The sequence below is a fragment of the Siminovitchia fortis genome (genome assembly GCF_003605365.2).
Taxonomy (GTDB): Bacteria; Bacillota; Bacilli; order Bacillales; family Bacillaceae_C; genus Siminovitchia; species Siminovitchia fortis.
Genome location: NZ_QYTU02000007.1, coordinates 1 through 57,671, shown reverse-complemented (window position 1 = coordinate 57,671; position 57,671 = coordinate 1). Strand labels below are relative to the sequence as shown.

The following is a 57,671-nucleotide window of genomic DNA, read 5'->3' as shown; positions in this document are numbered from 1 at the left end:
TGCCCAAATTTCTGGAATTGATGAAGGAATCCGGCAATAAAATGAACAAGGTTGCGCTTGTTATGGATTTAAGAGGCAGGGAGTTCTTTGATACGCTGCTTCGGGTCATCGATGATTTGTCCGATTCCAATTGGGTGACACCGCAAATTCTGTTCCTGGATGCCGATGATGAAGTGCTTGTCCGGAGATATAAAGAGACGCGGCGTTCCCATCCCCTTGCTCCGCTGGGCCTCCCGCTTGAGGGGATTAGACAGGAGAGGGAGCTGCTTGAGGAGCTGAAGGGCCGGGCACAGCATATTTATAAGACATCCCAGATGAAGCCAAAAGAATTGCGGGAAAAGATCCTGACAGAGTTTTCCGCGAATAAACAAGCCACCTTTATGGTGAATGTCATGTCATTCGGCTTTAAGCACGGCCTTCCCATCGATGCTGATCTTGTGTTCGATGTAAGGTTTTTGCCGAATCCCCACTATATTGACCATATGAGGCCAAAAACAGGACTGGAGGAAGAGGTTGCGAGCTACGTCCTCAAGTGGAGCGATACCCAAAAATTCCTTGCCAAAGTGACCGACTTGCTCGCTTTCATGCTGCCGCATTACAAAAGGGAAGGAAAAAGCCAGCTGGTGATTGCCATCGGGTGTACAGGCGGGCAGCATCGTTCGGTTGCACTTTCGGAATATATCGGGCATTATTTTGAAAACGACTATCATATCCGGGTTACACACCGTGATATCAAAAAGAGAAAGGAAATAGCCACATGACGGCACAATCCACACCGAAAATTGTGGTCATTGGCGGAGGTACCGGCCTGCCTGTCCTATTAAGGGGGCTGAAGAAGTACCCTGTCGATATCACGGCCATTGTAACCGTTGCTGACGACGGAGGAAGTTCCGGAAGATTAAGGACCGAGCTGGCAATACCGCCGCCCGGAGATATACGAAACGTAATTGCTGCATTATCTGATGCTGAGCCGCTCATCATAGACATGTTCCAGCATCGCTTTAATACTTCAAATGAGCTTTCCGGCCATTCATTGGGGAATTTGATCATTGCTGCCCTGACATCCGTTACCGGCGACTTTGTCCAGGCGGTGAAGGAAATGAGCAGGGTGTTAAATGTACACGGAAAGGTCCTTCCCGCCGCCAACCAGAGTGTTGTTCTTCACGCAGAAATGATGGATGGCACGATTGTTTCGGGAGAATCGAAAATTCCGGCCATCCGCAAAGAAATCAAGAAGGTATTTTTGACGCCAGAAGTCATTAAGCCCCTTCCGGAAACAATTCAGTCGATCCATGAGGCGGATTTGATTGTCGTTGGACCTGGAAGCTTATATACGAGCATACTTCCAAACCTTCTTGTTCCGGGCCTTGGAGAAGAAGTGTGCAACGCAAAGGCTCGGAAAGTATATATTTGCAATCTGATGACACAGCCGGGCGAAACAACGGGCTTTACGGCAAGCAGGCATGTGAAAGCCCTGTATGAGCATATGGATTGCTCGTTTATCGATACAATACTTGTGAATAATAAAGAGATTCCTCCCGATCTGCAGCATCGTTATGAGAAAGAAATGGCCATTCCCGTCTATTTCGATGTCGATCAGCTTGTTTCCCTTGGAATGGAGGTTGTCCAGGGAGACATCGCCACCATCGAAAAAGGTTTTATCCGCCATGACACAGAAGCGGTGGCAAAAATACTTTACTCATTATTGGGCAGGGATATGAGCCGGGTTGCCAGCATTTAGACGTTGGTAAAGGAGGAAGCGACAATGTCTTTTGCCTCGGAAACGAAAAAGGAACTTACAAATCTTCCTGTAAAGGATTGCTGCTCCAAGGCAGAGCTATCGGCGCTGATCAGGATGAATGGTTCCATATCTTTTTCCAACCGGGAATTGCTCGTGAATATTCAAACTGAAAACGCGGCAATTGCCAGAAGGATCTATACTTTGATAAAAAAGAATTATGATGCAGCGGTTGAACTGCTTGTGCGGAAGAAAATGCGCCTGAAGAAAAATAATGTGTATATTGTCCGTCTAAAAGAGAATGCTGAATCCATACTGAAAGATTTGATGATACTTGGCGACAATTTCATGCTCATCCGTAAAATTTCTTCCGAACTGATCAAAAAGAAATGCTGCAAAAGATCCTACATTCGGGGGGCTTTCCTTGCGGGAGGATCGGTGAATAATCCTGAGAGGTCATCCTATCATCTTGAGATTTCTTCGCTATACAAAGAGCACAACGATTCATTATGTGAACTCATGAACGAATATGGATTAAACAGCAAAACACTGGAAAGGAAAAACGGTTATATCACCTATTTGAAAGAGGCTGAAAAGATAACCGAGTTCTTGAATATCATCGGCGCACATAATGCGCTTCTCCGTTTTGAGGATGTGCGGATTGTCCGGGATATGCGAAATTCGGTCAACAGGCTGGTCAACTGTGAAACAGCCAATCTGAATAAGACGATCGGCGCAGCCCTCAGACAGGTGGAAAACATCCGTTACATCCAGGAGACTGTCGGTCTGGAATATTTGCCGGAGCGACTCCGTGAAATCGCGGAGCTCAGGATGACCCATCAAGATGTTACCCTCAAGGAGTTGGGTGAAATGGTGTCAAGTGGACAAATCAGCAAATCGGGCATCAATCATCGCCTGCGAAAAATAGATGAAATAGCAGACAAACTTCGCTCGGGCGATCCATCTCTTTTGATCAATAAAAAATAAGTTTGTGAAAAATAAGGAGGAAGCAAATTGGCAGAAAAAGAAGTGACAGTAGGATTGAAATCAGGATTGCAAGCACGGCCTGCGGCACAATTCGTACAGGAGGCCAACCGGTTTTCATCAGATGTCTTCATTGAAAAAGACGGTAAAAAGGTTAATGCAAAAAGCATCATGGGATTGATGAGCCTTGCAGCCGGGACAGGAGCATCCATTAAGCTGATTGCTGAAGGTCCGGACGAAGAAGATGCCATTAAATCGCTTGCGGAATTTGTAGAAAATGACAACTAATGAAGGAAAAAGGCTATCCTCATAAAAAGTCTTTTTAAAGACTTTCAGGATAGCCTTTTTTCGCGTTAATTTTTATTTGTCTTTTTTCGTGATGCTCTCATTGCGGTCGATGATATGGTCGATCATTCCGTATTCTTTTGCTTTTTCCGCTGTCATGAAGTTGTCGCGGTCAGTATCGCGCTCAATGACTTCAAGCGGCTGGCCTGTGCGTTCAGCCAAAATCTTGTTGAGTTTTTCGCGCATGAACAAAATTCGTTTTGCAGCAATCTCAATTTCAGTCGCCTGCCCTTGGGCACCGCCAAGCGGCTGGTGGATCATCACTTCACTGTTAGGCAGGGCATACCGTTTGCCTTTCGTTCCGGCTGCCAGCAAGAAAGCTCCCATTGAAGCTGCCATGCCGATGCAGATGGTCTGTACATCCGGCTTGACGAATTGCATTGTATCATAGATGGCCATCCCGGCAGTAATGCTCCCGCCCGGGCTGTTGATGTAGATGGATATATCCCTTTCCGGGTTTTCCGCGTCAAGGAATAAAAGCTGTGCGACGATCGAGTTCGCTACGTTATCGTCTATCGCGCTTCCAAGCATGATGATCCGGTCCTTGAGTAACCTTGAATAAATGTCGTATGCCCGTTCCCCGCGGTTTGTCTGTTCAATAACTGTTGGAATTAAATTCATCTTTCTCCTCCTCTTTAAAGTGGCCAAACAGTCAGCCAGTTTTCATTGTGGTAACCTTTGTATGTAATGATATCATACAATAATGGTCAATATAGGTCAAACGATTCGATTCTTTCTTGCAAAAGAAGCATATCATACAAATCATATTAACCATCTGGACATAATTTAAACTAATTAAGGGTTGCAAGCTTTAATTTTATCGATTATAATCATATATCGTACGATAAAAATTGCCCTCGTAGTGTAACGGATAACACGCAAGATTCCGGTTCTTGAAATATGGGTTCGATTCCTGTCGAGGGCGCTAACACATTGAAGCATCAACATTTGTTGGTGCTTCATTTTAAGAAATACGTAAGGTAAAAAGAGACCGCAAGTGCTGCTAACACTTCCGGTCTTGTACAATATTTGCCCTCTTAAGAGCGGCAGGCTCAAATGGTTCGGAATAGACCATCCCTAAAAGTTTTCCAGGCTCAAGGGAGGTCTATTTCTTTTTGTCTTGAGACAGTATGGCAATTAAAGCACCGAAAGCTATCATTAGTGATAATATTGTGAATCGTCTTGTTTGCCTGCACTGGGCAAGGCGCTTGCACTTTTCTCAATAAAAAAGCCCGGGATTTCCCGGGATGAAAAAGTAAGAAAACCCTTCGTCTGAAAGGCCTTCTTCTAATATTATAAAAGGGGGTATCAGGTCGAAATCTGACCTTGTTTCCATTTTAGTGTAAAAAAATGTTTTAAACAATGCGTCCTAAGGTCCATTTTATGAAACTTTTTCCATTAAAGAATAAACAAGCGCAAAAGCAGATAGTCCTGCTTTTACGCATTTGATTACCAGTAATGTTTCGGTTTGCATCCGCAAGGCTGTTTAGGTGGGCATACACAGTAATGTTCTTCGGAAACTGAGTTTACGACTGATTTTGTGTGCGGGTAGGAATGCATATATTTATAAGTTGTATGATTTACTTGCGTTGTATGGGAAGGATGCACTACTGGAATATAGACATCCTGGCCCACATATTCATTCAGTTGTTTTGTTGGGCTGATTTGCGCAGGCATTGTTTGGGCAGGCAGCTGCTGTGCAGGTTTGGCCTGCGGGTAACCGCATGTGCATTTCTTATAGCAGCCGCAAGGTTTATAATGTCTCATGACAAAATCCTCCTTTTTAGAAACGTATATTAAATAGTATGTAGGACAACCGTCCAGCGAATGGGCAACTACCCAGAAAGCGACAAAATAGGCAGTTCGTTTTTCCGCTCTTGCGGATTTTTTGCTTTTTTCGCCAAAAAGATCACAATGGGAGGATGGCAGACGCAAATTCTAAAACTTATATACGATTTTATGATAATATAGTAAAATAGCAGGAGGGGGGGATAGGATCAATGAAACTGGAACCGGCTTTGTTGCAAAAACAAACCTTGAATCTGACGATGACGCAGGAGCTGCAGCAGGCGATTACGATATTGCAGTACACCGCCCATGAATTAACAGCTTTTCTTGAAATGAAAGAAATGGAGAATCCGCTCATCCAGCTTGAATCACCAATCGTTCGATCTGTAGATCCCCGCTACGACAGAGTGAGGAAAAGAAAAGTCACCAATCCTGAAAATGATCAGAATAAATGGCTCGAGCAAATGGCTGAGCCGACTGAGGGGCTTGCCGATCATTTGTTCTCTCAGCTGGTGATGAAAGCGCTGTCCGATTTTCAAGAAAAACTGGTTGAACAATTCATATATAATTTAGATCCGAATGGATATTTGACAATAACTGTCGAAGAAGCTGCCGGTATTACCGGTACATCAATAGAAGAGGCAGAAGAGATCTTGCAGCTTGTCCAAAGCCTTGAGCCTGCAGGGGTAGCCGCAAGGTCGCTGCAGGAATGCCTTGTGCTGCAAGCATGGAGAAGAGACGATACCCCGGAATTGGCTGTCGAGCTATTGACTGAATATTTCAATGAGTTTGCGGAGAAAAAATGGAAGGTTTTATCGGAAAAACTGGATGTCAGCCTGAAAGAAATCCAGCAGGCGGCCGATTTCATTACGACGCTGGATCCGCGTCCCGGCACCCGCTTTGATTACGAAAGGCCCCAATACGTTATTCCGGATCTCATTTTGGAGATCAATGACGGGAAGATGGAACTGCAGTTGTTTGAAAGGCATCTGCCGGCCGTTCGCTATCAATCTGATTATTATAATGAAATGGCAAGCGTCGCGGATGATAAGGTGAAACAGTATTTAAATGATAAGCGCCAGGACTTCCGATGGATCATGCGCAGCATTGAACAGAGAAAGCAGACATTGATGAAAGTGGGAATGGCGATCATTGAAGAACAGCAGGACTTTTTCCTGAAAGGTCCCCGCTTTCTCAAGCCGTTGACATTAAAAGATGTTGCTGAAAAAATAGAAGTGCATGAATCGACTGTGAGCCGGGCTATCAGGGGAAAATATATTCAAACGCCAAGCGGCATGCATGAACTTAAAAAATTCTTCTCCCAGGCTCTCCAGTCAAATACGGCAAGCGATGGAGAACAGGCATCGGCAGGCCAGGCGAAAGCCTTAATCAAAGGGCTCATCGACAAAGAGGACAAGGGCAAGCCGCTGTCCGACCAGGCAATTGCGAACATGCTGAAAGAAAAAGGCCTCACTTTATCGAGGAGGACTGTTGCCAAATACCGGGAGCAGCTGCGCATCCCCTCATCAACAAAAAGGAAACGGTATGAGTAGAAAATGGAAGTTAACTATTATACAAGAAACAAATGCGAGCTTTGTGAAGAAGGCAAGCTGCTTTTGCAGCTGCTTCAGGAAGAATACCCTTTTGAAATTATAGAAAAGGATATCGACGCAAGCGACGAGCTGACGGAAAAATTCGGACTGATGATTCCTGTTGTTGAAATAAACGGGGAAATTGTCCAGTATGGCCGGATCGATTTGGCGGCTTTGGAAAAAGAACTGAAAGAAAATTTGAAATGACCCTATTGAACCTGCTATTATATCTGTAATGGCTGGTTCTTTTTTTGATAAAGTGGGACGAAAAACGACCCTATGGGACAAATATGAAGAGGGGATTGATATGAAGGAGTTGCTAAAGCTCCAGCAGCAGTTGGTGCCTGACCTCCTGGATGCTATGGAAAGGCGGTATTTCGTTCTAAGGTCAATCCGGTTGACGGAGCCGGTAGGAAGAAGGCCCTTGGCCCAAATGCTGGATATGACAGAACGGGTGCTGAGAGGCGAGGTGGAATTTCTAAAAGACCGGCACCTGATTGATTTTCAACCGGCCGGTATGCGCCTCACATCGGATGGAAGAAAGCTTTTAGCCAAGCTTGAAGACTTGATGAAGGAGATTATCGGAATTCATAAGGCGGAAAAACAGTTAAGCGAGCATCTCGGGATCGCAGAAACAATCATCGTTCCCGGAGACAGCGACAAAATGCCGTTAATCAAGGATGAGATCGGGAAAGCGTGCGCCCGAAGGCTGGCGGCGTTGCTTGATGAGAAAAATACGATAACGGTCACAGGCGGAACAACGATGGGCTCCGTGGCCAAAGCGCTTATGGACATAAATGTTGCAGGGAAGGAGATGTTATTTGTACCGGCACGAGGCGGAGTAGGCGGAAAAGTCAGCGACCAGGCCAACTCCATTTGTGCGGCAATGGCGGAAAATACAGGGGGCACGCACCGTGTCTTATATGTCCCGGATGAAGTAAGCGATGAGCTCCGCTCAATATTGTTAAAAGAACCGTCCATCAATAACACACTCAGTTTGATCCGGTCAGCCGATATCGTGCTGCATGGAATTGGAGAAGCAATGAAAATGGCTGAGCGGCGGAATACGGATGAAGAAAGCATGGATAAAATTATGAAGGGGCAAGCTGTCGGGGAAGCATTCGGCTATTATTTCGATCTTGACGGCAACATTGTGCATAAAGTCTCCACAATCGGCTTGCAGTTAAAGGATCTTCCCCGCTTCAAACATGTCATTGCAGCGGCCGGAGGAAAATCGAAGGCAAAAGCTATAAGGTCATACATGAAAAATGCGCCTAAATCAACCGTGTTGGTCACAGATGAAGGTGCGGCAGCAGAAATATTGAAGGAGGAATAAAAGTATGTCAGTAAAAGTAGGAATCAACGGTTTTGGAAGAATTGGGAGAAATGTTTTCCGGGCCGCGCTCAAGTCCCAAGAAGTTGAAATTGTAGCTGTGAATGACTTAACGGATGCCGGGATGCTTGCACATTTGCTTCAATATGATTCAGTGCATGGAACTCTTGGTGAAGAAATCTTCGCAGAAAATGATAAAATCATCGTGGGCGGCCGCAAGCTGCAGGTGTTTGCCGAAAGAGATCCGTCCCGGATACGCTGGGGAGACCTTGGTGCCGACATCGTGATTGAATCCACCGGGCGTTTTACAAAAAGGAATGACGCCGCCAAGCATTTGGAGGCAGGTGCAAAAAAAGTCATCATATCGGCTCCGGCAACAGATGAAGACATTACCATCGTCATGGGTGTGAATGAAGAGAAGTATAATCCGGAAACAGATCACATCATATCAAATGCATCCTGTACAACGAACTGCCTTGCTCCATTCGCCAAAGTATTGAATGACAATTTCGGCATTAGGCGCGGCATGATGACAACGGTCCATTCCTATACGAATGACCAGCAAATCCTTGATTTGCCGCACAAAGATTACCGCCGGGCACGGGCAGCCGCCGAATCGATCATTCCGACGACGACAGGAGCGGCAAAAGCTGTATCACTTGTGCTTCCGGAATTAAAAGGAAAATTGAACGGAATGGCGATGAGGGTTCCGACACCGAACGTCTCTGTTGTTGACCTCGTTGCTGAACTGGAAAAAGAAGTAACAGCCGAAGAGGTGAATGCGGCATTGAAAGCAGCATCCGAAGGAGAAATGAAAGGGGTATTGGGCTACAGCGATAAGCCTCTTGTTTCACGTGACTATAACGGGGATCCGCATTCTTCCGTGATTGATGCCCTGTCCACAATGGTGCTGGAAGGAAATATGGCCAAAGTCCTGTCTTGGTATGACAATGAAACAGGATATTCGAACCGGCTTGTAGATTTGGCCGCTTATATCAAAAAAAGAGGATTATAGTCAAAAATTCAGATTTGGTATTGGATAATTCATGTATTGGCATCTATAATATAGAGGGGTGCGAAAAGAGGGAGCGGGAAAATAAACCCACTCTCTTATTTTCTGCGTTTAGAGGGACGTTAGGAGGAGGCTTACCCAGTGAAGAAAAAATCAATCAAGGATCTGGATGTCAGAGGAAAAAAAGTTTTTTGCCGAGTGGATTTCAATGTTCCGATGAATGAAGGAACCATTGCTGATGATACAAGAATTCGGGCGGCACTGCCGACCATCCGCTATTTGTCCGATAATGGGGCAAGCATCATTTTAGCCAGCCATATGGGAAGACCCAAAGGAAAAGTGGTGGAAGAGCTCAGATTGGCTCCTGTTGCGAAAAAGCTCGAAGAGCTGCTGGGCAAGGAGATCCATTACTCCAAAGATGTAATTGGAGAAGATGTGAAAGAAAAGGCTGCCGGGCTCAAGGAGGGTGACATTCTGCTTCTTGAAAATGTACGGTTCCATCCCGGCGAGGAAAAGAACGATGAAGAGCTGGCTAAAGCGTTTGCGGGGCTTGCCGACCTTTATGTGAATGATGCATTCGGTACTGCGCACCGCGCGCATGTCTCTACAGAAGGTGTGGCGAAGCATCTGCCGTCTGCTGCGGGATTTTTGATCGAGAAGGAACTGGAGGTTCTTGGAAATGCCCTCTCAAACCCGGCAAGGCCTTTTACGGCGATCATCGGCGGTGCAAAAGTAAAAGATAAAATCGGTGTTATCGATAATTTGCTCGATAAGGTGGACAACCTGATCATCGGCGGCGGGCTTGCCTTCACCTTCGTCAAAGCCCAAGGCTATGAAATCGGTGACTCCTTGTTGGAAGAAGATAAGATTGAGCTTGCAAAAAGCTTTATGGAAAAAGCGGAAAGAAAAGGCGTAAAATTTTACCTGCCAATTGATGCCGTCGTAGCAGATGCTTTTTCTGAAAATGCGAATTCTAAAGTTGTGGACATCAACAGCATTCCGGACGGCTGGCTTGCGCTTGATATTGGACCGAAAACGGCAGAATTGTACAGCCGTGTCATCAAAGAATCCAAGCTTGTCATTTGGAATGGCCCGATGGGCGTTTTTGAAATGGAACCTTTTGCCCAAGGAACGAAAGCTGTAGCAGAGGCGTTGGCTGAAGCTGATCATACATATTCGATCATCGGCGGCGGAGATTCCGCCAGGGCGGTGGAGCATTTTTCGCTTTCCGGCCAGATGGACCATATTTCCACAGGCGGCGGAGCTTCCCTCGAATTCATGGAAGGCAAAAACCTGCCGGGAATTGCGGCGCTTGATGAATAAGAAAAGCGGAAGCGCCTTGCCCATCGACGTACAGACTGGAGTGCCTCCGACGAGATAAAGGAAACACGGCGAGGAACGAGCCGATGTTGACTTATCGTAGGAGGAGGTGCGAAGTCTGCTAGTCGATAGGCGCTGGAGCTAGACAACAAATGGCTTTGTTCAAAATTTTAAAGCTAAAATACCTTATACTTTCTGGTGTATGAAATAATGTATTAGGACACAAAAATGTCCCATTAACTATGCTACGATTGAAATACTTAACCAAGTTTACTCAATCACCCCTACCCAAAGGAGGTCATAGTTAATGAGACGACTTAATGGTAAACAAGGTTTAAGAAGAAGTCAATTCGCAAAAGAACTTAAAGGTGCTGATTTAGAAAAGGTATTACTAGTTCCCATTGATGTATCAAAGGTTTTACAGAAATCCATGATTTTAAATTATTTTGGCGATGTGATCGAAACGCCCTTTCCCTTCATGGTTAGCCAGACCGGAATGAGCCTTCTTATTCAAAAGATTGAAGAAGCCAGACAGTCCTGCCACGCCGAGAAAGTCTTTGTTGGTATAGAAGCTACTGGCCATTACTACGAGGACATCGTTCGCATCTTAACAGAGGAAGGCTACTCTGTTCACATTGTTAATCCAGCCACTACTCATGAAGAACGCAAGCAACATCTGACTTATACAAAAACGGATGACATTGACCTTTACCTTATTGCGGAAGCATTGGTGGGAAACAAAGCTACCAATTCCAAACTTGCTTCTGGTGTGTATAAACAACTCCAAAACCTAACTAGAGCCAGACGAAGTGAAATCAATAAGCGCTCACGCATCAAGATGGAACTTCGTGGTATTCATGACCAAATTTGGCGTGAGTACCAGGGTGTCAGTGTCCTTGTGGATCACAAAGTTAAAACAACCAAGATCTTTAGTGATTTTTGGGGGAAGGCAAGCCTTCACCTCTTAAAAAACTACCCCCACGCATCCCAAGTTCTTGAGTTAGGGGAGGATGGATTAAGGGCGTTATCCAAGCAACATAACCTGAAAATAAGGAAGAAAACCATTGATAAACTACTGTTTGCAGCTAAAGAAAGTGTTTCAAAGCCAATAGAACAACTTTCTAGTGAACTCTTTCTTTTAAAGCAAAAGATTAAGGCATATGAGTGGCATACAACAAACATTGAATTATATGACAAGGAAATTGAGCGAACCTTCGTTCAGACCGATGGACTGTTTCTACTCACAGTTCCAGGAATTGGTCTTATTACAGCTACTGAAATTTACTGTGAAATGGGTGATATCTCCCTTTATAACAATGCTAGCCAGCTCATTAAAAAGGCAGGCACTAACCCTGTCATCAAACAATCAGGGGCAGATGGCGGTTACTATGGATGTATATCCAAACAAGGCAATTCCAATTTAAGAAGAGCCGTCTATACCGCTGGACGTTGCCTATCCGCACATAATGAAGCTTTAAAGCCCTTTTATAACAGATTAAAGGAGAAAGGTAAAAAAGCTCGTAAAATCTATATTGCCATGGGGAATAAGTTTATAAAAATTGCGTTTGCAATGTTAAAAAATCAGCAACCATTTGAATGGAATCACTCCGATTTCAATTATGAAAAGGAAATCATGAAAAAATTATCACAACCTTTAGCAGCATAAAACACAGTATAAATATAGTAGGCACTCTTCTTTTGGTTCGAGTGGAGATCGTATCACACTTTCATGAGGCTCAGACCTCGAGTTAAAGCCATATCCCACTCGTTCTGTAAATGCGAATCAGTACGTTAATTACAATTTGTACTCTATGCCAGAATGCATCCATGCAGAGTAAGAAAACGAGTGTTGCCCATTTCTGAATCAAGAAAAGGGTGCCTGCTTCATAATAAACTTGGTTAATTGCTACCTGTAAAAATAAGGAAATTACGGTAGGTGTCTTTGAGTTACTCTAAAACTTGAAAAAAGTATTTGACATTGTACGCTTAAACAGTAAGAAAAGCGCAATGCGCGCAGCCTTAGGCTCGATCCTTGCGGGGCTAGGCGCTGGCCGACTTAAAGCGCCACGTCCTGTGGCGCCGTCGGCACTAGGACTTCCTGTCCGTCGGAGCTGGATATCAAACAGAATCGATGTAATATTTTCTGCTATCTCATCACCCGTACAGATTGAAAGGATGAAACTGCATGCGAAAACCGATCATTGCAGGTAATTGGAAAATGCACAAAACAATGGAAGAGGCGGTGGATTTTACCGAGAAGGTAAAAGGGCTTGTGCCATCGAATGCCCAGGTTGATACGGTCATTTGCGCCCCTTTCCTGTTTCTTGACCGTCTAGTGAAGGAAGTTAACGGCTATAATGTAAAAATCGGCGCGCAAACCATGCATTATGAAGAAAAAGGCGCCTTTACCGGTGAAGTCAGTCCGGCCGCGTTAAAAGGGATCGGCGTTTCCCACGTGATTCTGGGCCATTCCGAGCGGCGCGAATTATATAACGAGACGGACGATTCCGTGAATAAAAAAGTGCTTTCTGCTTTCCGATACGGCATGATTCCAATTGTCTGCGTGGGGGAATCACTTGAACAATGGGAAAACGGTGAAACGAATGAGCACGTCGGAAACCAGGTGAAAAGAGCGCTTCAAGGGCTTACAGAGGAGCAGGTGAAGTGTCTTGTCATTGCCTATGAACCTATTTGGGCAATCGGAACAGGCAAATCATCGACGGCTGAAGGAGCAGACGAAGTATGCGGTCATATCCGTCAAGTGATAGAGAACAACTTTTCAAAAGAGGCTGCTGATGCCGTTCGCATTCAATATGGCGGCAGTGTGAAACCGGAAAATATTCGTGATTTTATAAGCTGTCCAAATATTGACGGTGCGCTTGTCGGAGGGGCAAGCCTTGATCCGGATTCCTTCCTGGCATTACTGGAGGCGTCCATCAATGAGTAAATCACCAACTGCTTTGATCATCCTGGATGGTTTCGGCCTGCGAAAAGAAACAATAGGAAATGCCGTGGCTCAGGCAAACAAACCGAACTTTGACCGCTATTGGAATGCATACCCGCATACACAGCTAACGGCATGCGGAGAAGCGGTTGGTCTTCCGGAAGGCCAGATGGGGAACTCGGAAGTCGGACATTTGAACATCGGTGCCGGAAGGATTGTTTACCAAAGCCTGACAAGGGTGAATATAGCGATCCGAAATGGTGAGTTTGAAAAGAACGAAACGTTTTTGGCTGCTGTGAAAAATGCAAAAGAGAACGGGAAAAAGCTTCATTTGATGGGCCTGCTTTCGGACGGCGGGGTGCACAGCCATATCGACCATATGTATGCCCTTTTGAAACTTGCTGCCGATCAGGGCGTGAAGGAAGTGTATGTTCATGCCATTTTGGACGGAAGGGATGTCGGTCCGAAAACAGCTGAAAAATATGTTAAAGCAGCCCAGGAAAAAATGGATGAATTCGGAGTCGGAAAATTTGCCACGGTATCCGGAAGGTTCTATTCCATGGACCGCGACAAACGCTGGGATCGAGTGGAAAAAGCCTACCGGGCGATGGCATTCGGAGAAGGGCCGCTCTATTCCGATCCGTTGAAAATGATCGAAGACTCGTATACCCATGGTATTTTTGACGAATTCATGCTCCCTTCGATCATCACGGATGAAAAGGGAAAACCGAACGCAACAATCGAAAGCGGGGACTCCGTGATCTTTTTCAACTTCCGTCCGGACCGTGCCATTCAGATTTCCAACGTTTTTACAAATGAAGAATTTCACGGGTTCGACCGCGGGGAAAACAGGCCAAAGGACTTGCACTTTGTTTGTATGACCCATTTTTCCGAAACAGTGAACGGATATGTTGCTTTTAAAACCGTCAACCTTGATCAAACGGTTGGTGAAGTGATTTCAAGGGCTGGACTGAGCCAACTGCGGATTGCGGAAACGGAGAAATATCCTCACGTTACTTTTTTCATGAGCGGTGGAAAAGAAGATGAATTTCCGGGGGAAAAACGGATCCTGATCGGCTCGCCGAAAGTGGCGACGTACGATTTGAAGCCTGAAATGAGCGCCTATGAAGTAACGGACGCTCTATGTGCCGAAATAGAGGGTGACCGCTTCGATGCCATCATATTGAATTTCGCCAATCCCGACATGGTTGGTCATTCAGGTATGCTTCAGCCGACCATTGACGCCATTGAAGCAGTGGATGAGTGCCTTGGACGGGTAGTAGATCTCATTTTGGAAAAAGGCGGTACAGCCATCATTACGGCGGACCACGGAAATTCGGATGAAGTGGTGACGCCAGAAGGTGCGCCGATGACTGCCCATACAACGAACCCTGTACCGGTAATCGTCACAAAGCAAGGGATTCGTCTTCGTGACGGGGGCATCCTCGCTGATCTTGCACCGACGATGCTTGATCTGCTTAATATAGAAAAGCCGGATGAAATGACAGGCAGCAGCTTGATTAATTAGAAAATCGAAAGCGCCCGTTTAGCGACGTACAAACCGATGTTGACTTATCGAAGTGTAGGAGGGCGAAGTTTGCTAGTCGCTGGGCGCTGGAGCCAGACATAGCAAAATTATTATCTTAATTACAAGGAGAGATTTCTATGCCATTCATAGCCAATGTATATGCACGTGAAGTATTGGATTCCCGCGGCAATCCAACAGTCGAGGTGGAAGTCATCACTGAATCCGGCGGATTTGGGCGTGCACTCGTACCAAGCGGTGCATCCACCGGTGAATATGAAGCGGTGGAATTGCGGGACGGTGACAAAGGCCGCTACCTTGGCAAAGGTGTTGAAACAGCCGTTGAAAATGTAAATGACGTGATTGCAGAAGAAATCATCGGAATGGATGTCACCGACCAAGTCGGAATCGACCAGACGATGATTGAACTTGACGGCACCCACAATAAAGGAAAGCTTGGCGCGAATGCCATCTTGGGTGTTTCCATGGCAGTTGCCCATGCAGCGGCTGATTTGCTCGGACTTGAGCTATATCAATATTTAGGCGGATTCAATTCCAAGCAGCTTCCGGTTCCGATGATGAACATTTTAAACGGCGGAGAGCATGCTGATAACAACGTGGATATCCAGGAATTCATGGTCATGCCTGTCGGAGCGCCGAGCTTCAAAGAAGCGCTTCGCATTGGAGCGGAAATTTTCCACAGCCTGAAGGCAGTGTTGAAGGAAAAAGGTTTGAATACGGCTGTTGGTGATGAGGGCGGCTTTGCACCGAACTTGAATTCCAATGAAGAAGCATTGGAAACATTGATGGCAGCGATTGAAAAGGCAGGATATAAACCTGGAGAAGAAATCAAGCTTGCGATGGATGTCGCTTCTTCCGAGCTTTATAATAAGGAAGACGGCAAGTACCATTTAAGCGGCGAAGGCGTCGTCAGAACTTCCGAAGAGATGGTCGCCTGGTACGAGGAGCTTGTCAACAAATATCCAATCATTTCCATCGAAGACGGTTTGGATGAGAACGACTGGGAAGGCCACAAATTGCTGACTGAGCGGATCGGTTCCAAAGTACAGCTGGTTGGTGACGACCTTTTTGTAACAAACACTGAAAAACTTGCCAAAGGAATCGAGCAGGGCGTCGGCAACTCGATTTTGATCAAGGTAAACCAAATCGGTACTTTGACAGAAACATTTGATGCAATTGAAATGGCAAAACGTGCAGGCTATACAGCAGTCATTTCACACCGCTCCGGTGAAACGGAAGACAGCACAATCGCTGATATTGCCGTGGCGGCAAATGCCGGACAGATCAAAACGGGCGCTCCGTCCAGAACGGACCGTGTGGCGAAATACAACCAGCTTCTCCGCATTGAAGATACACTCGGAGATACAGCCGTCTACCCTGGATTGACAGCTTTTTATAATATCAAATAATAAGAAAAGCGCAAGGCGCCTGTTTATCGACGTACAGACTGGAGCGCTTCTGACGAGATAAAGGAAACACGCGCAGCGGAGCGGAGCGATGTTGACTTATCGTAGGAAGAAGCGTGAAGTCTGCTAGTCGATAGGCGCTGAAGCTGGACAATAAGAAAAGCGGAAGCGCCTTGGTTAGCCCCGACAAGCACAAGACGATTCCCGAGGAGGCAGTTCTTCAGCCACCACAGGGAATCGGCTTGTGACCTCGAGGGGCTAGGTGCTGGAGCTGGACAAGAACAAAGGCGCAAGCGCCTGTTTTGGTCAGCACGGGCAACAAGATTCCCGAGGACAAATTTTTACGGCCCCTCTTGCCTTTAATGGGCTGATTATGCTACATTTAAATTATTGTTAAGGGCACGGAGGTGTGTTTTTCATTGCATGCGATCGCTATTACTTTATTGATCATTGTTTCAATCGCTTTAATTATTGTCGTTTTATTGCAATCCGGTAAAAGTGCCGGCCTTTCAGGAGCGATTTCCGGCGGGGCGGAGCAGCTTTTCGGAAAGCAGAAAGCCCGCGGAATGGATCTGGTCCTGAACCGGATCACAATCGTTTTATCTGTGTTGTTTTTCGTTTTGACTATGGCCGTTGCCTTTTTTGAAGTTTAATATGGAATGTAAACCTGGTTCGTGATGGGCCGGGTTTTTTATTTTTTTACCATAAAACAAAAAGGAATCAAGTGTGTTTATCATTGGATTGTCCCGCCATAGTTTGCTTAAAATAGGGTAAACAGATCATGAAGAAATGGACATAAAGGGGATCGATAAGATGAGAATCAAGGCTCCGGAACCTTTCACTTTTGAATCAGGAAAAAGGGCCGTGCTTTTGCTTCACGGTTTTACAGGAAACACAGCTGATGTCAGGATGTTGGGAAGGTTCCTCGAGAAAAACGGATATACATGCCATGCACCACAATATAAAGGGCACGGGGTCCCTCCAGAGGAGCTTGTCCATACCGGGCCGGATGACTGGTGGAAAGATGTCATGGACGGATATGACTTTTTGAAAACTCGGGGATACGAGGAGATCGCGGTTGCAGGATTGTCCCTTGGCGGTGTATTTTCCCTTAAATTGGGCTACACTGTTCCTGTAAAAGGAATTGTTCCGATGTGCGCACCGATGTACATAAAAAGTGAAGAAGTCATGTACGAGGGGGTACTTAAATATGCAAGGGAATATAAACAGCTGGAAGGAAAGCCGAAAGACCAAATAGACAAGGAAATGCAAGAATTTGAAAAAACGCCGATGAATACGCTGAAGTCACTGCAGCAGCTGATAGCAGATGTCCGAGATCAAGTCGATATGATTTATGCACCGCTTTTTGTTGTACAGGCAAGGCATGACGATATGATCAATCCGGATAGTGCCAACATTATATATGAACAGGCCGAATCAATTGAAAAGGATCTGAAGTGGTACGAGCGTTCCGGCCATGTCATCACGTTGGGAGAGGAAAAGGAACAGCTTCATGAAGATATCCTGCACTTTCTTGAAGGGCTTGATTGGACAGTATAGACGAGAGGAGGAGTAAAATGGAAGAAAACAAACAGCATTATACAGATCGAATTTTATCCTATATGAAAGATGAGGCGTATAAGCCGCTGACCGTCAAAGAGCTGGAAGAAGAATTCCGGATTGAGGGGTCGGAAAGCTTTAAGGATTTTGTAAAAGCGCTTGTGGCCTTGGAAGAAAAAGGGCTGATTGTCCGGACAAGAAGCAATCGCTATGGTGTTCCGGAAAAAATGAACCTTGTTCGGGGATCTTTTTCGGGGAATGCCAAAGGATTTGGTTTCTTGATGCCGGATGAGCCGGGGATGGATGATATTTTTATCCCGCCGCATGAAGTCAACGGAGCCATGAATGGGGATAAGGTTCTCGTAAGGGTTTCTCCATCAACAGGCGGAGCAAGGAGAGAGGGTGCGGTTGTAAGGATTTTGGAGCGCGGCACCTTGCAGGTCGTCGGCACATACAGCGAAAGCAAATATTTCGGATTTGTCATCCCGGATGATAAAAAGATTGCGGATGATATTTTTATCCCGAAAAATGCCAGCATGGGAGCGGTCGAGGGACATAAAGTTATCGTCCGCATCACAACGTATCCGGAGAACCGCAAAAATGCAGAGGGTGAAATCATTCAAATTCTGGGGCATAAGAATGATCCGGGTGTAGATATTTTGTCCGTTATCCATAAACATGGTTTACCGCTTGCTTTTCCGGATGAAGTCATGGAACAGGCCAATAATGTGCCGGAAACAATTGACGAAAATGATATTGGAAACCGCCGGGATTTACGCGGCGAGACGATTGTGACGATCGACGGCGCGGATGCGAAGGATCTCGATGACGCAGTGACAGTGACGAAATTGGACAATGGCAATTACAAGCTTGGTGTTCATATCGCCGATGTGAGCCACTATGTAAAAGAAGGATCGCCGATTGACCGCGAAGCGTATGAGCGGGGTACGAGCGTCTATTTGGTGGATCGTGTCATTCCGATGATTCCACACAGGCTGTCGAACGGGATTTGCTCGCTTAATCCGAAGGTGGACCGCTTTACATTATCGTGTGAAATGGAAATAAACGCACGGGGAGAGGTTGTCAGCCACGAAATTTTTCCATCCGTCATCAAAACGACTGAGCGGATGACTTACTCCGATGTTAATAAAATTCTGATCGACAAAGATCCGGATTTACGGAATAAATATGAGACGCTCGTCCCGATGTTTGAGCTGATGAAAGAACTGCAGGGAATTCTTCAAAATAAGCGGATGAAGCGCGGAGCCATCGATTTTGATTTCAAAGAAGCGAAAGTGATTGTAGATGAAGACGGCAAGCCGACTGATGTTGTGATAAGAGAACGATCGATTGGCGAGCGGATCATTGAGGAATTCATGCTTGCAGCGAATGAAACCGTTGCTGAACATTTTCATTGGATGGAGGTGCCGTTTTTATACCGTATCCACGAAGATCCGAAAGAAGAAAAATTACAGCGGTTCTTTGAATTCATCACGAACTTCAATCTCATTGTGAGAGGGACGGCCAACTCGGTACACCCGCGGGCGCTTCAGGAAATATTGGAAGCCGTTCATGGCAAGCCGGAAGAAATGGTCGTTTCCACGGTCATGCTCCGTTCCATGCAGCAGGCTAAATATTACCCGGAAAGCATTGGGCATTTCGGTTTGTCGACAAAGTTTTATACTCATTTCACTTCCCCGATCAGGCGTTACCCGGATTTGATCGTCCACAGATTGATCAGAACGTATCTGTTTGAGGGGAAGGTGGATTCGGCGACCCGTGAAAAGTGGAATGCGCAGCTTGATGAAATCGCCCAGCATACTTCCCAGAGAGAACGCCGTGCTGTCGATGCCGAACGGGATACGGATGAACTGAAAAAGGCGGAGTATATGGAAGACAAGATTGGCGAGGAGTTCGATGGGATCATCAGCTCTGCGACCAACTTCGGCTTGTTCGTTGAGCTTCCGAATACGATTGAAGGCCTCGTCCATGTCAGCTATATGACGGATGATTACTATCATTACGATGAGCGTCAGTTTGCCCTGATCGGTGAGCGTACCGGGAATGTATACCGGATCGGTGATCAAGTGACAGTCCGCGTGATCAATGTCAACAAAGACGAGCACTCCATCGACTTTGAGATTGCCGGCATGAAAGGCGGAAAAAGGCGTGCCGAAAATGATTCAAAGAAAATCGTCAAATTGAAAGATGATGGCGGGAAAAAAAGCAAAGGACCTCAGGGAAACAGCGATGTTGAAGAATGGACGACAAGAAAGCCGCGAAGAAATAAGAAAAAATCCTATGATAATAAACCTGCCAATGTAAGAAACGGAAAACGCGGGAAAAGACGATAAGGTTAGAAGAGGGCACTTCTAACCTTTTTTCCTTTCCCATGTTATAATGATAAATCATGAAGATGGCAAGGGGGGAAACAAATGGCGAAGCAAGAGGGGAAACTGGTTGCACAAAACAGAAAAGCGAACCATGATTATTTTATTGAAGAAACGTATGAAGCCGGCATCGTTTTGCAGGGAACGGAAATCAAATCGATCCGAGCCGGAAGGGTTAACCTGAAGGATTCGTTTGCCCGCATCCAAAACGGGGAAGTTTTTATTCATAACATGCATATCAGCCCATATGAACACGGCAACCGATATAATCATGATCCCATCCGGACGAGGAAGTTGCTGCTGCACCGGAAGCAGATCAATAAGCTGATTGGTGAGACGAAAGAAGCGGGATACACGCTTGTACCGCTAAAGCTATATTTGAAAAACGGATATGCAAAAATGCTGATCGGTCTTGGTAAAGGTAAAAAGCAATACGATAAGCGTGAAGATCTTAAGAGAAAAGAAGCAAAACGCGACATCGAGAGAGCGTTTCGCGAGCGCCAAAAAATGTAACTTCCGCTTCGCGTCTTGAAATTTTATCGTTTTCTGCTATAATATAAGCTGTACCCGATAGAAAGGGTGTCCCGAAACGAACCTTTTTAAAAAGAAAAGGTGTTTCTCTTATCATGGGGACGTTTTGGATTCGACAGGGATAGGTCGAGCTCAAGTTGCGAGTCGAGGGGATCGTCCTCGTAAAAACGTCAAAGCCAATAATAACTGGCAAATCTAACGATAACCTCGCTTTAGCTGCCTAATTAAGGCCTAATGCGGATCCTCCCTCCATCGCCCATGTGGTAGGGTAAGGGTCTCACTTTCAGTGGGCTACGCCGGACGTCCTCCGCCTGGGGACCATGGAAGAGACCAATCAGGCTAGCGCTTCGGAAGCCCGTCGATAGGCTGAAGAAGACGCGAAACGCCAATATATCGACTACACTCGTAGATGCTTGAGTGCCGATATTCTTGGACGTGGGTTCGATTAATAACATAGTCGCCTTGCATGGTAACATGCAAGTGAAAATTCGGCTTTATCGGTGAAACCTAAGTCGCAAAAGCGATATGGCAATACCGAGCGGTATGAGGAGCAATCCAACAGCCGTGTATCGACTCATAGGCTGCCACGAAAATGGGGTAGTACTAGGATGCGGAAAACTGCCTGCACATTATGAAGGCAAATATATTTTTCGCATAATACGCCGAAGGACCTGAATGACTGCAGGTTCAAGATATAGTCAGTGCCACTGCGAAAGCATGGAATAGCACGTCCCACCGTCTCCACCAAATACATAATTTGGTGGTTTTTATTTTGTATTAGATCTTAAAAAACTTGTCTTCGAAATCTAATTTCAATTTAAGAGTAGCCGGATTATACTTTCCATTTCGCGAAGTTACCTTTTCGTAGTTGTTTAATATCCAAAAAGCACGACTTCTTTTTTTATCAACTCTTAGGAAAGGTGCCACAAGATTTAATATCTTTAAAACATTTTCTTTGTTTTTAATATTTAGGGTGTAAGAGTTTTTGTGTCGCGTTGGTTGGTAGTTTTTCTTACTAATTATAGACCCACCTGTTAATGTTTGAACATAAACTAATAATTCTTTGTCAGAAGATGATATAGTGATACAGGGGCGTCTATGTTCACTTTTATGCATCCTGGTTAAGGTAATAGTCCCTTCTCCATCAATAATTCCTGCCAAATATGCTGCTTGCCACTTTTCCATTTTATGCCCCCTTTATTTTTAGTAATTATCATGTATATAAATGGGAATAGGGCGTATTATGTAGATTATTATATCTATTCTAACCTTAAATGAATATTGATTGTGTACATTTTTTTATTTTAGAAGAGAAGGTGGCCACCTTTATTAAGAATCATGAATCCTAAGCGTTTTTGATCTACTGAATTTCGATCATTATTATGTTTAATCTTCTTAACCAATACAAAAAGCCATTCATCTTTGTGAATGGCTTTTCCAATATAAGTATGAACTATCGATCAAATTTGAATGTCAATTGTTGTTCCGGAGCCAACCTCACTATGAATGATGATTCTTCCATCGTGGGCCTTAATAATGTCATTGGCTATGGCCATGCCCAGCCCGGATCCTCTATGTGCTGCTCCAGTGTTGGTTCCGCGATAGTAACGGTCAAAAATCCGCTCAAGTTCTTCCTTCTCTATTCCCTTTCCGTTATCTTTTATCACAATATGCGTGTATTCATCCTGTTCAACGCTCACGATGATTTTTACATCATGATCATTATGGACGATGGCATTATAAATTAAATTGTTGATTGCTCTGCGAAAAAGAATTTCATCTATTTCTAACATGATGGTCTCTTGGTTTACATGGAACTGGATGTTGCGGTCAGCATATTTCGGATTGTTCAATAGATCAATCACAATCTTGCGTAATAAAGTGACAATATTTACCGCCTTTTTATTTAACGATAGCTCCTTATTCTTTAATCTGGTTGTTAAATTTAAATCTTCCATCACTTCTTTGATATAAAGGGACTTCGCTTCTATAATCCCTGCGTATTCCTTTATTTCGTCCAAGGTAAAGTCATAATCCGGATCCTTGATCATTTCTGCATAGCCCTGAATCGAGGACAGCGGGGTTTTAATATCATGAGAAATGTTGGCAATCCATTCTTCCCTCATCGAATCTAACTTTTTTCTTTCTCTTTCGCTCGCCTTTAATTGGTCAGATAAATGATTTAAATTATCAAAAACATTTTTATATAACCCTCTTGATTCAGTATGATAATTAAATTGATGATTCGCCAATTTCTTTATGCCGTCAATTAGCGTATGCAATGGCTGGGTGAGCCTTTTGCTGAAAAGGTAGCCAACCAATAACGCAATTAAAATGTCTATTAGTAATATAACCATTCCTACCTTAGCTACGATAAAAATATCCCGATTATCGTAGGAAATAATATATCTATTTAAACTGCGATTTTCAATTCCAATCAAATAGCTGAACTGGCGGCCATTTCCTTTCTTTTCCCCAACATAAACGACTGTATTTTCATCAACTTCTTTATACTTATACATTTGAACAATTTCTGCCGGGGTGTATTTTTTCTTAACATTCGCAGGAACCCCGAAGCTGTATACCTCTTTGCTATTCTCATCTAAAATTTGAATCCAAGCCTTCTTTTTTGCTAACTCTTTTTGTCCTTTTTCAGTAATTGTTACATCATGATTTTTTGTGATAATTTCTTGATGGAACTTTCTCGTGAATTGTTCCGGAGATGTTTCACGGTTTTGAAAAATGGGGACATCAAAAGCAGCTTGTGCCACAAGGATCGCGATCCCAAGGATGAGATTGATGAAAATAATTAGGACAACAACCAAAACAACAGATAGTAAATACCTTCCTGTCAGCTTCCATTTCATACCTATTCATCCTCTATGGCCAGCTTATACCCTAAACCTTTAACGGTCATCAAATATTGGGGATGGGAAGGCTGGTCTTCGATTTTTTCCCGCAGTCTGCGGATATGAACCATGACCGTGTTATCCATGCCGAAGAACTCCTCGCCCCAGACAGCATCATAAAGCTGTTCCTTACTGATAACCTTGTTTTTATTTTGGAGAAAAATCTTCATTAACCCCAGTTCTTTTGGCTTTAATTCAATCACTTGCCCATTCTTTGTCAGTTCTGCCTTGTCTTCATCCAATTCAAATGGACCTGCCTTGATTTTTGTCTCTTTCAGCGGTTCAGACTGTATATATTCTGCCCGGCGCAAATGGGCTTTTACCCGATAAGCGACCTCTTTGGGGCTAAATGGCTTGGTAATATAATCATCTCCGCCAATCGCGAAGCCCAATAACTTATCAATTTCCTCGGTTTTTGCCGATAAAAAAAGAATGGGCACATTGGAAATGTTTCTGATTTGTTTACAGACATCATAGCCTTCTCCATCCGGCAGCATGATATCCAATAAAACAATATCCGGATGTTTATTTTGAAATTGAACAAATCCCTCTTTGGCAGTAGTCGCTGTTATTACGTTTTCAATTCCTTCTTTTTTTAACACCGTTTTGATTAGCCGTAAAATATCTTCCTCATCATCGATGATTAGAACCTTTTTATTAGTTGACAAGATACGACCTCCAGATTTGTCTTTTGTCTATTTTATTATAGTAAAAAGGAATCCCTTTTCATAAGGATTCCTTCCTTTTTATTTCGATAACTTTTCACTTGCTTTTTTGGGAAGTTCCTTCTTTTTCACTTCCTGATAGGAGGTAACACCTTTATCATCCTTTACAAATAAAATTAAATAAGCATTTTCCCTAAGCTGTTTTTGAGCAGTAAATGTCAGTGCCTTTTGTCGGCCGTCCTTATCAAAAGCCGGCAGCTTATATTCATAGCTTATTATTTTTTCGCCGCTGTCGATTTTATCTTCGATTAACTTTCCTTCACCCTTAATCTGTGTATAATATTCTTCGGCTCCCACTCTATTAAAGTTTACCTTTTGAAAAATGACTAGTGCGCCAACAAGTATAATGGCGATCGTTACGAAAGTGATGAGCAGTTTTTTCATTTTTATTCCCCATTTCTATTCATTTCATGACAATTTTGCAGTAGGTTCTTACGGTTAAGAAATAATAAATGATGTAAATGCAAGCATAAATGCCAACACAGATGATGACAGGAATCACCAAGTTTGTCTGCAGTAACCTTGATAACGCAGTTAGCGCTACAACACTATGGGCGATGCCAGCCAGCAATGGCAAGGCGAAAATAAATAAGATTTGCTTGGCAATTGATTTCTTTACTCCCTTCTTATTCACACCAATTTTGTGTAGTATTTCATAACGTTCTTTATCCATATTTGCTTCCGTCAGCTGTTTAAAGTAAATAATGCTCCCTGTTGCGGCAAGGAATACTAATCCTAAAAAGCCGCCCATAAAAATTAGTAAACCTGATGACTCCATTCCTTGAGCATAATCGGAATAAAAGCTTGAGAACATTGCTTCCTCTGGTAACAGCGATTGAATCTGTTTCGATAATGTTTTGGCATCATCTTCATTCGTCAGTTCGTAAACTTCCATGTTTACAAGGTTTGCTTCGCTTGCCAGTTTAGAAAACAACTCATCACTCACAACAACGGTTATTCCCGCTGTTCGAAGATTAAGGACATTAAATTTCTTCAATTTCATAAAAGTAATATCCTCACTGAGATCATTCACCTTTAAGGAAATGGTCGATCCTGCATACTTTGGTGATAGCCCCTCAGAATAACTTGCATCCAAGGCAGCTGCTTCATTTCCTTTAAGTGATAAGGAGTCATCTCTCTTCTGCCATTTCGCTAATTGGTTATAGGTTTTATTAGCGATAATCGTATATTCCACTTCATCCGCCGAATTTTTACTATGAAGATTGGTGATATCGACATTTAGAAGAAGTGCAGGGACGGTCTCATGATAGACAATCTCATGATCTTTGTCCTGTGAAATTCGTTCATTAATCTGATTGGATACGTTTTTGTTTTTCGCAATAAACATCATGCTGTTAGGATTCGCTATTTCGGCATTACCTCTATTGTTGTAATAAAAACTGTAAGCTGTGCCAACCGCCGTTAAGGTAGTTGCACTTAGAACAGCAATGATCGTTAACGTACGTGCATTTCCCTTAATTCGATAGAGAAGCTGGGATATACTGATTAAATTGATTCCATGCCAAAAATGATGTTTATTTTTCCGCAACAGCTTTAATAGATAAACCGTTAGTGTACTGAATAATAAATACGTACCCAGGATTACAGTGATTAAGATAACAAGCGGTGTGACCATAAAGCCCATTTTTCTCCATACATCTGACTCCAGTAAGTTTTGCAGTGCCAGCCAGTAGCCAACTCCAACCAAGAGAACAGAGATCACCGCAATGATGATAGAAGCTTTTGGCTCCTGTTCCCCTTCCTGCTCGGCTTTGAATAACTCAATTAATTTAAATCGGTAAATTAAACGATACCCGTGAATCGAAGTAATCGCCGTAATCAGAGTGAATACGATAATGGTATTTATGATTGCTTGAGGTGAAATAACAAAATTCCCAATCGCATCATAGCCCATGACCTTCATCAACATGGTTACAAAAAACTTAGACAAGACCGACCCAAGGATAATCCCAATCAATAGGGCGATAATCCCCATAATAAAGTTTTCATAAAATAACATCCGGCCGATTTGTTTTTTGCGAACCCCCAACAAAGAATATAGTCCGACTTCTTTTTTGCGTTTCTTTGTAAAAAACGAATTGGAATACCAGATAAACACAGCTACAAATATCATCAATACTATTGATGCGCCATTAAAAACGGAACTGATTTTTGTAGATGAATCTGTTGTTTCCTGGATCGTTTGATCATATTTTAAAGAAACAAAGGTAAAGTATATGACAATACTGAAAATCATTGATCCTATATATAGAAAATAATTGGTGAAGTTTTTCACGATATTTTTTCTGGCAATACTAAATAGCGTCATTTAATGTCCACCCCCAAGTGAAGCGAGGACATCTAGTATTTTTTGAAAGAATTCTTGACGAGAATGCTGCAGTTTATGAATTTCTGCGTAGATTCTGCCATCTTTAATAAATAAAATCCGTTTACAGAAGCTTGCCGCAAAAGCATCATGAGTGACCATCATGATTGTTGATTGATTCTGCTCATTTAAGGCAGTTAAGCTTTCTAGCAAGTCAGTAGCAGACTTTGAATCCAATGCACCAGTCGGCTCGTCTGCCAAGATTAAGCTTGGATTTGCCACCATCGCACGGGAAGCAGCTGTTCTTTGCTTCTGCCCCCCTGAGATATGATAGGGGTATTTATCAAGTATTTCCCGAATTCCGAACGTATCAGCGATTTTCTCGACACGGTTTTCTATTTCTTTCGCCGGCATTTTTGACAAAGCCAGCGGCAGCAAAATGTTTTCCTTTACCGTTAACGTATCGAGCAGGTTATAATCTTGAAAAATAAAGCCAAGCTTGTTGCGGCGAAAATCTGATAATTGCTCTTCCTTCATTGTGACAATATCTTGATCAGCAATGGTAATTTCTCCTGAAGTCGGCGTATCAATGGTAGATAATATATTGAGTAATGTGGATTTACCGGCACCCGAAGGCCCCATGATGCCGATAAATTCGCCTTCTTTTATTTCTAAATCAATATCTTCCAATGCTTTATATTGATTTCCTTTTGTACCATAAATTTTTTGAACATTTTTCGCATGTAAGATTGTTTTCATTAAAAAGTCCTCCTTAAATGACTACAAATCAGATTATAATGGCTGGACCTTACATCGTTTTAATCTAAACCTTACATAAACCTTAAAAAAATGAAGCAAATCCTGTTTTAAGAATTTGCTTCATTTTTTCTTGGGACAATATCTGCAACATGGTCAAAGTAGAAGGTACGTTTTCCTTTTTTTAACATGACGAAAATGGCATGAATGCATAAAGTCAGCCACATGATGCTGACAAATGAGAAAATAGCCACCGTTACCCACACATGAATAGCGTAAAAGTGAGATTCCATTTCTAATTTAATGTGGTCGAGAATGTTAAATAACATAGAGACAAGCCAAGGTAAATATATGGCAACGGTTCTTTTAAGCAAGGCTTGCCATGATGGGGCATCACCCTCCAAATTCGAAAGTTTAAATCGCATCATATTTGTTCCGATTGTTTTTCCTCCCCATAGAAGAGGGAAAACAAAGTACAGCACCACAAAGCCTACTGTTGTAAACATCATTTCCGCGAATCCACTTGATGTCAGCAGTCCGGCTGTGAAAGTAAACGTTAATTTAATGAAAATATAATCTATGAGTACGGCAAGTAATTGCGACAGCGGCGATACTAGATGGCTCTTCTGTATTTTTTCCCCTTTCGCCAATAGTTTTTCCTTAGAAGGAAATAAAGCCAGTATGACTGGAGCCACAAGGAAACCGAAGAGTGCACCTGTACTATTTAACATCAGATCGTCAACATCAAATAAACGATAGGGGCATTTGTAAATTCCGTAAATTCCTGTAACCTGTGTTACTTCGAAAAAGAGAGACAGGGCAAACCCTAAAGCTAAAGCCCTTTTCCAATATCGTTTTTCTTGGAAAAAGTATCTCAAATATACTCCAAAAGGGAGTAATAACAGAAAATTAAATGCTGCCTGCCAAAAGGCACTTTGATTGAATATCTGAATATACGACCTCGGTTGTGACAAAATAATTGAACCGCTTTTAAAAATATCTCGAATAAAGGTGAATGGCTTTAATGAATAATAAATGGTGTCTGGTGATTGAAAAGCACAAGTATCCCTAGTTGACGGAAGCGGCAAGAGAACTAAAAATAGTGCTGATAACATATAGAAAAGAAACGAGTAAACAACGGTGGAAGCCCAAAGACTAAAATATCCATACTTTCTATAGCTATAGACCAGCCAAGGGATGACAAGCAGAAAACCCAATACACCAAACATAATAAAGGCAACCTTTATTGGGACGATATATACAGACATAAATACACCTCGTTTTGCTCTTTCATCATTTGAATCAACTGAATAAAGGCAGACAAAACATACCGGTTTACGCTTCTTGTCTGCCTTCTTATTGTTTATCTTTATACAAGAAAATCATAGCCGATTATTTCCTATTGGGCGCTGCATTCCTGCCATACGTCATGAATCGCCATACCTTTTCTAATGGCCCCATCTTAAAGAACTTAAACCAAATGACGCTGTAATATGATTTGAATCACAAAAATGATGATCGAAATGATGACAATGTTTATCGGCGAAACAACTTCTAAATCCATTATTGAAATGATGGCCAGCCCGATAAAGCTCTGGGCCCAATAATTTGTAAACGCCATTTGACCAACACGGGCAATCGGCTGCAGAAGTTTTGCAATACGTTTATTTTCTAAGATTACAAATAGACTCGATAAGTACAAATAGGTTGTCGGTATTGTGCCTAAAGCAATGATTTCTTGAATATGTGGATCATTGCCTTGTGATGCGAACCAGATCCAAATAGAAAAACCGATAAACAATGGAAATGTAATCATTTGGAGCCATCTTATTTGAGTGGACAAATCACTTATTTGTCTAATCCAATCCGCTTTAGCTGCAAGAAATCCTGATAAAAACATGATGAAAATCGTAATGGTATCACTACCAAGAAAGGCAATAACGTTTGAAAAGACTCCCATATCCGGGGCAAGGATTTTTAATAATTGTGCTATGATAAATACAGTTATTATTCCGCCAAGCCACTTGCTAATCGTTGACACCTTTGCCCGATAAAAAGGAATCAGAAGGAAGCCGATAACGGCATATGGTGCCAGTATGGAACCCCAAAAAAACAATATATGAATAATACCGATTAACAACAGAGCTAATAAACGTCTGGCAAAACGCCAGCGTGGCTTATCACCGCGACTTTCAGCACGTGAGGCAAAAATATAAAACCCCACACCAAATAGAAAAGAAAAAATGGAAAAGAACTTTTTTTCGATAAAAATTTGAATTAACGATTCTATCATTCCATTCAAACCGTTATAATCAGGCAGCTGAACGTCGTCGGTAATAACCTGAAATGCCTTAACATTAATAAACAAGATCCCAAACAAGGCAAGGCCACGGATAATGTCTAAGGAAATGATTCTTTCCTTTTGTATAATGGATGGATTCATACTAATAACTCCCTTTAATCAGTAGTTTCTATTATAAAATTAGTATAGCGACCCAACCTTACACTATTTTAATGTCAACCTTACATTAACCTTAAAAGATTAAGAAAGGCGCTGGAGCCGGAAAACAAAAGTCTTTGTTCAAAATGTTAAAAAGAAGCGGCCCTTTTCAGGAATAGCCGTCTTTTTTATGTTTTTTCTATAGGAGAAATTGATATAATCGGAATAACCTTTTAACTGCAGGGTACAGGATATTCTATTAGTGAAGTAATTTTGGATAACAGATTAGGCAAGCGGGGGATGGACATGCAAAAAATGACGATGAACAGGATGATTTCTTTTCTAAAAATAGTTTTCCCGCTGGCTTTGCTGGTTTTGGCAGGATTTGAAATTCAAAAGTTTGCCAGAGGCCTTGATTATGGGCTCCTTCAAAGGGAAATGTCCAAGATTGATTTTGTGGACATGGCTGTTACTCTGTTGGTAGTGGCTGCGGCGATCATACCCATGCTTTTTTATGATGTGATTATGGTCAAACTGCTGGGGATGGATACGCCGAAAAAAAAGCTCGTGAAACAGGCGTTGATTGCAAATACTTTTTCAAACTTAATCGGTTTTGGCGGACTGATCGGATTAATGATCCGAACTTATTTTTACCGGTCCCGTGAGTTGGACAAAAAGCGCCTGCTTACGACCATCGCTTCTGTATCGCTGTTCTATCTTACAGGGGTTTCGCTGCTTTCGTGGATCATCCTTGCGGGATACAGGGACATCCCGCTGCTGGTGAATACGAAGTGGCTTTATGTGGCGGTGATCGGAGTTGCGCTCTATCTTCCAATCCTTTTATTTATTATCCATAAAAACCATAAGGGCACGGAAATGGATGTTAAAGTCCGTGCCCAATTGGTTTTTGTTTCTCTTTGTGAATGGGGAGCCATATTCATTGTCATTTGGTTTCTTGCTAAAATGCTCCATATACAAATTAGCTTTCATGATCTGTTTCCCGTTTTTATTGTAGCCTGCTGTGCCGGCATCGTCAGTATGATACCGGGCGGCCTGGGTTCATTCGACGTTGTCTTTATATGGGGAACCGATTACTTGGGAATCCAGGATGAAAAAGTGCTGGTCCTTTTAATGCTCTACAGGATTGGATACTTTTTCATACCTTTTATCATTGCAGGCGGCTTATTCATCAAAGATTATTGGGACAGGTGGAACGAGAGCTTGGAAAACGTCCCGAACAGCGTCATTCAAACAATCAGCCATTTTATCCTGACAGTATTGGTATTTGCTTCCGGACTAATCCTGCTTTTGTCCGCATCAGTCCCCGGAATTCTTGAAAGATTAAGGGTGGTTGAGGAGTTTTTATCATTTCCAATCATGGATGTCTCCCATCAACTAACGGTGGCAGCCGGTTTTATTCTCCTTGGTCTTTCACGGGGGATCGAATATAAAGTAAAGCGGGCATACCATATCACTTTAGCGGTATTATCCGGTGCTGCTGTACTTTCACTTTTTAAGGGACTGGATTATGAGGAAGCGATCTTTCTTCTTATTGTGGCCCTCCTATTAAGAATTTCGAAGGACCGATTTTATCGGGAAAGTTATGTGTTGACATGGGGAAAAACGTTTTTTGATATAGCCGTGATTCTCATTATCACATCGATCTATATTTTAGTCGGTTATATCAGTTTACCCACGGCAAAAGTCAATATGCCGACAAGGCTGATGCCTTACGTCATAACGGATTACCGGGACCTGTTTTTCAGCGCTGCCATCGGATTGTTAATCGCCTTGGCTGTTTTTGCTGCAGGGTATTTGTTGGGCAGGTCCAGGAAGATGATTATGGAAAAATCCGACTTTCAGGAAAAAGAAATATTGGAGCATGTAAAAAAATTTAAAGGCAATGTCTTGACCCATTTGATTTTTTTACATGATAAATATATATTTTGGAACAGCAAAAAAACCGTTCTGTTCCCTTATCAACGTTATGCCGATAAACTTGTAATTCTCGGGGACCCGGTCGGGAAGCGAGAGGATTTTCCGAACGCGATCGAGGAATTTCAAAGGGTTTCAGACCTTTACGGTCATACCCCCGTGTTTTATGAAGTGAGCATGGGCATGCTTCCGTATCTGCACGAAAATGGATTTGACTTTTTTAAACTGGGAGAAGAAGGTTTTGTTGACTTGCAGGAATTCTCCCTTTCGGGTAAAAAAATGAAGGGAGCCCGGGCTGTCTTCAATAAAATGAAAAGAGAGGACAGCAATTTTCAAATTGCTCACCCGCCTTTCAGCCGGGAAATGCTTGATGATTTAAAACAAGTCTCGGATGATTGGCTTCAAGGAAGAAGAGAAAAAGGCTTTTCTTTAGGCTTTTTTGATGACAACTATCTGAATAAATCCGATATCGCTATTTTAAAAGACTCTGACGGCCAAATGATAGGATTTGCAAGCCTGATGCCGGTTTACGATGGTGAAACGATATCCATTGATTTGATGCGCTTTAAGAAAGATGCTCCCTCGGGAACTATGGATTTTATTTTCCTCTCGCTGTTTGAATGGGCAAAGGATTCAGGATATAAAAAATTTAATCTGGGGATGGCCCCCCTTTCAAACGTAGGCCTTTCCAAGTATTCATTTTTGAGTGAAAAAATTGCCGCCCAAATTTATCTTCATGGGAAATTTTTCTATCATTTTCAAGGGCTGAGAAAATTTAAGGAAAAATATGTGAATACATGGGAACCAAAATATTTGGCCTATAGAAAAAAATCCTCTTTGCCGATCACAATGCTGCAAGTGGCGCTGGTGATCGGGAAAAAGGTACAGCGTTCCGATTGATAGATGGCGATTATTAGGTCGCCATCTTTTTATGGTTTAACCAGGAAATTATAAAATGCTAAGGTTGTTTTCTTATTTTCGATTCATTCGGTTGTTGGAGATTGTTTCCTAATTTTTCCCAGGTCACCTCCCAAAAGTGTCGATGATAAATGAAACCGGATCCTCCAGCTCAACCTCCATCAAATATTGATGAATGCTGTTTATCGTCTCCTGCCTTTTGTGATGCAGTACGTTTAATATATCCTCTTCAATATTTTCTTGAATAGTCCACTTATCCAAATGATGCACCAAACCCTTTTCTTGCAAAAAGTTTAAGTTCTGCTCCTCTTGTCCAGGCAAAACATCATATACAAAAATGGGAAGTTTTTTGGTTAGGCTCTCGCTAATTGTCACTCCACCCGGTTTAGTAATGATCATATCCGTTTCATCATACAATCGATTCATCTTTTCCTTGGATGAAATATAGGGAATTGGTTGTATGAGCGGGTGGTTCAGGCTCCTGATATGCTGAAGAAGTTTGTCATTTTTTCCGCATAAAACTTTGTAAAGAATCTGCCCTCCCGGCTTTAACCGGTTAAGCAGTTGGAAAATCGATCCCGCTCCCATGTTTCCGCCGCTGATTAACGCTGTAAAGATCCTTTCTTTTTTTACCATATGATTTTCCATACTGAATATGGGATGAACCGGGATACCGGTTATGAAGATGCGTTTTTCGTTTACCCCCTGTTCTACAAGCTGGTCTTTGATTTTCTTGCTCGGCACAAAATGATAATCAATTTCATCAATTCCCCAAAGGTTATTGATGAAATAATCCGTATAAACATTAATCGCGATTCCGGTCCATAGCTGTAGTTTTTTTAGGCGGGCAATCATGTAAGAAGGAAGGGCGTGAGTGCAAACAACCAAATCCGGTTTCTTTTCTTGTAATAAATTCCTGAACACTTTGATAAACAAAACTTCATACATTCGAAAGCGTTTATTCAGCGTCGGGCGTTCCACTGCAGCAAGGCGATAAATGGTGCTGTATACTTTTGGAAGTTTGTGAATCCATTGCAAATAAATGGAGGAAATCAAACTTTCAATATTTCCGTATCCATAAGATAAAATATCAATTTTCTCGCAATGGAAATGGTCCGCCATTTGTTCCAGTTGGTTCTTGATACTATCGGCAACATGATGATGCCCTGAAGGAATTTGCAGAAATGGCAAAAATAAAATGTTGTGCATGGAATTCCCCACCCTTTTAGGATAGTTTGTGAAAAAAAAGTGATATCATCCTCACCTTGAATTTCCAATAATATTTGCATTTTTTTTTACCAAAATAAAATAGAATGCTCCATAAAAACATCAACTAAGGGGAATTGTAATGAAAGGGATCAGACAATTTTGCATTGCAGGATGGAATATAATAGATCCGATATATTTCCATTTCACGCGACTGCATCATATTAAAAAGAGATGCGGCAAAAAGACCATTATGCGTGTTCGATTAACGAGATATAAGGGCAGAGATATCATTTTATCGGATGGAACGTTGATTTGTAAAAATGAGGTTCTTGTGAAAGTGCATTTGCACAATGTCAAATTATTGAGTGAACTAATGCAGTATAAAAACGATTTAAGAAGAGGGAAAATCATTTATTCCAAAGTGAAGGACGCACTCCCGGCAGTTGTGGATTATATTCAATTATGCAATGAATTCAAGGAAATAAAAGGGATAATTGGAATTACGACACTTTATAGAGGTTGTAAAAAATTAGGATTTGAACCGCACCCTATTAAAAGCCTTTTATATAAAAAATTTAAACAAACAGCTCTTATGCCGATTTATTTACTTTCCTCAAATAGCCGAAGAGGCAAGAGTTTTCCTGAACCCATGTATTTGATTATGTCTAAAGCGATACTTTTACAAAAATATGGAAGTATTTATAGCCGGGCGCCGCATAAGAGCACCTGATTCATTTGACATTCTATCCATATATTACAGGTTAAAATCCCTCCTCCTTCCATTTATAATTGACAGGAGGAGGGGAAATAATTGACTGTAGCTATATTCATATTCATCGCATTATGCATTTTCATATATATAGGCAATAAGAATACCCGATCCGTTGTTATTAATCATATTGATATAGATTGTAAAAATAATTTAAAAGAGAACAGCGAGCCCCTGAGGATATTGCATATTTCTGATTTGCATCTTGAAAATATTTCTATATCTCCGAAACAACTGTACGAAAGTATCAAAAGGCAGCCGATCGATTTAATTGCATTAACCGGTGATTTTATGGACAGGAAGAAAAGCATTCCTAAACTCCTGCCATATTTGCAAGTCTTAAAAAAATTGGAACCAGTACATGGAACGTATGCTGTGCTTGGCAATCATGATTATGTTTTGCGAAAAGGTGATTTGGATCAATTAAAAAGTTTGTTGATCAGTAACGGCATAAAATTATTGCAAAATGAAAATAACATGGTTGACATAGGCGGAATTCCATTAAATATTATCGGTATCGATGATTTCAGTACGAAACGAAGTAATTTGAAGGAATCTTATGATGGTGTACAAGAAGGCTATAATCTTGTACTTACCCATGATCCCAATGTTGTTTTGTCCATGCATGACTATCATTTTGATTATTTGCTTTCAGGCCATTTTCATGGCGGCCAAATTCATTGGCCAAAGCCATATCACCTTAAGAAAATGGGCAAACTGGTTAAGATGAATATGATAAAAGGTTTGCACAGTTACAAAGAAAAGCGATTCTATATAAGTGAAGGGCTTGGCCAAACAGGAGTAAATATCAGAATAGGCAGCCGTCCTGAAATAACCATCCACAACGTCCAGTTGCCCCGCGCAATTAATAGTACAAAAGCCGGATAATGATTTCCGGCTTTATTTGCGTTTTCTCGGGACATTTTTTTTAAAAAGATAATGTTGCAGTTACGGGCAAATGATCAGAGGCAACGGGTATTTTGGTAACAACCTCGGCATCTGCTATCTTAAAATCATGACTGGCAAAAATATAATCCAGCCTTAACCTGGGCCGCAGTGAAGGATAAGTGGCGCCTTGGCCTTTTCCCCCGATGTGCCAGGCATCCTGAAATTGACCGGTTAATTTTCTCCACCCTTTAGATCCGGGTTTCATATTCCAATCGCCCAGTAAAATGATCGGATTGGCTGTCTGATGGTGATGGCTTAAGATAAAATCTGTTTGTTTCTTATGGAGAAAGGGATTAATGCTTAGGTGAGTGACATTGATTTGTATGGGCTGTTTGTTTATCCGAATGGTTGCATCCAGCAAAGATCTCCCTTCCATTCCGGCTATTTTATTAAATACATGAGACTTCATTTTAATGATTGGAAATCGGGATAAGAGAGCATTCCCATATTCCCGAATCTCTGCTGAACGTTTGGAGGATCTTGATATAGACGGGCTGAAAGAATAATCCATCTTTAATTGATTTGCAAGCCAAGCCGCTTGATCTTCATAAAGACTGCGCTTGGAAAAGCGGCTGTCAACCTCGTTAAGGCCAATGATATCAGCTTCACAAATATCAATCACTTCGGCAATTCTATGAAGGTTCGCTTGTTTATCCATTCCCTTGCCATGATGTATGTTAAAAGTCATTACTTTGATCACCAAAAGTTTACTCTCCTCAAAAAATCAGCATTATTATTTTTCATGCATTCATTATGCTTATTTTTCCACTGATATTTATACGTTCATTTATACAAAATAAAATAATATGTTGACAATATTGCCTTTTGGCATCACGTTTGTAAATTCCCCGCCAACATTAAGACAAGAAATTCATATCATATCAAAAGATATCGATATCCAATATCGACTAGGGACATATTACATCTTAAGAAAAGGAAAGAGTAAAGGATGAGGAAAATGTTATATGTTTTAATCATCGTGATCGTTGTGGTGGCGATCATCTTTTTGATAAGAGGTCTTAAACCTGCAAATCAGTCATTGGAACGTAAAGCCATCACAAAAACGGAAAATCCCGTCATTCTACTGATCATTGATTCTTTGATGGACGAGCCCCTACAGCAGGCAATCAAAAAGGAGCGCGCACCGGCGTTAAAATATTTAATCGAACAGGGCCGCTATTATCCAAACATGATCAGCAGCTATCCAACGATGTCAGTAACGATTGACAGCTCGCTTCTGACCGGTACATATTCGGACAAGCATCGGGTACCCGGCCTTGTTTGGTATGATGAAAAAGAAAAGCGGCTTGTGAACTATGGAAGTGCCAAAGAAGAAGTGTTTAAATTGGGAATTAAACAGGTGGTCGAAGACAATCTGTATCATTTAAATCACTCCCACCTAAGCCGTGACGTAAAGACTATACATGAAAAGTTGGGGATGGAAGGATTGGAAAGCGCGTCGATAAATGCGCTTGTCTATAGAGGTAATGAAAAAAAGAAATTACATCTGTCGAAACTGTTGTCGAAGCTGGACATGATGCCTGAAAGTCTGCAAATTGAAGCGCCGGCATTGTTTTCCTACGGAGCACTGGCACAGTTTAGCCCGCAAAACAATCAAAACACCCAATTATGGGAAAGGTATGGATTTAATGACAAATTTACAGCCCAGGAATTAAAATATTTAATTCAAAATGGAAAGCTTCCCGCTTTTACCATTGCTTATTTCCCGGATCTTGATAAAAATGTTCACGAAAAAGGCCCCATAAATCATATAGACAGTATTGAAAAAAACGATAAGCAAATTCAGGAGGTACTGAATGCATATGAATCTTGGGACGAAGCAGTGCAGTCTGCCATTTGGATCGTGATGGGAGACAGCGGGCAGGCCAAGGTCGGGAAAGACAAAACCAAATCCTTAATCCAATTAAACGAGATTTTGGATTCCGATTATAAAATACACAAAATCACAGAACCGGTAAAAGATGATGATCAAATTGTCATCGGATATAACGAAAGAATGGCTTTCATTTATAATTTGGATCCAAATATAACGCTTGAAGAAATCGCAGGCCATCTTCAGCAAGACGACCGAATGAATCTGATAGCCTGGAAAAATGGTGCAGATGTGCATGCAGCGGCAAATGGCCATAAAGAAAAATTAACATTCCGCCCACATGGGGATTATAAGGATCGATATGGCCAGTCATGGTGGCTGCATGGGGATTATTCCGTTTTGGATCTTTCCGTAAACAACCGGCAAATTGAATACGGAACTTACCCGGATGCACTGGCCCGGTTACACAGTTCATTACATTCCCATTCCGGAAACTATATTATCGTTGACGCAAAGCCCGGTTTCGAATTTGCCGGCGAAGGTACACCTGTTCATCCCGGAGGAGCGGCACACGGATCCATACACGAACAGGATTCATTGATACCAATGATCGTAACGGGAACGGAAACAAAGCCAGAGCATATGAGAGTCGTCGATCTGCATTCCTGGATTATGAACCTCTCCTCCTTAGCCGATTAAAAAGCGAATCGGCTTGAAGGGTTTCCGCTGGCTTGCATCAATCCAGTTTTCGCCGACGGTTCCCAGATACAGTCGTTGCCCGGAGGGCAGAAAAAAGGACACGCGATACCGGGCGCAGCCTTTGTTTCTTTGGCTGCCGCAGTGGTTGAGCGCCTGGCAAACAGGCTTCCATCTTCGGCAACGGAAGGTCAAACGATGCCAAAGGCGCTCCATTTGTTTTAAGCTTGGTTGTGATATAATTGTAATGAAATAACAAGCGGGAGATGATAAAATGGCGCGCCGTTACACTTACAATGATATAGAAGATATTTTAGATAAAATTAGAAAAAGTTTGATTAAAAAAAATGATAATGATGAACTAACTGATTTGGAATTTCAGGACAATGATGATGTAATTATATTGAACCTAAAATCAAAAAAAACAACTGCTGAGAAAAAAGCCATTTTAAAATAACGCAGATGGGAAATAGCAATGGTGTAACCATTCCAACTGAAGCATTAGAACATATGGGTGTAAAAAGAGGGGATGACGTTTCCTTGTATTTAGAAAAAGACGGCAGAATCTATTTGAAAAAAAATGAGCACCTGGATTTTGAAGGATTAGAAGGAATCGACAAAAAGTTTCTTGATGGTATGAAACAACTTTTTAATGATTATGATAATACTTTAAGAAATTTGGCGGATAAATGAATTGGACGAAGTCAGGTTTTTAACGGAAAAAGAAATCATATTCATCAATGCAATAGTCGCTAAACAATATACGCCAACAGAAGAAATCCGGGTTAAAGAGCCGAGCTTGTTAAATAGTGCGGTGAACCGGCCGAAACAAAGCGCGTTTGGTGAAGACGCTTATCCGACCATTTGGCTGAAAGCCGCTGCGTTGTTTGAAAGTACGCTTTCGCCGCCAGGAATAAGCGCACAGGATTTGCCGCGTTATATCAGTTTTTATGGGTGAATGGCTTCCGCTTGAGGATCGATGAGGCAGGGGTGGAAGAATTTCCCTTGCAATTGTGAAGAAAAAGCCGCCTATTCCATTGAAAGAAATAGCGGAAACTATAGAGAAGTATGCAGAAAGGCTTCCTTAAAAGAAGGGAGCTTTTTTTGGGCTTTTATTAATGTAACAAAATGCATGTTTTGTCCAAAAAAACCGCCATTTTTTTCAAAAAAAGTATTGACTGTACATATAATGGGTGTTAAAATATATAAATTTGCCAATTTTACTTATTTGTGATATAATTAACATGTGAGTAAATTTGGAGGTGGACAATTTGTTCCAAGTAGGTGATAAAGTTTTTTATCCGATGCACGGAGCAGGTATTGTGACAGCCATTGAGGAGAAAGATTTTCGCGGGGAAATGGAAAGCTATTGTTTAATCACCATTCCCAGCAGTCATATGGACGTAATGCTGCCTTTGAAAAAAGCATCAAAAGCCGGTTTGCGCTTAATTGTAGATCAACAGGCGGCAAAGAAACTACTCCAGGATTATTATCATGCCGAATTTGATTGCACACTGCCATGGAAACAAAGGTACAGTTCAAACATGGAGAAAATCAAGACGGGAGAGTTTGAGGCCGGCCTTGAAGTGGTGAGTGACCTCTTGTACCGGAATAAGGAAAAACCGCTTAACGGCAGCGAAAAACAGATGCTTAACAACGCAAAGCGGTTGGTTGGAAGCGAGCTGTGTTTAATTAAAGATATAAGTGAAAGCCAGGCAGAAGATTTATTGGAGCTGCGGGGTTAAGGGGTTTTTCTCCATTTGCAAAAAAGGGGGAGGCTCCTTTTTTTATTGTTTATAACCAACTGAAAAGGGTAAATCTGTATGTGACCCATTAACGTTTCTTTGAAAAATACACCTTTAAATGGTAGACTTTATTGTAATCAGAACTTTCAAATGATTAGGAAGGGAGAGTTGGATTTGGCATCGGAATATAAGGTGACGATTGATGGTGAACGGATAAAGGTTAAAGGAACGGGCACCGTTATGGAAACATTGAAAGCGCTTGATGTTTCTGTTCCGGATGTTTGTTTTCACCCGAGCCTGGGTGCGATTGAAACTTGCGACACTTGTATTGTGAAGGTGAACGGAGAGTTCGTCCGCTCCTGCTCAACGGAGATTAAAAGCGGTGATATCGTAGAGACGGGAACGAAGGAAGTCAAAGAAGCACAGGTCATTGCGATGGATCAAATTTTGCACAATCACGAGTTGTATTGCACCGTCTGCGATTACAATAATGGCACTTGCGAGGTACATAACACCGTAAAAGAGATGAAGATCAACCACCAAAGCATCCCCTTTGAGCCAAAGCCGTACGAAGTGGACAACTCCCACCCTTTTTACCGGTATGACCCCGACCAATGCATTCTATGCGGCCGCTGCGTGGAGGCATGCCAAAACGTGCAGGTGACCGAAACGCTTTCGATTGATTGGGAAAGAGAGCATCCGCGCGTCATCTGGGACAATGATGTCCCTATCAATGAATCATCCTGCGTTTCATGCGGACATTGCTCAACTGTCTGTCCGTGCAATGCCATGATGGAAAAAGGGATGCTCGGAGAAGCCGGATATTTGACCGGACTCAAGCGGGAAACTTTGCGTCCGATGATTGACTTGACAAAGGATATAGAAACGGGTTACGGCTCTATCCTTGCCATTTCGGATATGGAAGCCGCCATGAGGGAAGAACGGATCAAAAAGACGAAAACAGTCTGTACCTATTGCGGCGTAGGCTGCAGCTTTGACATTTGGACCAAAGGCAGAAAGATTTTAAAAGTGGAGCCGAATGCCGAGGCGCCGGCCAATGGCATCTCCACATGCGTCAAAGGAAAATTCGGCTGGGATTTTGTCAACAGCGAAGACCGTCTGACAAAACCCCTCATCCGTGAAGGAGAGGTGTTCCGCGAAGCGGAGTGGGACGAGGCCCTTGACCTGATTGCCAAAAAAATGACCGAAATCAAGGAGGAATCTGGCCCTCATGCGCTGGGCTTTATCAGTTCTTCCAAATGTACAAACGAAGAGTCCTATTTAATGCAGAAGCTGGCCAGAGGAGTCATCGGAACGAACAATATTGACAACTGCTCGAGGTACTGTCAGTCTCCTGCCACGATGGGATTATTCCGGACAGTTGGCTATGGCGGGGACTCCGGCTCCATCACGGATATCGAGCAGGCGGAGATGGTACTGATCATCGGATCAAACACCGCCGAGTCACATCCTGTATTGGCCACGAGAGTCAAACGCTCACATAAGCTAAAAGGGCAAAAGCTCGTCGTTTCCGATCTGAGAGAACATGAGATGGCCCAAAGGGCTGATCTGTTCATTAAACCGGAACCGTCCTCAGACCTTGTATGGCTGTCGGCCGTAACAAAATATATCATTGACCAAGGCTGGGCGGATAAGGATTTTATCGATGAAAAAGTGAATGGCTTTGATGAGTACTATAAAAGCCTGGAAGAATATACCTTGGAGCATGCCGAACAAGTAACAGGGATTTCCAAAGACGACATGATCCGAATTGCTGAAATGATCCACGGCTCGGAAAGCCTGGCAGTGCTTTGGGCGATGGGCGTTACACAGCAGATGGGCGGAAGCGATACGAGTACAGCGATTTCCAACCTTTTGCTTGTGACAGGAAATTACGGACGTCCGGGAACCGGCTCCTATCCGCTCCGCGGCCACAATAATGTGCAGGGAGCAAGTGATTTTGGCAGCATGCCGGACAGATTCCCGGGTTATGAAAAAGTGGCTGACAAGGAGGTACGGGCCAAATATTCCGAAGCCTGGGGCACAGAAGTTCCCGAGCATCCCGGATTAAACAACCATGATATGGTCGATGCGATGCACGACGGCACATTAAGGGCCCTGTATATAAAGGGAGAAGAAATGGCCTTGGTCGATTCCAACGTCAACTATGTCAGGGCAGGGTTTGAAAAACTTGATTTCTTCGTTGTCCAGGATATTTTCTTTTCAAAAACAGCCGAATACGCCGATGTCATTTTGCCTGCTTCTCCAAGCCTTGAAAAAGAAGGGACTTTTACAAACACGGAAAGGCGTTTCCAACGGCTTTATCAGGTATTTGAACCGCTTGGTGATTCAAAGCCCGACTGGCAAATCATCATGGCCATTGCCAACAAACTTGGTGCTGATTGGAAATATGAACATCCGAGCGAAATCATGGAAGAAGCGGCAAAGCTTGCACCTCTGTTTGCAGGGGTAAGGTATGAATTGCTTGAAGGGTATAACACGCTTCAATGGCCTGTAAAAGAAGACGGCACGGATTCACCGCTTCTTTTCACAGACGGTTTCCCGTTCCCGGATAAAAAAGCGAGGCTGTTCCCGGTCAAATGGACAACGCCGCTTGAGTATGAGGAGAAATACGACATCCATCTTAACAACGGGCGCTTGCTGGAACACTTTCATGAAGGGAATCTCACATACCGCTCCAAGGGGATATCTTCAAAAACGCCAAGTGTTTTCCTTGAAGTTTCCCCCGAGCTTGCGAAAGAAAGAAGATTGGTCAGCGGAACTCTTGTCAGGCTTATATCTCCGTATGGCCAGGCGGTCGTCAAATGCCATGTGACGGACCGCGTGAAAGGTAAGGAAGTATACCTTCCGATGAATGATGCAGGAAATGCGGCTATCAACCTGTTGACGAGCAGTTTCGCCGATAAAGATACGGATACCCCGGCATATAAAGATATCATGGTCAAAATGGAAATAGTCGAGGAGAAGGGGGAAGACCCGCTTCCAAGAATCAATCACCGTTTTGGAAATCCGAATCCACAAAAAGGTGTGGAGGTCGAGAGAAAATGGGCAAGGCACGACTATGTCTTTCCTGGTGACCTTGTAAAAAGGAAGGGGCTGAAGACGAATGGCTGAACCAATTAAAAACATTCAATTCAAGCCAATGGATGAGGAAGCTCAAAGAAGGCAGGATATGATGGAAATCGAAGATGCCCTTTTGGCCAATAAGGACTCGATATTGGACGTTTTGGAAGTCATCGGCCACCTGAAACATAGGGGGATTCTCGATATAGCCAAAGGGCTGCTGGGACAAGGTGATAAGGTCATGGACATTGCGGTTAACTTAGCGAACATGCCTGAAAATAAAAATTCCCTTAAAAACCTCCTTCTGCTTTTGGGGACAATCGGAATGATCAACGTGACCCAGCTGGAACCGATTTTATTAAAATTAAATGCAGGAATCGCGAGAGTTGCGGAGATAGAAGATAAAGAATCGGAAAAAACAAGCTATCTTGGCATGGCGCGTGCATTAAGAGATCCTGAAATCAACCGTTCGATCACTATGCTTCTGGAATTTTTAAGAGGCATGGGAACAGATGTAAGTGATCTGGAAAAAAACGAACCGGCCCAGACAGAGCCTTCCATAAATAAGGGCAAGACACAAGAACCGGAAAAGAAAAAAGCCGAGGGTAATTAATCCCGGCTTTTTTCTTTGGATGAATATAAATGGGCACGGTCTTAACGGCTATCTGCTTTCGCTTTCTAATGTCTAGCTCCGGGCGGCAGGGGCTCGAGGTCGCTTCGGTCAAGCAGATGAGGTCAAAGAACGACTTCACCCGCTCGCCCTCCGACGGACAGGACGTCCTAGTGCCACCGAAGCCACAGGACAAGGAAAGCTACGGCAGCATTACATCGTACGAAGGAAAAGCGTAAGCTTTTTCGAGGATGTGGCGCTTTGAGGCGGCCAGCGCTTGTCGCCCCTAATCAGCCGCCCCCCGCTTTTCTAGTGTCCAGCTTCGGTGCCTATCGACTAGCTGACTTCACTCCTCCTCCTACGATAAGTCAACATCGCTCCGCTTCGCTTTGCGTGTTTCCTTTATCTCGTCGGAGTCGCTCCAGTCTGTACGTCGATGGACAGGCACCTCCGCTTTTCTAATCCCCCTTCGGGTCCAAAGCATCCCTTAAACCGTCTCCCACAAAGTTAAAGCACAGGACCGTAATTAAGATCAACAGTCCCGGAAATGCGGGGTACCATGGCGCTTTCAGCAGAACGGTAAAGTTCTGGGCATCCTCCAGCATATTTCCCCAGCTCGGTGTAGGCGGCTGGACGCCGAGCCCCAGATAGCTTAAAGCGGCTTCTGTCAGGATGACAGTACCGACAAGCAAGGTGGCTGTAACAATAATAGGGCCCATGGCATTCGGCAATATATGGCTAAAGATGATTTTTACGGGCCTTGTCCCAATCGTCCTCGAGGCGAGCACAAACTCCCTCGTTCTTAATGTTAAAAATTCCCCCCGTACAATTCTGGCAGTGGTGGTCCATGAGGTGATGGCCATTACAAGGATGAGCTTGTTCACGCTTGGCTGAAAAATCGTCACGATCGTAATTAGCAGGAATATCGATGGAATGGAAATAATGATATCGACAAATCTCATTAATAATGCATCAACCAGTCCACCGTAATAGCCGGCAATGGCGCCGATAGTTGTTCCTATGATCAAGGCCCCCGCTACGGATCCAAAACCCACAAGAAGGGAAATTCTTCCCCCATACAAAAGTCGGGAAAAGATGTCGCGCCCGAATCGATCTGTGCCAAGCCAATTTTCTGAACTGGGAGGCGCCAGCTTATTGGCCAGGCTGGTCGCTCCGGGATCATACGGGGCAATCCAGGGAGCGAGCAGCGCGGAAAGTATGATGATAAAAAGGACGATCGCGCCGAATACGGCCAATTTGTTTTTTATAAATTTGCGGATGAATATTCTGGTGAGTGTTTCCGGTTTTTCTTTGATTTCGGGGTTCATATTCAAGTTGTTGTATGCCGGTTCATAGTTTATTTGTGCCATATCATTCCCCCCTTAATACTCAATCCGCGGATCAAAAATAGCATATAAAATATCCGCCAATAAGTTTCCGATGACGACAAATACAGCTGTCAAGACAGTCACTGCCATGATAACAGGGTAATCACGAGTAAACGCAGATTCAATAAATAATCTCCCGATGCCCGGCCAGCTGAAAACCGATTCGGTGATGGCCGCTCCTGCAATGAAATTCGGGAGCATCAGGCCAAACATGGTGATAATTGGAATCATTCCGTTGCGTAACCCATGCTTCAACACTACTGTTCGTTCTTTGAACCCTTTCGATTTGGCCGTCCGGATATAATCCTGCTGCAAGACCTCCATCATACTGGAACGCGTGTAGCGGGTCAAAGCGGCCATATCTGCAGCGGCCAATACAAAGGCAGGCATGATCAGATGGTGAAGCCTGTCCCATATGCTAAATGGGGCGTTCAGCGTTGCGACCCCGCCTGTAGGAAACCACCCAAGCTGTACACCAAAAATAATAATCAACATGATTCCAAGCCAAAAATTTGGAGTGGCTACGCCAAGAAAAGAGCCGACTGTGACTGTATAATCCAGTTTGGTATACGGTCTCATAGCGGAAAAAATACCGAGCGGCACGGCAATGAGGAATGCTAATATGGTGGAGGTTGCCATAAGCAACAGGGTATTTGGAAGCCTGTTTAAAACCATTTCGCTGACTGGGACACCCCTCCGGATCAAAGACGTACCAAAGTCCCCCTTGGCCATATTCCCAAGCCATTTCCCATACTGAACATAAAGAGGGTCATTCAAACCATATTTTTCTTCAAGCTTTGCCCTGTCCTCCGGCTTTGTGCTCGGATCCATCAACAAAGATGTCGGCCCTCCGGGAGCGGCTTTGATAATGGCAAATGATAGAATGGTGATCCCGAGCAATAAAGGGATTGCCATGAGAACCCGCCGAATAATATAAGAAATCATTCACTATGCTCCTTCCGCTGCTGATGCATTTTATAATAGAACGATATGGGAAATGGCGTCCATTCCCCATATCGTCGGGCATGCCTGTTATTTGTTCAGCCACCACTGGTGAGGCTTGTAAATCGTATTTTTTGCGTGGAATTCATACCCTTCCAATTCAGCAGGCATTGCCCGGAACTCGGTCGGATAATAAAGGTAAGTGTACGGCTGGTCTTCTGCGAGCTTTTTCTGGATTTCACCGAGCATTTCTTTCCGTTTTTCCTGGTCTAACTCTTGAAGCTGCTCATCCATCAATTTATCAAGCTCCGGATTCGAATAGCCTGTAAAGTTGAGCCCTTTCTCAATTTCTTTCGTGTGGTAAATCCCGCTTGGGTCCGGATCTGTAGCAAGCGACCAGCCAAGGACGATTGCGTCAAAATTCCAGACTCCCGGATCAATATCCGCAATCAGTGAGCTGAACTCCACAACCTTCGGCTTCGCTTCAATGCCCACTTCCTTCAACTGTTCCTGCAATAATACAACAATGTCTTCTCTGGCTTTATTTCCTTGGTTTGTTTTCACTTCAAATGAGAATTTCTTGCCGTCCTTTTCAAGAATGCCGTCACTTCCGGGCTTCCAGCCGGCATCTGCAAGCATTTTCTTCGCTTTTTCCGGATCATAGTCAAAATGCGGCACATCCTCATTATATGCCCAGCTTAATGGGCTTTCCGGAACATGGGCCACCTCCCCGTAGCCTTCCACTATTTCATTTACGATTGTCTCGCGGTCAATCGCATGTGTGATCGCCTGGCGCACCTCTTTATCCTTGAACAAGTCATTTCTTAAGTTGCCGGCAAAGAAATTATATTGAAGGGCCAATCCTTCTTCCACTTTGATTCCAATCTCATCTTGGAAAGATTTCACCGTTTCAATGTCTGAAGGCGGAACGGCGTCCCAGAAGTCGATGTCACGGTTTTGGAGCTGTGTCAGCATGGCATTTGCATCCGGCACAAATTTCAGTGTGATCGTATCCAAATGCGGACGGCCCTGGTAGTAATCATCGAAGGCTTCAACTTTTAAGTATTCGCCGTCCTTCCATTCCACAAATTTGAATGGGCCCGTACCGATTGGATTTTTTGTATTGAATTCATGGTCTCCAAGTTCGGCCACAGGGACGTCTTTCAAAATATGCTCCGGTAAAATTTTATAGCTCAAGCCGACAGTATGGAATTGTGCATCCTTTTTTTTCATATGGAATTTAACGGTTAAGTCATCAACTTTTTCAACACTTTCCAATGCTTCGAAATTAGATTTGCGCGGCCCGTCATAGTCTTTATGCAGTGGTATGTTGTAAGTGAAAACGACATCATCGGCAGTCAAATCTTCCCCGTCGTGGAATTTGATGCCTTCTTTCAATTTCACTGTATATGTCAATCCATCCTCGGATTCTTCGACACTCTCGGCCAGCTCATCTGTGTTGGGAGTGAAATCCTCCTTATTTGAGCCGACAAGGCCATCAAAAATCAAATCTTCGACGTCTCCGCTCACATTATCATCCGAATAAAGCGAGTTAAACAGAGTAGGTGAGCCGCCATAACCCATGACAAGGTCTCCGCCATCCACCGGTTCTTTATTTTCGGCCGCTTTATCCTCTTCCTTTGATTTGTCCCCGTCCGTAGCCGTTTTATCCCCGCCGCTGCATGCAGCGAGAAACAACGAAAGAACAAGCATCATGCACAATATTAACCAAGCCGGTTTTCTCATTGTCATGCCCCCCATTAAAGAATTTTTTGGTATTCAAATGAACGATTGACCACTCCGCCATGAATCACCCCTTTCAAGTGTCGTCGACTGCCCTCACTGGTATAAATGGCAGGCAACATAATGCTCCTTTTTCATCTCTTTGAATTCTGGAGTGACTACTTTGCACACATCCATCGCCGCCGGACAGCGGGTATGGAAGACACAGCCTGCAGGCGGGTTGGCCGGGCTTGGCAGATCCCCTTTTAAAATAATTCTTTCCCGCTTCTCCACTCCGCGTTTTCTTGGCACAGGAACGGCAGATAGGAGTGCCTTCGTATATGGATGAAGAGGGTCCTCATATAAATCTTTTTTTCTTGCAAATTCCATGATTTTTCCCAGGTACATGACGGCGACCCGGTCACTTATATGGCGGACAACGCTTAAATCATGTGATATAAAAATGTAAGTAAGGCCGAACTCTTCCTGCAGATCCTCCATTAAGTTGATGATCTGTGCCTGGATGGAGACATCCAGTGCCGAAACGGCCTCGTCCGCTATAATCAACTCCGGTTGAAGGGCCAGGGCGCGGGCTATCCCGATACGCTGGCGCTGTCCGCCGGAAAACTCATGCGGATACCGGTTGATGAATGATGGATTGAAACCGACACGTTCCAGAAGCTCGGCAATTTTCTCGTCGCGGCCTTTTCGGTCATATAAATGATGGGTAATGAGCGGCTCGCTTAAAATAGATTTCAATGTTTTCCGCGGGTTCATGGAAGCATACGGATCCTGAAAAATCATTTGAATATTTTTTCTGACTGTGCGGCCGAGCATACTTTCAGGCAGATGGGAAATGTCCCTGCCTTTAAAAAGGACTTTTCCTTCAGTCGGTTCATACAATCGGATGAATGTCCGTCCGGCCGTCGACTTGCCGCAGCCCGATTCACCGACAATCCCCAATGTTTCCCCTTTATTTACAAAAAGAGAGATGCCGTCGACTGCCTTGATGTGCCCGGTGGCCCTTTGAAAGATCCCTGATTTGATTGGAAAATGCTTGGCCAAATTAACGGCTTCGAGCATGTACTCCGTTTCATTTTCGTTCAGTTTTTTCTGCTTTTCCAAGGTTGTTGTCATGATCGGGCCTCCTCTTTTGCATATAAAAAGCAGCGCACTGACCGGGAGCTTTCGACTGTCAGCAATCCGGGAACTTCCTGGAGGCAGCGGTCAAACGCATGCGGGCAGCGGGAGGCAAAACGGCACCCTTTCGGATAATGCTCCGGTGAGGGAACGTTGCCCTGGATGGCCACAAGCCTTTCGGCATCATCATCGATGGATGGGATTGAATTCATCAGACCGACAGTATATGGATGCAAAGGTTCATTGAACAAGTCATCAACCTGAGCTTCCTCTACAACTTGACCGCAATACATGACAAGTACTTTGTCGGCGATCTCGGAAACGACACCAAGGTCATGGGTTATTAATAGGATGGAGGTATGAAACTGTTTGCTCAAATCTTTCATCAAGTCAAGGATTTGAGCCTGGATTGTCACATCCAGTGCGGTTGTAGGTTCATCGGCGATGAGCAGCTTCGGATTGCAGCTCATGGCAATGGCAATCATGACACGTTGTCTCATCCCGCCCGAAAGCCTGTGCGGATAATCATCAAGCATTTCTTTGGGACGGGAAAATCCCACCATTTTCAGCAGGTCGATTGCCTTTCTGGCTGCTTCCTTTTTGGATAGTTTCTTGTGATAGATCAGCACTTCTGTGATTTGCTCGCCGATTGTCAAAACGGGGTTTAAAGAGGTCATCGGCTCCTGAAATATCATAGATATATCATTTCCGCGGATACGGTACATCTCTTCTTCTGGAAGTGTTGCCAAATCGGTCCCGTCAAAAAAAATGCTGCCGTCTACGATTTCCCCCGGGGGGCTTGGAACTAATCTCATAATGGAGAGGGAAGTGATGCTTTTTCCGGATCCGGACTCCCCGACCAGCGCAACGGTTTCTCCTTTATGAATGTTGATGTCGACTCCGTCCACTGCAGGTATCACTTTTTTATTTGTAAAGAAATGAGTTTTTAAATTTTTTACATCTAGTAATGTTGTCATGTCAGATCACCGTCCTTGAGTATATGGCCTCTGTAGAAAAATTGGCGGTATTCAGGTAATTGTATCTATTACTATATCAATCTTTTTATTAGAAAACATGAGCCTTATGGTCTATTCCTAGTGCTGTTGAACGATGTCGAAGGGAGGTTGATAGGCGTTCAGTCATAGTAAAATATGCTTTTTTTAGCAAAAATATGATGGATTTTAAATTGGCGTTATTTTCAAAATTATATACCAGAATCTCATCAAAATAAAGCCCTTGGACAAAAATGCGGGCAAAAATACTTCGCAAATCTAAAAAGAATCATGCTATAATCATTCAAAAAAATTGACATGAAGAGGGACGATTGCGAATGAATTGGAAAATAAAGACATTTGATGAATTGACAACTAATGAGCTATATGCCATATTGCGGGAGCGCGTGGACATTTTTGTTGTGGAACAGCAATGTGCCTACAGGGAGCTTGATAATTTTGATCAGTCTTCATACCATATATATGCCTGCGATGGAAAGGAAATTGCAGCCTATGCGCGAATATTGCCATCAGGTACGGCGTATCCGGAACTATCGATAGGAAGAGTATTAGTAAAGGAGTCATATAGAGGACGCGGCTTAGCCGTTGAATTAATGAAAAGGGCTCTTGACTTTATTCGTGAAGAGCTGAAAGAAAAGGTGGTCAGGCTTCAGGCCCAGGAATATTTGCTGTCTTTTTATGGTTCGCTCGGATTTGAGAAAATTTCGGAAGTATACTTGGACGAGGGAATTCCTCATGCAGATATGCTGCTGAAATTTAAATAGGAAGACCGCTCCGATTTTCGGAGCGGTCTTTGTTTTAACCCGTTTTATTTCTCCCCGTAACCAGATTAATGATAAAGATGATGACAGCCGCAACGAGCAGAATGTGAATGAGTGCGCCGCCGACCTTTGCAACAAGGCCCAGAATCCATAATACAAGCAATATACCAATGATTGTCCAAAGCATTCGTTTCACTTCCCTTCGTGGTAAGGCTTGCTTGTCTTATGTTTACCCGGTCACTGGCAATTAAAACTATTCCTTTTTTGGTAAAAGAAGGCAGCAAGTTTTGTGAAAACGGGATAGGGAAAGTAAAGGGTAAATAAGTCCTCACCGGGGTGGTTTGTATGAGAAAGCGGAAAATGAAAAGATGGCTGATCGGCACTTTGGCCCTTTTTTTATGTGTGTTTTTTTCGGTCATCTATTACGAATCAACAAAGTCTCTTCCGGTAGGAGTCCCCTTTGAAGGAAAGGTGCATCAAGTGCCTGACGGATCCATTTCCTTTTTATATGATTTGACATACAAGGACGGGAATCATGAAAAAACAGACCAGCATATGTTCAAGGCCGTCTTTGAAGCTATAGAGGATGCAGAGGAATTTATTGTTCTTGATTTCTTTTTATATAACGATTATTACGATCATGACCAGAAGTTCCCGCCGCTCAGCTCCACCCTTACTGAAAAATTGATCGCAAAGAAAAGGGAAAACCCCAATATTCAAATTGTTCTTATAACCGATGAAATCAATACTTCTTATAATTCCCACAAAAATTGGCAGTTTGAAAACTTGAAGAAAAATGGGATTGACGTCCTGATGACTGACGTTGATCCTCTCAGGGATTCAAACCCTTTGTATACAGCGGTCTGGAGAATGTTTTTTCAATGGTTCGGCCAGGAGGGAAAGGGAATTTTCCCCAATGCCATGGCTGATGATGCGCCCAACATGACAGGACGGTCTTACCTGAAGCTTCTGAATATCAAAGCCAACCACCGAAAGACAGTGGCTACGGAAAAAACAGCTCTCATCCTGTCGGGAAATCCCCATGATGCCAGTGCCTTTCATTCGAATATCGGATTCCGGATTGACGGCCCGATCGTCGGGGATTTGCTTGAATCCGAGCAGGCAGCTGCTAATCTTGCGGGAGGCAAGAAGCTTCCCCGCTACGGCGGCAATGAAAGTTCATCAGGGAACAATAAGGTTCAGCTCATTACGGAAGGAAAGGTATTGGAGAAAACATTATCATCCATCAATTCAACAGGTAAAGGGGACGAGTTATGGCTTTCCATGTTTTATTTGGCAGAGAGAAAAGTAATCGATGCTCTGCTTGATGCGGATAAGCGAGGGGTACATATAAAAATCATCCTTGACCCAAATGAAAATGCATTCGGTTCCCAAAAAACGGGCCTCCCAAATAAGCCTGTTGCACAGGAGCTTGATGAAGAAACGGACAGCCGAATAAAAATTCGCTGGTACAACACAGGGCAGGAACAATATCATACGAAGCTCCTGTATATTAAGAAAAAAGACAAAGTGCTCATCACTGGAGGCTCAACCAATTTCACCGCAAGAAATCTGGATAACTTCAATCTTGAAACAAACGTATATATAGAAACTCCCGTCAATTCCCGGCTTGCAAAAGAGCTGGACCATTATTTTAAAAGGCAATGGACGAACGAAGATGGGCAATTCACTGTCGATCTGAAGGAAAATGTAAGTCCGCTGACCTTTGGGCAGCGAGTTGTTTATTTTTTGCAAAAGGTGTTCTACTTCACGACTTTTTAACACGCACGAATAAAACCGGCGCGTTAAACAAAAATAAGAGCAGACAGATGGAGGTGAAAAGACGATGCAATTGGCTGCGCATGAATTTCGCGATCTGACAGAATTGATTGCAAGCTGTTATAATACGGTCACTTGTCTGGGGGCGTTTATCAATCAGGCTCAGGACCCGGAACTGAAATCAATGCTCCAAAGGCATTACCCCAAACATATCGCTGACTACAACATGAAGGTGGAGTTTGTCCAAAGTGCCTCTACCCCGGATATAACGAAATTTCAGCCCGATGAGTTGAAGGGGAGATTGGCTAATTACACGGAGCCGCCGCAAATAGTGAGCGCATCAGCCCCAAGAACGGATGCGACCACGCATACGGACCGTGAAATTGCCTTGGCTTATCTGCTCAACCAGAAGGCAGCGGCAAAGAACTATGCAAGCTCCGTATTGGAATGCGCCAACCCTGAATTAAGGACTTTCCTGGAGAACGCTTTTCTAAACAGCAGCAGGCATTCATACGATGTATGGCAATATATGGCCCAAAAGGGCTACTACCCGCTTTCCCCTGCTCCGCAGGAAGACATCCAGATGGTCAGCAGCATGTATCAAATCGTACCGCAGCCTCCGCTATTCGGGGGGCAGCAGGAACATCCGCAAACCTTTTTACAGTAATTGAAGGAGGCAGCCCAAGCGGCTGCCTTTCTTTTTAAAAGATAAGTATAAAATTTTACCGAATTTTCTCTTCGAACAAAGGTTATGTAATGTCCAGCGTCCAGCACCTAGCCCCTCGAGGTCCCAAGCCGCTTCCCTGTTCGCTTACGAACTGCCTCCTCGGGAATCGTCTTGTGCTTGTCGGGGCTAATCAGGGCGCTTGCGCTTTTCTTTAAGATGACAATTTTTGACTGTATCCGAAATGGACATAATTTGCTCCTTTTTAAATCATCCATCATTCAGTATAATGTTAAGATGGTTACAACGTGATTTTTTGATTAAAGAGGAGATAGCGGAATGACCTCACAGAGAAAACAAATACCCAAAATTGACTATGGGATCATTTTAACCTTGATGTTAATGATGATCGCAAGCTTAATCATTATTTACAGCGCCCAGACAACAGGCCAATATAAACAAAACTTCGTCCTGCAGCAGATCATGTGGTATACAATAGGCTCGGTTGCGGCTGCTTTTGTCATACAATTTGATTCTGAACAGATGAGAAAGATTTCCTGGTATTTATATGGAATCGGTCTTGTTATGCTTATTATCTTATTTCTTTCACCGGAAAATATTGATTTTACGAGGAAAGTAAACGGAGCGCAAAGCTGGTTTTTCATTCCAAAAGTCGGAGCCATTCAGCCGTCGGAATTTATGAAGGTATTTACGATATTGGCGCTGGCCAGAATTGCGACGGATCACCACGTGAAATTCATCCATAAAACGACGAAAACGGACTTTTGGCTATTGGTGAAGCTTGGAATTGCTACAGCGGTTCCTGTGGCATTTATTTTAAAGCAGCCGGACCTCGGAACTTCGCTCGTATTCCTGGCTATTTTTCTCGGAATGGTTCTCGTATCCGGAATCACTTGGAAGCTGCTTGTCCCAATCTTTACAGGTGTTTCCCTGTTTGGGGGAACGGTCCTCTATATAGCGATCAAAATGCCGCAGTATTTAAAGTTCCTTGGCGTCAAGCAGTACCAATTCAAACGGATTTATTCCTGGCTTGACCCTTACACGTATCAGTCGAATGAAGGCTTCCAGCTTGTGAAGTCGCTCCTTGCGATCGGATCGGGAATGACGAGCGGAAAAGGATTCGGAAACAGGGAAGTTTACATGCCGGAAAGCCATTCGGACTTTATTTTCAGCACGCTTGGGGAAGAGTTCGGGTTTATCGGCGGAAGCATCGTCATCAGTCTCTTTTTCTTATTGATTTATCAGATTACAAGAGTCGGATTGGATACGAAAAATCCATTCTATTCCTATATTTGTGTAGGTGTCATCTCGATGATCGCCTTTCACGTGTTCCAGAACATCGGCATGACGATTGGACTGCTTCCGATTACAGGGATCCCGCTTCCTTTCATCAGCTACGGGGGAAGCTCGCTGCTTTCGAATATGCTTGCGATTGGAATTATCATGTCCATACGCTACCACTATAAAAAATATATGTTTTCATCGAATGACTAGGAAAAGCGCAAGCGCCTTGCCCATCGACGTACAGACTGGAGTGCCTCCGACGAGATAAAGGATAAGGAAAGGCGGAGAGTGCCTGCTTATCGGCGACAAGCATAAGACGAGCGCTGAAGAAGGCGTAGTTTGCCTTCAGCAGCGATTGGCTTATGACCTCGAGCCGATGGCACTCGCAGCCAGACAACACGGCGAGGAACGCAGGCTCAAGCAGCGACGTCCTGTCGCTTCGCCTGCACTAGCACATCCTGTGCGTCGGAGCCGATGTTGACTTATCGTAGGAAAGCTTCTTCTTCGAGAGGCTTCCTGAGCTTTGCGACGAGCTGAACAAGGCTTCCTTGATAAGCTGTGGCGCAGGAGCACCAGAGGTGCGAAGTCTGCTAGTCGATAGGCGCTGGCCGCCTTAAAGCGCCACGTCCTGTGGCGCCGGCGGCACTAGGACCTCCTGTCCGTCGAAGCTAGACAACAAATGGCTTTGTTCAAAATTTTAAAGCTAAAACATCTTATACTTTCTTGCTCAGTAAGAAAATCGGCCCGCTTCGTGCGGGCCGATTTTAATTCGAATTCAAATTAAAATTCATTAATGAATCAATATTTTAAAACTTAATGCAAATATGGGTCAAACGCTTGTAAGCGCTTTTCAATTAAGGGGCTTTATTGGTTGGCATAATTTTTGCGTGTAGTATATAGAAGCATGAAATATAAAGAGAAAAAGTATCAGGAGGCTTTTATGATGAAAAAGATAGATATCGCATTGGCGCAACTTATTTGTGAAGACGGGAAAGCTGAGAACAATCTTGCCCGTTTGGATCATGTCGTTGATGAATATGGACAATCTCACGATCTGATCTTGTTTCCTGAGACATTTATCGCAGGATTTCCTCCTCCGGAGGTTTGCCGTACATTAGCTGAGCCATTAGATGGACCTATTGTGAAACATTTAGAACGCAAAGCGAGGGAAGCTGATACCTCCATTGTAGTTGGTTTATACGAAAAAGAGGGAGAAAACATTTATAACACAACGGTTCTGGTAGGGCCGGCAGGATTATTGCTCTCTTATCGTAAAGTCCACTTATTCCCAGGTGAGGAAAAAGCAGTTAAAGCCGGAAATTGCTTTCGGAGCTGCAACTGGCAGGGCACAAAGGTCGGGCTGCTCATTTGCTACGATATAGAATATCCGGAAACAGCACGTGCTGTTGCCAGTATGGGAACAGAGCTATTGTTGGTGACAGATGGAAATTGGGAGGGCCCGGTGCACCGCGTTGCCGTTCAAGCCAGGGCACAAGAGAATCAAATGTTTGTCGCTTTGACGAATCGGCTTGGACAGCTGGAGGATGAGGATATTACTTTTTGCGGTGAAAGCGTTATTGTTGATCCGTATGGACGGATTATTGCTGAAGCGGGACGTGAAGAGGAAGTGTTATCAGCATCGCTGGACTTGTCTCTTATTCAGGAGAGTAAACAACAATACGACTATCTGAAAGAACGCAGGGTGCCATTAAATATACCTTCAAAGGAAATTGAAAAGGGAGTTTGGGAAATTAAAATCTAATCATTTGAAATGCCTGTCTTGGCGGCATGGGCAGCAATGAAAAGCATGAATGATAATCTTGTATGTAAACATTGCGAGGTACGTATCAATCGAAGAACTCCATGTGTTATCGATGGTGTCATTACCGCTCGTACAGCATTTCGGATTAAGCAGATATGGGCGGGTGATCCATCTTTCCCTCCCGGGCTATAAGAAAAAATCGTTTACGCAAAATCTATTTGAATACCTTCGGATAAAAGATACGAAAATTTAACAAAAAGACAGAAAGTTGGCATACGGGGGAATGAAACATGAATAATACAAACTCACCAACGCTTAAACGTTCTCTTTCAGTAAAATATCTAGTGTTTTTTGGACTAGCCTTTATGGCTCCAACTACTTTATTTGCAACATATGGAGTCGCTGTTGATAGCACGAATGGGATGATTCCAACAGCTTATATCGTTGCCTTGCTTGTTATGTTATTTACAGCCTATAGTTATGCGCAGCTGGTGAAAGCCTTTCCAACTGCGGGTGCTGCTTATACGTTTACACAAAAGTCCCTTAGTCCGCATGTTGGCTTTCTTGTAGGTTGGACAATATTATTGGATTATGCATTTAGTCCAATGATCAGTTCTTTATTCCTGGGAATAGCCATGAAGGCGTATTTCCCTTCTATTCCAATGTACATTTGGATTATTCTCTTTATCCTTATTATTACGGTCGTAAATATACTTGGCATCACTATAGCGGCAAAGTTTAATGCAGGGGTTCTGCTTTTACAACTCGGAACATTTGTCCTCTTTATTGCCTTTTCTATTAAGGGTCTTCTAAATGGTCAAGGAGCAGGCACACTCTTTTCCATCCTTCCATTTATTGATTCAAATGCAAATATGCCGGAAATCATGGGCATAATCCCTGTTCTAGCCTTTTCTTTTTTAGGATTTGATGCCGTAACAACCCTATCTGAGGAAGCGAAAAATCCCAAAAAATCTATACCCAGGGCCATTTATCTTATTACGATTATTGGCGGGGCATCATTTATTATCGGTTCCTATTTTTTACAGCTTGTCTGGCCGGAATACCAAACTTTCAAAGATCCGGAATCAGCCTATCTTGAAATTGCCATGTATATCGGAGGTAATTTCTTGGTGAGTTACATGGTTGCAGAAGGAGCCATGGCATGCTTCGGATCAGCCGTTGCATCAGGGGCAAGTGCATCCCGTATTTTATATGCAATGGGTCGTGAAGGTGTACTCCCTAGCAAAATATTTGGGTATCTTTCGCCTAAATATCGTACTCCTGTGTTTAACCTATTAATCATAGGAGGCATTGCTCTTAGTGCACTCTTCTTAAGTCTTACACTTGCCGTATCTCTGATCAATTTCGGTGCGTTGCTTACATTTACTCTTGTTAATCTTTCTGTTATCGCACACTATTATGTCCGCAAAAAACAGAGATCCATTATGGGGACCATCCGGTATCTTATACTGCCGTTAATTGGCGCTTCGCTTACAGGCTTATTCTTTTTAAAATTGGACATTCATTCACTTATTGTAGGTGGAATTTGGTTTACGGCAGGATTTGTATACCTGCTAATTCTTACGAACATGTTTAGGCAGCCTCCGCCGGAACTTGCTGTTGAAGAGGCTTAATAATAGAAGAGTTAAAAGCGGCTAGCCCCGCAATGGTTAAGGCGCTTGCGCTTATTGTTAAGCATGTTTTTTGAAGTAATTATAAAAAAGATAGATAAATAAAAAGATGTTCAATCAAAAAGGGGGAATTTAAATGGTTCGTTTACGAACAACTGGCAGAAGGCCCGG

The 57,671-nt window shown here is 43.3% G+C and carries 52 protein-coding genes, 1 tRNA gene and 1 other RNA gene (1 of these 54 running past the window's edge); 35 read left to right on the top strand and 19 right to left on the bottom strand.

Going from position 1 to position 57,671, the window contains the following annotated elements; genetic code table 11:
• The 4 genes in view from rapZ to D4N35_RS05220 are tightly spaced (at most 27 nt apart) and all read left to right on the top strand, a layout consistent with a single transcriptional unit that may run on beyond the window.
• On the top strand, nucleotides 1–761 hold the 3' portion of the coding sequence (rapZ, locus tag D4N35_RS05235) for an RNase adapter RapZ (RefSeq protein WP_120071098.1). It extends 133 nt beyond the left edge of the window; the window shows 761 of its 894 coding nt (coding positions 134–894); its start codon lies beyond the left edge, outside the window; it ends in the stop codon at nucleotides 759–761.
• A complete protein-coding gene (gene mgfK / locus D4N35_RS05230; protein ID WP_120071095.1) occupies nucleotides 758–1,741 on the top strand; it encodes a gluconeogenesis morphogenetic factor MgfK in 984 nt (327 codons plus the stop codon). Before rapZ ends, mgfK begins: the two co-directional genes overlap by 4 nt.
• 24 nt (nucleotides 1,742–1,765) lie before the next feature.
• Nucleotides 1,766–2,725 (top strand): DNA-binding protein WhiA, encoded by a 960-nt coding sequence (whiA, locus tag D4N35_RS05225; protein ID WP_120071092.1) that lies wholly within the window; start codon nucleotides 1,766–1,768, stop codon nucleotides 2,723–2,725.
• Between the two features lie 27 nt (nucleotides 2,726–2,752).
• Nucleotides 2,753–3,010 (top strand): HPr family phosphocarrier protein, encoded by a 258-nt coding sequence (locus D4N35_RS05220; RefSeq protein WP_120071089.1) that lies wholly within the window; start codon nucleotides 2,753–2,755, stop codon nucleotides 3,008–3,010.
• Nucleotides 3,011–3,082: 72 nt separating this feature from the next.
• Here the strand turns inward: D4N35_RS05220 and clpP are convergent, their stop codons facing one another.
• A complete protein-coding gene (gene clpP / locus D4N35_RS05215; protein ID WP_120071086.1) occupies nucleotides 3,083–3,688 on the bottom strand; it encodes an ATP-dependent Clp endopeptidase proteolytic subunit ClpP in 606 nt (201 codons plus the stop codon).
• Between the two features lie 232 nt (nucleotides 3,689–3,920).
• Here clpP and D4N35_RS05210 point away from each other — a divergent pair.
• Nucleotides 3,921–3,992 (top strand) — tRNA-Arg (locus D4N35_RS05210).
• Between the two features lie 524 nt (nucleotides 3,993–4,516).
• Here the strand turns inward: D4N35_RS05210 and D4N35_RS05205 are convergent.
• On the bottom strand, nucleotides 4,517–4,834 hold the full coding sequence (locus D4N35_RS05205) for a CotD family spore coat protein (protein WP_120071084.1): 318 nt from the start codon (nucleotides 4,832–4,834) through the stop codon (nucleotides 4,517–4,519).
• A 233-nt stretch (nucleotides 4,835–5,067) separates the two neighbouring features.
• Here D4N35_RS05205 and rpoN point away from each other — a divergent pair, with 233 nt between their 5' ends.
• The 14 genes from rpoN (at nucleotide 5,068) to ssrA (ending at nucleotide 20,937) form a co-directional block, all read left to right on the top strand.
• A complete protein-coding gene (gene rpoN, locus D4N35_RS05200) occupies nucleotides 5,068–6,408 on the top strand; it encodes an RNA polymerase factor sigma-54 (protein ID WP_120071081.1) in 1,341 nt (446 codons plus the stop codon).
• A 3-nt stretch (nucleotides 6,409–6,411) separates the two neighbouring features.
• Nucleotides 6,412–6,654 (top strand): glutaredoxin family protein, encoded by a 243-nt coding sequence (locus D4N35_RS05195; RefSeq protein WP_120071077.1) that lies wholly within the window; start codon nucleotides 6,412–6,414, stop codon nucleotides 6,652–6,654.
• Nucleotides 6,655–6,754: 100 nt separating this feature from the next.
• Nucleotides 6,755–7,783 (top strand): sugar-binding transcriptional regulator, encoded by a 1,029-nt coding sequence (locus tag D4N35_RS05190; RefSeq protein ID WP_120071074.1) that lies wholly within the window; start codon nucleotides 6,755–6,757, stop codon nucleotides 7,781–7,783.
• A gap of 4 nt (nucleotides 7,784–7,787) precedes the next feature.
• Entirely contained in the window at nucleotides 7,788–8,795 is a 1,008-nt protein-coding gene (gene gap / locus D4N35_RS05185; protein ID WP_120071071.1) for a type I glyceraldehyde-3-phosphate dehydrogenase, read from the top strand.
• Nucleotides 8,796–8,933: 138 nt separating this feature from the next.
• A complete protein-coding gene (locus tag D4N35_RS05180) occupies nucleotides 8,934–10,115 on the top strand; it encodes a phosphoglycerate kinase (protein ID WP_120071068.1) in 1,182 nt (393 codons plus the stop codon).
• A 304-nt stretch (nucleotides 10,116–10,419) separates the two neighbouring features.
• Entirely contained in the window at nucleotides 10,420–11,778 is a 1,359-nt protein-coding gene (locus D4N35_RS05175; RefSeq protein ID WP_120071066.1) for an IS110 family RNA-guided transposase, read from the top strand.
• Nucleotides 11,779–12,297: 519 nt separating this feature from the next.
• Nucleotides 12,298–13,059 (top strand): triose-phosphate isomerase, encoded by a 762-nt coding sequence (gene tpiA, locus D4N35_RS05170; protein ID WP_120071063.1) that lies wholly within the window; start codon nucleotides 12,298–12,300, stop codon nucleotides 13,057–13,059.
• A complete protein-coding gene (gpmI, locus tag D4N35_RS05165) occupies nucleotides 13,052–14,584 on the top strand; it encodes a 2,3-bisphosphoglycerate-independent phosphoglycerate mutase (RefSeq protein ID WP_120071061.1) in 1,533 nt (510 codons plus the stop codon). The genes tpiA and gpmI overlap by 8 nt, the downstream gene beginning before the upstream one ends.
• A 137-nt stretch (nucleotides 14,585–14,721) precedes the next feature.
• On the top strand, nucleotides 14,722–16,011 hold the full coding sequence (gene eno / locus D4N35_RS05160; RefSeq protein ID WP_120071058.1) for a phosphopyruvate hydratase: 1,290 nt from the start codon (nucleotides 14,722–14,724) through the stop codon (nucleotides 16,009–16,011).
• A 416-nt stretch (nucleotides 16,012–16,427) separates the two neighbouring features.
• On the top strand, nucleotides 16,428–16,661 hold the full coding sequence (gene secG, locus D4N35_RS05155; RefSeq protein WP_120071055.1) for a preprotein translocase subunit SecG: 234 nt from the start codon (nucleotides 16,428–16,430) through the stop codon (nucleotides 16,659–16,661).
• A gap of 160 nt (nucleotides 16,662–16,821) precedes the next feature.
• Nucleotides 16,822–17,568, top strand: a complete 747-nt coding sequence (locus D4N35_RS05150; RefSeq protein ID WP_120071052.1) for an alpha/beta hydrolase — start codon at nucleotides 16,822–16,824, stop codon at nucleotides 17,566–17,568.
• Between the two features lie 17 nt (nucleotides 17,569–17,585).
• The gene (rnr, locus tag D4N35_RS05145; protein WP_120071048.1) at nucleotides 17,586–19,922 is read left to right on the top strand and encodes a ribonuclease R; all 2,337 of its coding nucleotides are present in this window, start codon (nucleotides 17,586–17,588) and stop codon (nucleotides 19,920–19,922) included.
• An 81-nt stretch (nucleotides 19,923–20,003) separates the two neighbouring features.
• Nucleotides 20,004–20,471, top strand: a complete 468-nt coding sequence (smpB, locus tag D4N35_RS05140) for an SsrA-binding protein SmpB (protein WP_120071045.1) — start codon at nucleotides 20,004–20,006, stop codon at nucleotides 20,469–20,471.
• A gap of 123 nt (nucleotides 20,472–20,594) precedes the next feature.
• Nucleotides 20,595–20,937, top strand: a transfer-messenger RNA (tmRNA) gene (gene ssrA, locus D4N35_RS05135).
• Between the two features lie 329 nt (nucleotides 20,938–21,266).
• Here ssrA and D4N35_RS05130 read toward each other — a convergent pair.
• The 9 genes from D4N35_RS05130 to D4N35_RS05095 all read right to left on the bottom strand — a co-directional run bounded on the left by D4N35_RS05130 (nucleotide 21,267) and on the right by D4N35_RS05095 (nucleotide 29,648).
• Complete coding sequence (locus D4N35_RS05130) at nucleotides 21,267–21,674, bottom strand: LAGLIDADG family homing endonuclease (protein ID WP_120071042.1); 408 nt, start codon at nucleotides 21,672–21,674, stop codon at nucleotides 21,267–21,269.
• 275 nt (nucleotides 21,675–21,949) lie between these two features.
• Entirely contained in the window at nucleotides 21,950–23,356 is a 1,407-nt protein-coding gene (locus tag D4N35_RS05125; protein WP_120071039.1) for a sensor histidine kinase, read from the bottom strand.
• 2 nt (nucleotides 23,357–23,358) lie between these two features.
• Complete coding sequence (locus tag D4N35_RS05120; protein ID WP_120071036.1) at nucleotides 23,359–24,066, bottom strand: response regulator transcription factor; 708 nt, start codon at nucleotides 24,064–24,066, stop codon at nucleotides 23,359–23,361.
• 78 nt (nucleotides 24,067–24,144) lie between these two features.
• Nucleotides 24,145–24,507, bottom strand: coding sequence for a YxeA family protein (locus D4N35_RS05115; RefSeq protein ID WP_120071032.1), 363 nt, complete (start codon nucleotides 24,505–24,507; stop codon nucleotides 24,145–24,147).
• 19 nt (nucleotides 24,508–24,526) lie between these two features.
• Nucleotides 24,527–26,452 (bottom strand): ABC transporter permease, encoded by a 1,926-nt coding sequence (locus tag D4N35_RS05110; protein WP_120071029.1) that lies wholly within the window; start codon nucleotides 26,450–26,452, stop codon nucleotides 24,527–24,529.
• Nucleotides 26,453–27,208 (bottom strand): ABC transporter ATP-binding protein, encoded by a 756-nt coding sequence (locus D4N35_RS05105; protein WP_120071025.1) that lies wholly within the window; start codon nucleotides 27,206–27,208, stop codon nucleotides 26,453–26,455. It lies immediately after the preceding gene.
• A gap of 107 nt (nucleotides 27,209–27,315) precedes the next feature.
• Nucleotides 27,316–28,473 (bottom strand): VanZ family protein, encoded by a 1,158-nt coding sequence (locus D4N35_RS05100; protein WP_120071022.1) that lies wholly within the window; start codon nucleotides 28,471–28,473, stop codon nucleotides 27,316–27,318.
• Between the two features lie 124 nt (nucleotides 28,474–28,597).
• Entirely contained in the window at nucleotides 28,598–28,666 is a 69-nt protein-coding gene (locus tag D4N35_RS18590; RefSeq protein WP_328591062.1) for a hypothetical protein, read from the bottom strand.
• Nucleotides 28,667–28,676: 10 nt separating this feature from the next.
• Nucleotides 28,677–29,648, bottom strand: a complete 972-nt coding sequence (locus D4N35_RS05095) for a DUF418 domain-containing protein (protein WP_328591061.1) — start codon at nucleotides 29,646–29,648, stop codon at nucleotides 28,677–28,679.
• A gap of 303 nt (nucleotides 29,649–29,951) precedes the next feature.
• Here D4N35_RS05095 and mprF point away from each other — a divergent pair, with 303 nt between their 5' ends.
• Nucleotides 29,952–32,480, top strand: a complete 2,529-nt coding sequence (gene mprF, locus D4N35_RS05090; protein ID WP_235870295.1) for a bifunctional lysylphosphatidylglycerol flippase/synthetase MprF — start codon at nucleotides 29,952–29,954, stop codon at nucleotides 32,478–32,480.
• Nucleotides 32,481–32,603: 123 nt separating this feature from the next.
• On the opposite strand, the gene D4N35_RS05085 is transcribed toward mprF, so the two are convergent.
• On the bottom strand, nucleotides 32,604–33,707 hold the full coding sequence (locus D4N35_RS05085; protein WP_120071016.1) for an MGDG synthase family glycosyltransferase: 1,104 nt from the start codon (nucleotides 33,705–33,707) through the stop codon (nucleotides 32,604–32,606).
• A 139-nt stretch (nucleotides 33,708–33,846) separates the two neighbouring features.
• Here D4N35_RS05085 and D4N35_RS05080 point away from each other — a divergent pair, with 139 nt between their 5' ends.
• Both D4N35_RS05080 and D4N35_RS05075 read left to right on the top strand, forming a co-directional pair.
• A complete protein-coding gene (locus D4N35_RS05080) occupies nucleotides 33,847–34,437 on the top strand; it encodes a YkoP family protein (RefSeq protein WP_120071013.1) in 591 nt (196 codons plus the stop codon).
• 81 nt (nucleotides 34,438–34,518) lie between these two features.
• Nucleotides 34,519–35,364, top strand: a complete 846-nt coding sequence (locus tag D4N35_RS05075; RefSeq protein WP_120071011.1) for a metallophosphoesterase — start codon at nucleotides 34,519–34,521, stop codon at nucleotides 35,362–35,364.
• Nucleotides 35,365–35,404: 40 nt separating this feature from the next.
• Here D4N35_RS05075 and D4N35_RS05070 read toward each other — a convergent pair whose 3' ends face one another.
• Nucleotides 35,405–36,124 carry an endonuclease/exonuclease/phosphatase family protein gene (locus D4N35_RS05070; RefSeq protein ID WP_120071227.1) on the bottom strand — a complete coding sequence of 240 codons (720 nt, stop codon included), beginning with the start codon at nucleotides 36,122–36,124 and terminating at the stop codon, nucleotides 35,405–35,407.
• Between the two features lie 258 nt (nucleotides 36,125–36,382).
• Here D4N35_RS05070 and D4N35_RS05065 point away from each other — a divergent pair, with 258 nt between their 5' ends.
• The 7 genes from D4N35_RS05065 to D4N35_RS05035 all read left to right on the top strand — a co-directional run bounded on the left by D4N35_RS05065 (nucleotide 36,383) and on the right by D4N35_RS05035 (nucleotide 43,396).
• On the top strand, nucleotides 36,383–37,957 hold the full coding sequence (locus D4N35_RS05065) for an alkaline phosphatase family protein (RefSeq protein ID WP_120071008.1): 1,575 nt from the start codon (nucleotides 36,383–36,385) through the stop codon (nucleotides 37,955–37,957).
• A 271-nt stretch (nucleotides 37,958–38,228) separates the two neighbouring features.
• Entirely contained in the window at nucleotides 38,229–38,411 is a 183-nt protein-coding gene (locus D4N35_RS05060) for a hypothetical protein (RefSeq protein ID WP_120071005.1), read from the top strand.
• 5 nt (nucleotides 38,412–38,416) lie between these two features.
• Nucleotides 38,417–38,647 carry an AbrB/MazE/SpoVT family DNA-binding domain-containing protein gene (locus D4N35_RS05055; protein ID WP_120071001.1) on the top strand — a complete coding sequence of 77 codons (231 nt, stop codon included), beginning with the start codon at nucleotides 38,417–38,419 and terminating at the stop codon, nucleotides 38,645–38,647.
• Nucleotide 38,648: 1 nt separating this feature from the next.
• Nucleotides 38,649–38,912: a Fic family protein gene (locus D4N35_RS05050; RefSeq protein WP_120070998.1), complete on the top strand. Its 264-nt coding sequence runs from the start codon at nucleotides 38,649–38,651 to the stop codon at nucleotides 38,910–38,912.
• A gap of 313 nt (nucleotides 38,913–39,225) precedes the next feature.
• On the top strand, nucleotides 39,226–39,699 hold the full coding sequence (locus D4N35_RS05045) for a CarD family transcriptional regulator (RefSeq protein WP_120070991.1): 474 nt from the start codon (nucleotides 39,226–39,228) through the stop codon (nucleotides 39,697–39,699).
• Nucleotides 39,700–39,873: 174 nt separating this feature from the next.
• On the top strand, nucleotides 39,874–42,834 hold the full coding sequence (gene fdhF, locus D4N35_RS05040) for a formate dehydrogenase subunit alpha (RefSeq protein WP_235870293.1): 2,961 nt from the start codon (nucleotides 39,874–39,876) through the stop codon (nucleotides 42,832–42,834).
• On the top strand, nucleotides 42,827–43,396 hold the full coding sequence (locus D4N35_RS05035) for a helical membrane plugin domain-containing protein (RefSeq protein WP_120070985.1): 570 nt from the start codon (nucleotides 42,827–42,829) through the stop codon (nucleotides 43,394–43,396). The genes fdhF and D4N35_RS05035 overlap by 8 nt, the downstream gene beginning before the upstream one ends.
• A 455-nt stretch (nucleotides 43,397–43,851) precedes the next feature.
• Here the strand turns inward: D4N35_RS05035 and opp4C are convergent, their stop codons facing one another.
• The 5 genes from opp4C to D4N35_RS05010 form a co-directional block, all read right to left on the bottom strand.
• Entirely contained in the window at nucleotides 43,852–44,763 is a 912-nt protein-coding gene (gene opp4C, locus D4N35_RS05030; RefSeq protein WP_120070979.1) for an oligopeptide ABC transporter permease, read from the bottom strand.
• Between the two features lie 12 nt (nucleotides 44,764–44,775).
• The gene (locus D4N35_RS05025) at nucleotides 44,776–45,726 is read right to left on the bottom strand and encodes an ABC transporter permease (RefSeq protein WP_120070976.1); all 951 of its coding nucleotides are present in this window, start codon (nucleotides 45,724–45,726) and stop codon (nucleotides 44,776–44,778) included.
• A gap of 87 nt (nucleotides 45,727–45,813) precedes the next feature.
• The gene (locus D4N35_RS05020) at nucleotides 45,814–47,475 is read right to left on the bottom strand and encodes a peptide-binding protein (RefSeq protein WP_120070972.1); all 1,662 of its coding nucleotides are present in this window, start codon (nucleotides 47,473–47,475) and stop codon (nucleotides 45,814–45,816) included.
• An 87-nt stretch (nucleotides 47,476–47,562) separates the two neighbouring features.
• Nucleotides 47,563–48,582, bottom strand: a complete 1,020-nt coding sequence (locus tag D4N35_RS05015) for an ABC transporter ATP-binding protein (RefSeq protein ID WP_120070969.1) — start codon at nucleotides 48,580–48,582, stop codon at nucleotides 47,563–47,565.
• On the bottom strand, nucleotides 48,579–49,562 hold the full coding sequence (locus tag D4N35_RS05010) for an ABC transporter ATP-binding protein (RefSeq protein WP_120070966.1): 984 nt from the start codon (nucleotides 49,560–49,562) through the stop codon (nucleotides 48,579–48,581). The genes D4N35_RS05015 and D4N35_RS05010 overlap by 4 nt, the downstream gene beginning before the upstream one ends.
• Before the next feature lie 353 nt (nucleotides 49,563–49,915).
• On the opposite strand from D4N35_RS05010, the gene D4N35_RS05005 reads away from it, so the two are divergent.
• Nucleotides 49,916–50,362: a GNAT family N-acetyltransferase gene (locus D4N35_RS05005; protein WP_120070963.1), complete on the top strand. Its 447-nt coding sequence runs from the start codon at nucleotides 49,916–49,918 to the stop codon at nucleotides 50,360–50,362.
• 34 nt (nucleotides 50,363–50,396) lie between these two features.
• Here D4N35_RS05005 and D4N35_RS05000 read toward each other — a convergent pair whose 3' ends face one another.
• Nucleotides 50,397–50,546 (bottom strand): lmo0937 family membrane protein, encoded by a 150-nt coding sequence (locus D4N35_RS05000; protein WP_120070960.1) that lies wholly within the window; start codon nucleotides 50,544–50,546, stop codon nucleotides 50,397–50,399.
• A 158-nt stretch (nucleotides 50,547–50,704) separates the two neighbouring features.
• On the opposite strand from D4N35_RS05000, the gene D4N35_RS04995 reads away from it, so the two are divergent.
• From D4N35_RS04995 to D4N35_RS04975, 5 genes are all read left to right on the top strand, one after another.
• On the top strand, nucleotides 50,705–52,141 hold the full coding sequence (locus D4N35_RS04995; RefSeq protein WP_120070957.1) for a phospholipase D family protein: 1,437 nt from the start codon (nucleotides 50,705–50,707) through the stop codon (nucleotides 52,139–52,141).
• Nucleotides 52,142–52,205: 64 nt separating this feature from the next.
• Nucleotides 52,206–52,805 carry a spore coat protein gene (locus D4N35_RS04990; RefSeq protein WP_120070953.1) on the top strand — a complete coding sequence of 200 codons (600 nt, stop codon included), beginning with the start codon at nucleotides 52,206–52,208 and terminating at the stop codon, nucleotides 52,803–52,805.
• A 336-nt stretch (nucleotides 52,806–53,141) separates the two neighbouring features.
• Nucleotides 53,142–54,317 (top strand): rod shape-determining protein RodA, encoded by a 1,176-nt coding sequence (gene rodA / locus D4N35_RS04985; RefSeq protein ID WP_120070950.1) that lies wholly within the window; start codon nucleotides 53,142–53,144, stop codon nucleotides 54,315–54,317.
• A 730-nt stretch (nucleotides 54,318–55,047) separates the two neighbouring features.
• The gene (locus tag D4N35_RS04980) at nucleotides 55,048–55,869 is read left to right on the top strand and encodes a carbon-nitrogen hydrolase family protein (protein ID WP_164876291.1); all 822 of its coding nucleotides are present in this window, start codon (nucleotides 55,048–55,050) and stop codon (nucleotides 55,867–55,869) included.
• Between the two features lie 290 nt (nucleotides 55,870–56,159).
• Nucleotides 56,160–57,503, top strand: coding sequence for an APC family permease (locus D4N35_RS04975; protein WP_120070944.1), 1,344 nt, complete (start codon nucleotides 56,160–56,162; stop codon nucleotides 57,501–57,503).
• Nucleotides 57,504–57,671: the final 168 nt, after the last annotated feature.

Coding starts and splice junctions, on each gene's coding strand:
- D4N35_RS05080 (WP_120071013.1), top strand. CDS start 33,847: ATGAAAGGGATCAGACAATTTTGCATTGCAGGATGGAATATAATAGAT.
- D4N35_RS05060 (WP_120071005.1), top strand. CDS start 38,229: ATGGCGCGCCGTTACACTTACAATGATATAGAAGATATTTTAGATAAA.
- opp4C (WP_120070979.1), bottom strand. CDS start 44,763: ATGGCACAAATAAACTATGAACCGGCATACAACAACTTGAATATGAAC.
- D4N35_RS04975 (WP_120070944.1), top strand. CDS start 56,160: ATGAATAATACAAACTCACCAACGCTTAAACGTTCTCTTTCAGTAAAA.
- rpoN (WP_120071081.1), top strand. CDS start 5,068: ATGAAACTGGAACCGGCTTTGTTGCAAAAACAAACCTTGAATCTGACG.
- eno (WP_120071058.1), top strand. CDS start 14,722: ATGCCATTCATAGCCAATGTATATGCACGTGAAGTATTGGATTCCCGC.
- D4N35_RS05065 (WP_120071008.1), top strand. CDS start 36,383: ATGTTATATGTTTTAATCATCGTGATCGTTGTGGTGGCGATCATCTTT.
- D4N35_RS05190 (WP_120071074.1), top strand. CDS start 6,755: ATGAAGGAGTTGCTAAAGCTCCAGCAGCAGTTGGTGCCTGACCTCCTG.
- rnr (WP_120071048.1), top strand. CDS start 17,586: ATGGAAGAAAACAAACAGCATTATACAGATCGAATTTTATCCTATATG.
- D4N35_RS05100 (WP_120071022.1), bottom strand. CDS start 28,473: ATGTCTGTATATATCGTCCCAATAAAGGTTGCCTTTATTATGTTTGGT.
- D4N35_RS04990 (WP_120070953.1), top strand. CDS start 52,206: ATGCAATTGGCTGCGCATGAATTTCGCGATCTGACAGAATTGATTGCA.
- D4N35_RS05015 (WP_120070969.1), bottom strand. CDS start 48,582: ATGACAACAACCTTGGAAAAGCAGAAAAAACTGAACGAAAATGAAACG.
- D4N35_RS05025 (WP_120070976.1), bottom strand. CDS start 45,726: ATGATTTCTTATATTATTCGGCGGGTTCTCATGGCAATCCCTTTATTG.
- D4N35_RS05115 (WP_120071032.1), bottom strand. CDS start 24,507: ATGAAAAAACTGCTCATCACTTTCGTAACGATCGCCATTATACTTGTT.
- D4N35_RS05130 (WP_120071042.1), bottom strand. CDS start 21,674: ATGGAAAAGTGGCAAGCAGCATATTTGGCAGGAATTATTGATGGAGAA.
- D4N35_RS05110 (WP_120071029.1), bottom strand. CDS start 26,452: ATGACGCTATTTAGTATTGCCAGAAAAAATATCGTGAAAAACTTCACC.
- whiA (WP_120071092.1), top strand. CDS start 1,766: ATGTCTTTTGCCTCGGAAACGAAAAAGGAACTTACAAATCTTCCTGTA.
- D4N35_RS05010 (WP_120070966.1), bottom strand. CDS start 49,562: ATGACAACATTACTAGATGTAAAAAATTTAAAAACTCATTTCTTTACA.
- D4N35_RS05005 (WP_120070963.1), top strand. CDS start 49,916: ATGAATTGGAAAATAAAGACATTTGATGAATTGACAACTAATGAGCTA.
- D4N35_RS05105 (WP_120071025.1), bottom strand. CDS start 27,208: ATGAAAACAATCTTACATGCGAAAAATGTTCAAAAAATTTATGGTACA.
- D4N35_RS05205 (WP_120071084.1), bottom strand. CDS start 4,834: ATGAGACATTATAAACCTTGCGGCTGCTATAAGAAATGCACATGCGGT.
- gpmI (WP_120071061.1), top strand. CDS start 13,052: ATGAGTAAATCACCAACTGCTTTGATCATCCTGGATGGTTTCGGCCTG.
- D4N35_RS05085 (WP_120071016.1), bottom strand. CDS start 33,707: ATGCACAACATTTTATTTTTGCCATTTCTGCAAATTCCTTCAGGGCAT.
- rodA (WP_120070950.1), top strand. CDS start 53,142: ATGACCTCACAGAGAAAACAAATACCCAAAATTGACTATGGGATCATT.
- D4N35_RS05020 (WP_120070972.1), bottom strand. CDS start 47,475: ATGACAATGAGAAAACCGGCTTGGTTAATATTGTGCATGATGCTTGTT.
- D4N35_RS04980 (WP_164876291.1), top strand. CDS start 55,048: ATGATGAAAAAGATAGATATCGCATTGGCGCAACTTATTTGTGAAGAC.
- D4N35_RS05175 (WP_120071066.1), top strand. CDS start 10,420: ATGAGACGACTTAATGGTAAACAAGGTTTAAGAAGAAGTCAATTCGCA.
- D4N35_RS05000 (WP_120070960.1), bottom strand. CDS start 50,546: ATGCTTTGGACAATCATTGGTATATTGCTTGTATTATGGATTCTGGGC.
- mgfK (WP_120071095.1), top strand. CDS start 758: ATGACGGCACAATCCACACCGAAAATTGTGGTCATTGGCGGAGGTACC.
- clpP (WP_120071086.1), bottom strand. CDS start 3,688: ATGAATTTAATTCCAACAGTTATTGAACAGACAAACCGCGGGGAACGG.
- D4N35_RS05150 (WP_120071052.1), top strand. CDS start 16,822: ATGAGAATCAAGGCTCCGGAACCTTTCACTTTTGAATCAGGAAAAAGG.
- gap (WP_120071071.1), top strand. CDS start 7,788: ATGTCAGTAAAAGTAGGAATCAACGGTTTTGGAAGAATTGGGAGAAAT.
- tpiA (WP_120071063.1), top strand. CDS start 12,298: ATGCGAAAACCGATCATTGCAGGTAATTGGAAAATGCACAAAACAATG.
- D4N35_RS04995 (WP_120070957.1), top strand. CDS start 50,705: ATGAGAAAGCGGAAAATGAAAAGATGGCTGATCGGCACTTTGGCCCTT.
- D4N35_RS05125 (WP_120071039.1), bottom strand. CDS start 23,356: ATGAAATGGAAGCTGACAGGAAGGTATTTACTATCTGTTGTTTTGGTT.
- mprF (WP_235870295.1), top strand. CDS start 29,952: ATGCAAAAAATGACGATGAACAGGATGATTTCTTTTCTAAAAATAGTT.
- smpB (WP_120071045.1), top strand. CDS start 20,004: ATGGCGAAGCAAGAGGGGAAACTGGTTGCACAAAACAGAAAAGCGAAC.
- D4N35_RS05095 (WP_328591061.1), bottom strand. CDS start 29,648: ATGAATCCATCCATTATACAAAAGGAAAGAATCATTTCCTTAGACATT.
- D4N35_RS05195 (WP_120071077.1), top strand. CDS start 6,412: ATGGAAGTTAACTATTATACAAGAAACAAATGCGAGCTTTGTGAAGAA.
- D4N35_RS05035 (WP_120070985.1), top strand. CDS start 42,827: ATGGCTGAACCAATTAAAAACATTCAATTCAAGCCAATGGATGAGGAA.
- D4N35_RS05055 (WP_120071001.1), top strand. CDS start 38,417: ATGGGAAATAGCAATGGTGTAACCATTCCAACTGAAGCATTAGAACAT.